General features: G+C 61.7%; 48 protein-coding genes, 3 tRNA genes and 2 pseudogenes (1 of these 53 running past the window's edge). 24 read left to right on the top strand and 29 right to left on the bottom strand.

Annotation, left to right across the window (positions count from 1 at the left end; translation table 11 throughout):
- On the top strand, positions 1 to 155 hold the 3' end of the coding sequence (locus GL286_RS16865; RefSeq protein ID WP_170295250.1) for a tyrosine-type recombinase/integrase. The gene continues 805 nt to the left of window position 1, outside the view; 155 of the gene's 960 nt are visible here — the last part of the coding sequence; its start codon lies off the left edge, out of view; the stop codon is at positions 153 to 155.
- 530 nt (positions 156 to 685) lie between these two features.
- Positions 686 to 1,705, top strand: a complete 1,020-nt coding sequence (locus GL286_RS16860; protein ID WP_155096744.1) for an autotransporter domain-containing protein — start codon at positions 686 to 688, stop codon at positions 1,703 to 1,705.
- A 326-nt stretch (positions 1,706 to 2,031) separates the two neighbouring features.
- Here the strand turns inward: GL286_RS16860 and GL286_RS16855 are convergent, their stop codons facing one another.
- Positions 2,032 to 2,772: a cyclic nucleotide-binding domain-containing protein gene (locus tag GL286_RS16855; RefSeq protein ID WP_155096743.1), complete on the bottom strand. Its 741-nt coding sequence runs from the start codon at positions 2,770 to 2,772 to the stop codon at positions 2,032 to 2,034.
- Positions 2,773 to 2,957: 185 nt separating this feature from the next.
- Here GL286_RS16855 and GL286_RS16850 point away from each other — a divergent pair, with 185 nt between their 5' ends.
- From GL286_RS16850 to GL286_RS16840, 3 genes are all read left to right on the top strand, one after another.
- A complete protein-coding gene (locus GL286_RS16850; protein WP_155096742.1) occupies positions 2,958 to 4,931 on the top strand; it encodes an alkyl/aryl-sulfatase in 1,974 nt (657 codons plus the stop codon).
- Between the two features lie 355 nt (positions 4,932 to 5,286).
- Positions 5,287 to 6,012: a Hint domain-containing protein gene (locus GL286_RS16845; RefSeq protein WP_155096741.1), complete on the top strand. Its 726-nt coding sequence runs from the start codon at positions 5,287 to 5,289 to the stop codon at positions 6,010 to 6,012.
- 363 nt (positions 6,013 to 6,375) lie between these two features.
- Positions 6,376 to 6,451: transfer RNA gene (locus GL286_RS16840), tRNA-Thr, on the top strand.
- A 371-nt stretch (positions 6,452 to 6,822) separates the two neighbouring features.
- On the opposite strand, the gene GL286_RS16835 is transcribed toward GL286_RS16840, so the two are convergent.
- Positions 6,823 to 8,121 carry an MFS transporter gene (locus GL286_RS16835; RefSeq protein ID WP_155096740.1) on the bottom strand — a complete coding sequence of 433 codons (1,299 nt, stop codon included), beginning with the start codon at positions 8,119 to 8,121 and terminating at the stop codon, positions 6,823 to 6,825.
- A 226-nt stretch (positions 8,122 to 8,347) separates the two neighbouring features.
- A complete protein-coding gene (locus GL286_RS16830; RefSeq protein WP_155096739.1) occupies positions 8,348 to 10,345 on the bottom strand; it encodes a bifunctional 2',3'-cyclic-nucleotide 2'-phosphodiesterase/3'-nucleotidase in 1,998 nt (665 codons plus the stop codon).
- A 147-nt stretch (positions 10,346 to 10,492) separates the two neighbouring features.
- Here GL286_RS16830 and GL286_RS16825 point away from each other — a divergent pair, with 147 nt between their 5' ends.
- From GL286_RS16825 to GL286_RS16805, 5 genes are all read left to right on the top strand, one after another.
- On the top strand, positions 10,493 to 11,737 hold the full coding sequence (locus GL286_RS16825; protein WP_155096738.1) for an Hsp70 family protein: 1,245 nt from the start codon (positions 10,493 to 10,495) through the stop codon (positions 11,735 to 11,737).
- 124 nt (positions 11,738 to 11,861) lie between these two features.
- The gene (locus tag GL286_RS16820) at positions 11,862 to 13,034 is read left to right on the top strand and encodes an AI-2E family transporter (RefSeq protein WP_155096737.1); all 1,173 of its coding nucleotides are present in this window, start codon (positions 11,862 to 11,864) and stop codon (positions 13,032 to 13,034) included.
- A 123-nt stretch (positions 13,035 to 13,157) separates the two neighbouring features.
- Positions 13,158 to 16,484 (top strand): transglutaminase family protein, encoded by a 3,327-nt coding sequence (locus tag GL286_RS16815; protein ID WP_155096736.1) that lies wholly within the window; start codon positions 13,158 to 13,160, stop codon positions 16,482 to 16,484.
- 8 nt (positions 16,485 to 16,492) lie between these two features.
- Positions 16,493 to 18,901, top strand: a complete 2,409-nt coding sequence (locus GL286_RS16810; protein ID WP_155096735.1) for a circularly permuted type 2 ATP-grasp protein — start codon at positions 16,493 to 16,495, stop codon at positions 18,899 to 18,901.
- Entirely contained in the window at positions 18,898 to 19,881 is a 984-nt protein-coding gene (locus GL286_RS16805; RefSeq protein ID WP_343038921.1) for a transglutaminase family protein, read from the top strand. Before GL286_RS16810 ends, GL286_RS16805 begins: the two co-directional genes overlap by 4 nt.
- Positions 19,882 to 19,932: 51 nt before the next feature.
- On the opposite strand, the gene hflC is transcribed toward GL286_RS16805, so the two are convergent.
- From hflC to rpiA, 4 genes are all read right to left on the bottom strand, one after another.
- Positions 19,933 to 21,003 carry a protease modulator HflC gene (gene hflC, locus GL286_RS16800; protein ID WP_155096734.1) on the bottom strand — a complete coding sequence of 357 codons (1,071 nt, stop codon included), beginning with the start codon at positions 21,001 to 21,003 and terminating at the stop codon, positions 19,933 to 19,935.
- The gene (hflK, locus tag GL286_RS16795) at positions 21,003 to 22,205 is read right to left on the bottom strand and encodes an FtsH protease activity modulator HflK (protein WP_155096733.1); all 1,203 of its coding nucleotides are present in this window, start codon (positions 22,203 to 22,205) and stop codon (positions 21,003 to 21,005) included. The genes hflC and hflK overlap by 1 nt, the downstream gene beginning before the upstream one ends.
- A gap of 66 nt (positions 22,206 to 22,271) precedes the next feature.
- Positions 22,272 to 23,672: a glutathione-disulfide reductase gene (gene gorA / locus GL286_RS16790; protein WP_155096732.1), complete on the bottom strand. Its 1,401-nt coding sequence runs from the start codon at positions 23,670 to 23,672 to the stop codon at positions 22,272 to 22,274.
- Complete coding sequence (gene rpiA, locus GL286_RS16785) at positions 23,669 to 24,394, bottom strand: ribose-5-phosphate isomerase RpiA (protein ID WP_155096731.1); 726 nt, start codon at positions 24,392 to 24,394, stop codon at positions 23,669 to 23,671. The genes gorA and rpiA overlap by 4 nt, the downstream gene beginning before the upstream one ends.
- Positions 24,395 to 24,582: 188 nt before the next feature.
- Between rpiA and GL286_RS16780 the strand changes: the two genes are divergently transcribed.
- From GL286_RS16780 to GL286_RS16770, 3 genes are read left to right on the top strand one after another with little or no spacing between them, the layout of a single operon-like run.
- Entirely contained in the window at positions 24,583 to 25,725 is a 1,143-nt protein-coding gene (locus GL286_RS16780) for a bifunctional 2-C-methyl-D-erythritol 4-phosphate cytidylyltransferase/2-C-methyl-D-erythritol 2,4-cyclodiphosphate synthase (RefSeq protein ID WP_155096730.1), read from the top strand.
- Position 25,726: 1 nt separating this feature from the next.
- A complete protein-coding gene (locus GL286_RS16775; protein WP_155096729.1) occupies positions 25,727 to 26,224 on the top strand; it encodes a phosphatidylglycerophosphatase A family protein in 498 nt (165 codons plus the stop codon).
- Positions 26,221 to 26,688, top strand: coding sequence for a nicotinamide-nucleotide amidohydrolase family protein (locus GL286_RS16770; RefSeq protein WP_170295249.1), 468 nt, complete (start codon positions 26,221 to 26,223; stop codon positions 26,686 to 26,688). The genes GL286_RS16775 and GL286_RS16770 overlap by 4 nt, the downstream gene beginning before the upstream one ends.
- Here the strand turns inward: GL286_RS16770 and GL286_RS16765 are convergent.
- The 9 genes from GL286_RS16765 to GL286_RS16725 all read right to left on the bottom strand — a co-directional run bounded on the left by GL286_RS16765 (position 26,685) and on the right by GL286_RS16725 (position 34,518).
- Positions 26,685 to 27,728: a threonine aldolase family protein gene (locus tag GL286_RS16765; protein WP_155096728.1), complete on the bottom strand. Its 1,044-nt coding sequence runs from the start codon at positions 27,726 to 27,728 to the stop codon at positions 26,685 to 26,687. The two genes, GL286_RS16770 and GL286_RS16765, sit on opposite strands and share 4 nt — an antisense overlap.
- Complete coding sequence (locus tag GL286_RS16760) at positions 27,725 to 28,165, bottom strand: YcgN family cysteine cluster protein (protein WP_155096727.1); 441 nt, start codon at positions 28,163 to 28,165, stop codon at positions 27,725 to 27,727. The genes GL286_RS16765 and GL286_RS16760 overlap by 4 nt, the downstream gene beginning before the upstream one ends.
- Positions 28,165 to 29,094: a bifunctional riboflavin kinase/FAD synthetase gene (locus GL286_RS16755; protein WP_155096726.1), complete on the bottom strand. Its 930-nt coding sequence runs from the start codon at positions 29,092 to 29,094 to the stop codon at positions 28,165 to 28,167. Before GL286_RS16755 ends, GL286_RS16760 begins: the two co-directional genes overlap by 1 nt.
- A 150-nt stretch (positions 29,095 to 29,244) precedes the next feature.
- Positions 29,245 to 30,114 carry a TIGR01459 family HAD-type hydrolase gene (locus GL286_RS16750; RefSeq protein ID WP_155096725.1) on the bottom strand — a complete coding sequence of 290 codons (870 nt, stop codon included), beginning with the start codon at positions 30,112 to 30,114 and terminating at the stop codon, positions 29,245 to 29,247.
- A 14-nt stretch (positions 30,115 to 30,128) separates the two neighbouring features.
- On the bottom strand, positions 30,129 to 31,049 hold the full coding sequence (locus GL286_RS16745; protein ID WP_155096724.1) for a manganese-dependent inorganic pyrophosphatase: 921 nt from the start codon (positions 31,047 to 31,049) through the stop codon (positions 30,129 to 30,131).
- Positions 31,050 to 31,117: 68 nt separating this feature from the next.
- Positions 31,118 to 31,783 (bottom strand): DUF1345 domain-containing protein, encoded by a 666-nt coding sequence (locus GL286_RS16740; protein WP_155096768.1) that lies wholly within the window; start codon positions 31,781 to 31,783, stop codon positions 31,118 to 31,120.
- Positions 31,783 to 32,118: a nuclear transport factor 2 family protein gene (locus GL286_RS16735; RefSeq protein ID WP_155096723.1), complete on the bottom strand. Its 336-nt coding sequence runs from the start codon at positions 32,116 to 32,118 to the stop codon at positions 31,783 to 31,785. Before GL286_RS16735 ends, GL286_RS16740 begins: the two co-directional genes overlap by 1 nt.
- Entirely contained in the window at positions 32,108 to 33,151 is a 1,044-nt protein-coding gene (locus GL286_RS16730) for a TraB/GumN family protein (RefSeq protein ID WP_155096722.1), read from the bottom strand. Before GL286_RS16730 ends, GL286_RS16735 begins: the two co-directional genes overlap by 11 nt.
- A gap of 59 nt (positions 33,152 to 33,210) precedes the next feature.
- Positions 33,211 to 34,518 (bottom strand): glycosyltransferase family 4 protein, encoded by a 1,308-nt coding sequence (locus GL286_RS16725; RefSeq protein WP_155096721.1) that lies wholly within the window; start codon positions 34,516 to 34,518, stop codon positions 33,211 to 33,213.
- A gap of 192 nt (positions 34,519 to 34,710) precedes the next feature.
- Here GL286_RS16725 and GL286_RS16720 point away from each other — a divergent pair, with 192 nt between their 5' ends.
- Positions 34,711 to 34,998 (top strand): co-chaperone GroES, encoded by a 288-nt coding sequence (locus GL286_RS16720; RefSeq protein WP_155096720.1) that lies wholly within the window; start codon positions 34,711 to 34,713, stop codon positions 34,996 to 34,998.
- 38 nt (positions 34,999 to 35,036) lie between these two features.
- On the top strand, positions 35,037 to 36,674 hold the full coding sequence (gene groL, locus GL286_RS16715; RefSeq protein ID WP_155096719.1) for a chaperonin GroEL: 1,638 nt from the start codon (positions 35,037 to 35,039) through the stop codon (positions 36,672 to 36,674).
- A 56-nt stretch (positions 36,675 to 36,730) separates the two neighbouring features.
- On the opposite strand, the gene GL286_RS16710 is transcribed toward groL, so the two are convergent.
- Together GL286_RS16710 and GL286_RS16705 are read right to left on the bottom strand one after the other, a co-directional pair.
- Entirely contained in the window at positions 36,731 to 37,183 is a 453-nt protein-coding gene (locus GL286_RS16710; protein ID WP_155096718.1) for an Lrp/AsnC family transcriptional regulator, read from the bottom strand.
- Entirely contained in the window at positions 37,180 to 37,635 is a 456-nt protein-coding gene (locus GL286_RS16705) for an Lrp/AsnC family transcriptional regulator (RefSeq protein ID WP_155096717.1), read from the bottom strand. The genes GL286_RS16710 and GL286_RS16705 overlap by 4 nt, the downstream gene beginning before the upstream one ends.
- Positions 37,636 to 37,761: 126 nt before the next feature.
- Here GL286_RS16705 and ilvC point away from each other — a divergent pair, with 126 nt between their 5' ends.
- Positions 37,762 to 38,784 (top strand): ketol-acid reductoisomerase, encoded by a 1,023-nt coding sequence (gene ilvC, locus GL286_RS16700; RefSeq protein ID WP_155096716.1) that lies wholly within the window; start codon positions 37,762 to 37,764, stop codon positions 38,782 to 38,784.
- A gap of 56 nt (positions 38,785 to 38,840) precedes the next feature.
- On the opposite strand, the gene GL286_RS16695 is transcribed toward ilvC, so the two are convergent.
- Both GL286_RS16695 and dnaE read right to left on the bottom strand, forming a co-directional pair.
- Positions 38,841 to 39,653, bottom strand: coding sequence for an ETX/MTX2 family pore-forming toxin (locus GL286_RS16695; RefSeq protein ID WP_155096715.1), 813 nt, complete (start codon positions 39,651 to 39,653; stop codon positions 38,841 to 38,843).
- A gap of 416 nt (positions 39,654 to 40,069) precedes the next feature.
- Positions 40,070 to 43,540, bottom strand: coding sequence for a DNA polymerase III subunit alpha (dnaE, locus tag GL286_RS16690; RefSeq protein WP_155096714.1), 3,471 nt, complete (start codon positions 43,538 to 43,540; stop codon positions 40,070 to 40,072).
- A gap of 95 nt (positions 43,541 to 43,635) precedes the next feature.
- Between dnaE and GL286_RS16685 the strand changes: the two genes are divergently transcribed.
- The 4 genes from GL286_RS16685 to GL286_RS16670 are packed head-to-tail and all read left to right on the top strand — an operon-like array spanning position 43,636 to position 48,208.
- Entirely contained in the window at positions 43,636 to 45,156 is a 1,521-nt protein-coding gene (locus tag GL286_RS16685; protein ID WP_170295248.1) for an ATP-binding cassette domain-containing protein, read from the top strand.
- Positions 45,143 to 46,213 (top strand): ABC transporter permease, encoded by a 1,071-nt coding sequence (locus GL286_RS16680; RefSeq protein WP_155096713.1) that lies wholly within the window; start codon positions 45,143 to 45,145, stop codon positions 46,211 to 46,213. Before GL286_RS16685 ends, GL286_RS16680 begins: the two co-directional genes overlap by 14 nt.
- On the top strand, positions 46,213 to 47,100 hold the full coding sequence (locus GL286_RS16675; protein ID WP_155096712.1) for an ABC transporter permease: 888 nt from the start codon (positions 46,213 to 46,215) through the stop codon (positions 47,098 to 47,100). The genes GL286_RS16680 and GL286_RS16675 overlap by 1 nt, the downstream gene beginning before the upstream one ends.
- 31 nt (positions 47,101 to 47,131) lie before the next feature.
- Positions 47,132 to 48,208: a BMP family ABC transporter substrate-binding protein gene (locus GL286_RS16670; protein WP_155096711.1), complete on the top strand. Its 1,077-nt coding sequence runs from the start codon at positions 47,132 to 47,134 to the stop codon at positions 48,206 to 48,208.
- A 188-nt stretch (positions 48,209 to 48,396) separates the two neighbouring features.
- Here the strand turns inward: GL286_RS16670 and GL286_RS22600 are convergent.
- The 6 genes and pseudogenes from GL286_RS22600 to GL286_RS16645 form a co-directional block, all read right to left on the bottom strand.
- Positions 48,397 to 48,639 (bottom strand): annotated as a pseudogene (locus GL286_RS22600) (transposase); the annotation flags it as partial.
- 300 nt (positions 48,640 to 48,939) lie between these two features.
- Positions 48,940 to 49,455, bottom strand: coding sequence for a DNA starvation/stationary phase protection protein Dps (gene dps, locus GL286_RS16665; protein WP_343038918.1), 516 nt, complete (start codon positions 49,453 to 49,455; stop codon positions 48,940 to 48,942).
- Between the two features lie 99 nt (positions 49,456 to 49,554).
- The gene (locus GL286_RS16660; protein WP_028720942.1) at positions 49,555 to 49,788 is read right to left on the bottom strand and encodes an acyl carrier protein; all 234 of its coding nucleotides are present in this window, start codon (positions 49,786 to 49,788) and stop codon (positions 49,555 to 49,557) included.
- Between the two features lie 136 nt (positions 49,789 to 49,924).
- On the bottom strand, positions 49,925 to 50,662 hold the full coding sequence (gene fabG, locus GL286_RS16655; protein WP_155096709.1) for a 3-oxoacyl-ACP reductase FabG: 738 nt from the start codon (positions 50,660 to 50,662) through the stop codon (positions 49,925 to 49,927).
- 63 nt (positions 50,663 to 50,725) lie between these two features.
- Positions 50,726 to 51,652 (bottom strand): ACP S-malonyltransferase, encoded by a 927-nt coding sequence (gene fabD / locus GL286_RS16650; RefSeq protein ID WP_155096708.1) that lies wholly within the window; start codon positions 51,650 to 51,652, stop codon positions 50,726 to 50,728.
- A 72-nt stretch (positions 51,653 to 51,724) separates the two neighbouring features.
- Positions 51,725 to 53,065 carry an ATP-binding protein gene (locus GL286_RS16645; RefSeq protein ID WP_155096707.1) on the bottom strand — a complete coding sequence of 447 codons (1,341 nt, stop codon included), beginning with the start codon at positions 53,063 to 53,065 and terminating at the stop codon, positions 51,725 to 51,727.
- A 54-nt stretch (positions 53,066 to 53,119) separates the two neighbouring features.
- Between GL286_RS16645 and GL286_RS16640 the strand changes: the two genes are divergently transcribed.
- From GL286_RS16640 to GL286_RS16625, 4 genes are all read left to right on the top strand, one after another.
- On the top strand, positions 53,120 to 53,986 hold the full coding sequence (locus GL286_RS16640; protein ID WP_155096706.1) for an MBL fold metallo-hydrolase: 867 nt from the start codon (positions 53,120 to 53,122) through the stop codon (positions 53,984 to 53,986).
- A 100-nt stretch (positions 53,987 to 54,086) separates the two neighbouring features.
- Positions 54,087 to 54,161, top strand: a tRNA-Asn gene (locus GL286_RS16635).
- Between the two features lie 34 nt (positions 54,162 to 54,195).
- Positions 54,196 to 54,270 (top strand) — tRNA-Asn (locus GL286_RS16630).
- A gap of 252 nt (positions 54,271 to 54,522) precedes the next feature.
- Complete coding sequence (locus GL286_RS16625; RefSeq protein ID WP_155096705.1) at positions 54,523 to 56,649, top strand: tyrosine-type recombinase/integrase; 2,127 nt, start codon at positions 54,523 to 54,525, stop codon at positions 56,647 to 56,649.
- Positions 56,650 to 56,836: 187 nt separating this feature from the next.
- On the opposite strand, the gene GL286_RS16620 is transcribed toward GL286_RS16625, so the two are convergent.
- The 3 genes and pseudogenes from GL286_RS16620 to GL286_RS16610 form a co-directional block, all read right to left on the bottom strand.
- A complete protein-coding gene (locus GL286_RS16620; protein ID WP_155096704.1) occupies positions 56,837 to 57,082 on the bottom strand; it encodes a hypothetical protein in 246 nt (81 codons plus the stop codon).
- Positions 57,072 to 57,260 (bottom strand): type II toxin-antitoxin system Phd/YefM family antitoxin, encoded by a 189-nt coding sequence (locus GL286_RS16615; RefSeq protein WP_343038924.1) that lies wholly within the window; start codon positions 57,258 to 57,260, stop codon positions 57,072 to 57,074. Before GL286_RS16615 ends, GL286_RS16620 begins: the two co-directional genes overlap by 11 nt.
- A 107-nt stretch (positions 57,261 to 57,367) precedes the next feature.
- A pseudogene (locus GL286_RS16610) lies at positions 57,368 to 57,671 on the bottom strand (transposase); the annotation flags it as partial.

The raw sequence follows: 57,671 nt of genomic DNA, 5'->3' as shown, positions 1-57,671 counted from the left end.
TTGCCATTGTCCGTCTGGCCGAAGCCGAGTGCACTGATGCGCAGATCCAGGCGATCACCAACCAAAGCGCGCAGACCGTGGCCTATTACCGCAAGCGCGCCAGTCGCAAAAAGCTATCCCGCTCGGCTATGGAGCGAAACGTGGGCACCAATTAAGCGCGAGGCGATCTAGACGACAGATAGCAGCCCTTCTGCGCCATTCAGTCAGGCTGGGGTATGGCCCGAGATTAGCAAGTGCAGCGGAAGGCTCGGCCCATTACCGCCGCTCGACCATGACGTATGCCGGACCGCCTCATGCGTGGGAGTGGCCGTTCAGCCGTACTGCAGCGATACCCCCGACGGGATCGCAGCAATGCGGGACAAAGCATGGGTTATCGGGCGATCTCCACACCTGTGGGGTCGAGCTCAATGTAGACCGCAAGTGTTTCTCCATGACAGGGAAGCGCGGATATCTATGCAGATCTGATCGGCCCACACAGGGATTTCCAGCCGACCCAAGGTCAGCGCCAACCGACAGAATAGCCAAGCCATCGGACCAAAAAGCAACAGTCGTTCCACAATGTGTCCGCTCTATCCTGGCGCCACCTAAAACACGCAGTTCTGGTCTTGACCACGCGCACCATCTCAAGAATGAGCCGAAACACTCGGGCAATTGATAGCCAGCCATTCTTTGGAAAGAGCACCCTGTGACGACTGACGCACGGCATCTTGTTGAAAAACCTGACCTTGATCATCTGGCTTCCGTTAAAGATTGCGCATTCGCTGTGGTCTCGGTGATCGGCCTGTCTTTCGCAGCCGCAAGCCCCTCATCGGCGCTCTCGATCAGCAATGTCCTCAGTTACTCGATCGAGAACCAGGCCGAGGGCGTTCTGGCCCTGCTTGGCATTTCGGCCATCCCGGATTCGGCATCGAGCGCTCTGCAGCTCAAAGGTAACCTCGCCCGTGGCTCCAGATCGAAATTCGAGGCATGGCAGGTCAGCGGCGGCTTCACCTGGAGCGAGGACCTACCGCTCTATCTGGAAGGATCGATTGGGTATAACCGGTACAACCCTGATCTGCTGATCACCGAAGATGCCGAAAGCGCACGTTTTCGTCCAAAATGGACCGGGATTGCCGCGACCGGCGGTATCGGTTGGGACTTTCATTTGACGGATACGCTGACGTTTCGTCCGATCCTGAACCTGACCTATGGGAAAGTATTCAGCGACACACAATACGTCGCCCAGTTCATTGCCGAGAGCCTTGGTAACTACAACACCGCTTTCATCAAGGATGGTGGCCTGACCGTCGGAGGTTACGGCGGTGCACTTGCCCTCGTCTATAATGAAACCTGGGATGACGGGTCTGAGGCGGATGCGGTCCTGCGCTATACCGATATTCACCTTCAGCCGATAGGCGGCGACAAGGATGTCGTGGGTTCGGCATCGGCGAGAACGCTTGCCCTTTGGTCACGTCTTCGGGTTCCGAACTCGTTGGAGGCCTTTGGTAGTCCGATGCGGACAGTCTACGAATTTTCAGCGTCGTACCTTGCGGGCGATCAGGGCGAAATCCTGCACACCGACTGGCTTGCTCAGATCGGGGTTGGCCTCGAGGTCAACACCGAGAAGACCAAGGTTCCTATGATCGACGAAGGCCGTCTGGTTTTCCGCTACACGATGGGCGAGAAGCTGAACGGCTGGGGCGTTGGATTGGCGGTCAGCTTTTGATCGGACCAGAGTGCTGTAGCATTGATGCTGTAACCGCCCCCCCAAACGGCATCGAATGTGCCAGGGTGGGATCGCAATAATCCACTTTGGGAGGCGTTCACGGATTGTCAGGTTAATTCCCCGTGGATGTGCTCGGTCGGGGTGTTCATGTCGCAAGGGCGAACACTTACGTGCAGCGAATGCGAACGGCCGGTTTGTCCGCATCACCCTGCCCTAGAATCGAGAGCCCATTCAGACGGTCGAGCGAGGCGCAGCACAGATCGTCGCGGTATTACAGCTGCTAACTCGACCGCGGGCAGCGATCTCACCTGTGGGAGACACGATGCTCAGCCAATTGCCGACGGATAGTGAAGAATCGCATTCTCGCCGCATAACGATAGCAATTTTTCGCGGTCCGTCACCCGAATTCGGCCATAGCCAAGGTCCAGACAGTTTAGATCGTGAAGGCGCTTCAAGACCCGCTGCAATGTAGGTTGTGACAGAGCTACCAACTCACCGAGCTTTGCTTGCGACAGTTGAATCCATCCTTCGGGATCCGGGGCTTGCTCCAACTGCATCAGCAGACGTAGCGCGACACGCGATTCCGATGACGCAATCGAGACATTTGCCAGAAGAAAAAAGGTCGTCGCAAAATTCTCGTATGTCAGGGCATAGAAATCGCGGACAACGCTCGGTTCTCGCTCCGCAAGATCCCGAAGTTCGTCTGCGCCGATTTCTACAACGGTAGTGCTGGCTGCAGCATGGACGGAAACAAGCCTTTTTGCCGAAGACATCAGCGCGAGATCGCCTACCCAAAATCCGGGATCGGCACGGTGAAATGTAAAGTCATTGCCATCAGCGCGAGGGATGGAGACATCCAGCGCCCCAGCGACCAAACCAAATACACCATTTGGCGTGTCGCCTAACAAATAGAGCGGTTTTCCTGCCTCAAATGTCCGCAAGCGTGCAATTTCGGCTATCTGATCGCGAAATCGTTCAGAACGCTGCGCAAACCATCCTTTCATTGAAAGGCGAGATAGAGCCTCCGTCAGACCAAATTGGTCGGAAAATATTTCCGGCGATTTCACCCCAATCCCCTCAAATGAATTTTTTGCACAGGTCTGTAACCACTAAGGTAACCTCAACCACAGATCGAATCGAAGTTGGTCGTCAAGGGAAGTGGTCGCGGCTCGAGCCTGACTTGCATCACTTTCGCAAATTGGCCTGCTCCGCCCCTGCGACGCGCGTTCAAAATATAATGCAGGTGAAACACATGCCTATTCCAAGACGCTTGATGACTTCTGCGGCGCTGGTTGCGATCCTTGCGGTTCCCGCGATCGCGCAGGACGATCCGCGCAAGGAAGCAAGCCAAGCTACCATCGCCGAAAATGCGAAGCTGCTCGATTACCTTCCATTCGACGACAAGACGGATTTCGAGAATGCCAACAAGGGCAAGCTGGCCGATCTGCCGTCCGAGTTGATCAACACGGCAGATGGTGCGCTGATCTGGGACCCGGGCAAATACGGCTTCATCAAGGAAGGCTCCGAGGCCCCGGCTTCGGTCAACCCAAGCCTGTGGCGTCAATCGCAGCTGATCAACATCAGCGGCCTGTTTGAGGTGGTCAAGGACGGAATCTATCAGGTGCGCAACCTCGATCTGTCGAACATGACGATCATCGAGGGCAAAGAGGGGATCACCATCGTTGACCCGCTGGTCTCGGCAGAAACGGCCAAGATCGCGCTGGACCTTTATTACAAGAACCGCGGCGAAAAACCGGTCAAGGCTGTCATCTACACGCATAGCCACGTCGACCATTATGGAGGCGTCCGCGGCGTCACCAGCGATGAAGATGTCGCAAGCGGCAAGACCAAGATCTACGCGCCCGACGGATTCCTTGAAGCAGCGGTGGCCGAGAACGTCTTTGCCGGCACGGCCATGAGCCGACGCGCCAGCTATATGTATGGCAACCTGTTGCCACCAGACGAAAAGGGTCAGGTCGGCGCTGGCCTTGGCACCACCACCTCGGCCGGCACCGTAACCCTGATCCCGCCGACCGATATCATCACCAAGACCGGCCAAAAAGAGACCATCGACGGTCTAACCTATGAGTTTCTGATGGCGCCGGGTTCGGAAGCGCCGTCGGAAATGCTCTGGTATGTCGAGGACTACAAGGCAATCGAAGCCTCCGAAGACGCGACCCACACCCTGCACAACACCTATTCGCTTCGCGGTGCCAAGATCCGCGAGCCGTTGCCGTGGTCAAAATATTTGAATGAAGCGTTGGTGATGTGGGGCGACGATGCCGAGGTGATCTTTGCACAACACCATTGGCCCACGTGGGGCAACGAAAACGTGGTCGAATTGCTTGAAAAGCAGCGTGACCTCTATCGTTATATCAACGACACAACGCTCAACATGGTCAACAAGGGCATGACCATGCGCGAGATCGCCGAGAACTTCAAACTGCCACCCGCTCTCGACAAGTTCTGGGCCAGCCGCGGCTATTACGGGTCGATCTATCACAATGTCGCCGCAACTTATGTCCTGTATCTGGGCTGGTTCGACGGCAACCCCTCGACCCTGCACGAATTGCCGCCCGCTGAAGGGGCCAAAAAATTCGTCGAATACATGGGCGGTGCGGATGCAGTGATGACCAAGGCCAAGGCCGATTTTGATGCGGGCAATTACCGCTGGGTCGCCGAGGTCATGAACAAGGTCGTCTTTGCTGATCCCGAGAACCAGCCGGCAAAAGACCTAACAGCCGACGCATTGGAGCAATTGGGCTATCAGGCTGAATCCGGCCCTTGGCGGAACTTCTATCTCTCGGGTGCACAAGAGCTTCGCAAGGGCGTCGCGCAGCTACCGACCCCGAACACCGCCAGCCCTGACACCATCGAAGCTATGTCGCTGGAGATGATCTTCGACTATGCCGGTGTGCGTCTCGACAGCGAAAAGGCGGGCGATGCCAATATCAAGCTGAACTTCGATTTCGGTGCGGATGGCAAGTATCTCGTCGAGCTTGAGAACGGCGTTCTGAACCACACCAAGGACATTCAGGCCGACGATGCTGGAGCCACGGTGACCCTGCCGCGCAGTGCGCTGAACAAGATCATGCTGGGCGAGGAAACCTTGGATCAGGCCACGTCCTCGGGCGAGGTAAAGGTCACGGGCGATTCGGCCAAGTTGACCCAACTTGTCTCGTATCTCGACAAATTCGAGTTCTGGTTCAATATCGTGACCCCCTAAATGCCTTTGGAAAGGCGGCGTGATGGAACGCCGCCTTTTCTGCCCGCACGCGCGAATAACGCGCCACCTCCGAGTGCCCTACCCATCACTGTAATGCGAGTTTGTAAGAATGACAGCTAGTTACGAAATCGGTACTGCAGCACTATACCGCGTCGACAACAGCACAAACCCTCCGACATATACACTTATCACGGGTGACACTTCCGGCGAGCAGGGGTCTGCCATTTCATCAAGCCCGGTTCCGTATGACACCACGCTGACCACGACTGACGGAGGCTCCCTTGATAATGAGAACTTCGAAGTAGGGGAGAACACCAGCAGCCCTGCCGGTCTTGCAGGGCAATACGAAGGTGTCATGAATATCAATGGCACGGACTATCTGATGTTTTCGAACACTTCGGGCAATGGAACGGTCTATCTGGTGTCCTCCTCGACCGATACCTCCAGCTATCCGACGAATTTCACGCCGGATGATGTCAACACCGACCCGTTCCCCGAATGCTTTGCTGCAGGCACGCTGATCGCAACCCCGAAGGGCGAGATCCCCGTCGAATTGCTGGAAATCGGAGATCACGTCCTGACCGAGGATGGGCGCAGCGTCGAGATCAAATGGGTCGCGCGCCAGACCCTGCACAAGGTCTATACGCCCGCCGAGCGGTTTGTTCCCGTTCGCGTCAAGGAGGGCGCGCTTGGCGCGGGCATGCCGCATCGCGATCTGGTGCTGACGGCCGCCCATGCCTTGGTCATCGAGGATCTGGCAATCAACGCCGGTGCGTTGGTGAACGGCACAAGCATCGTCTTTGATCCCGTCGAGACCTTGCCCGAGCGGGTCACCTACTACCATATCGAGACCGAGGCGCATGACGTGATCCTTGCGAATGGCGTGGCTGCCGAATCCTTCGTCGATTATGTGGGTCGTCGGGCATTCGACAATTACCACGAATATATCGGCATGTATGGTTCCGAGCGGGTCATCCGCGAGATGCAGCGCCCGCGCATTTCGGCCCGCCGACTAGTCCCTGCCGCGCTTCGCTCGAAGCTCGAAGGTCTAGCGGTCAAAGCGATGCAGTTGGTCGGATAGCCAGACGTAGCGCAGTCTCGTTACTGGAACGGGGAGGAGACGGTTATCGTTTCCTCCCTTTTTGCTATCATTTAGAAAAGGCTGCAAACGCAACCACGCAAAGCACGATGGTGCTAAGCCGGAAAACCTCTTGCTTAATGAGTGTTTGGCAGGCAGTCATGCACAGCCAGCCAGAACAGAACGGAAACAGAACGTGAATGTGGGAACCATTGTGGGAACCCTTCGCACGGCCCTTCAACCAAACCTCTGAAACAGGAAGTCAATCAACATCGCAAGGCCCTTATCATATCTGTGGTTTGCTATGAAAAATCAGGTTTTTATATCCTTGCAGACGCCGCCCCGTCGGTCTAATTCTATCGCAGCGCCGGTTTAGCTCAGCAGGTAGAGCAGCTGATTTGTAATCAGAAGGTCGTGGGTTCGATTCCTATAACCGGCACCATTTCTAACACAGAAATGCTTTTGTACCGCCCTGCCATCGGGACGCATTCGAGCGGCTCTTTCGGCGAAGATCATTCCGGGCAGTGCTGCACGAGCACCGAGAATCAACGGCATTACCAAAGCAAAATAGTACGCAGACGCCCCAACCGCAGTCTTCAATCCCAATATCTTTGCGACAGGTATCGACGGAAAAAATGGTAGTACCGATAACCCGCCGCCGCCACCAATCCATCGCAACTGCAACAAGCCAGAACGACGCAGAGCCCTTGCGGGTTCGTCCTCTAGTCCCCGTTCGGCCCAAGGGTAAAGGCAATCGGAATGCAAACGGGGGCAGCCAAAGCCGCCCCCCCTATACTTAGTTTTCCAGTCGGATCAGACTTCGTCGCGGCCCGAGGCCCACAAGCACAGCAAGGTCACAACTGACGCGGCCAGCATGTAGTAGCCGACATGGCCAAGACCGTAAGTCTTTTGCAGCCAGGTCGCGGCATAAGGTGCCAGCGACGCGCCAAAGATACCGGCGAAGTTGAAGGTGATCGACGAACCGGTATAGCGCACTTGCGTCGGGAAAGGTGCAGCCAGCGCCGCGCCGATCACGCCATAGGTCAGCCCCATCAGGAACATGCCCACGGTGACGAAGACGTATAGCGCGCCCTCGCTGCCGCTCATCAGGGGCGCCAGCAGGAACGAGAAAGCACCGATCAGCACGGTCACGACCATCAGGAACGGACGGCGGCCCACACGGTCGGCAATCTTGCCCGCAATCGGGATGGCAATGCCGAAGATCACCGAGCCGAAGATCTGCAGTTTCAGCGCGTCAAGGAACGGAACGGCGCGGACCTTGACGTTATAGGACAGCAGCCAAGCCGAGCAGATGTAGAACAGAACGAAGGTCACCAGCGCGACGAATGTGCCCAGGAACAGACTGCGCTTGTGGTTGCGGAAGACCTCGACCACGGGAACGGCGGCGCGTTTGTCCTTTTTGACAGCCTCGGCGAACTCGGGAGTCTCGGTGATCGACAGGCGCACCCACAGGCCCAGCACGATCAGGATGATCGAAGCAAGGAAGGGCAGACGCCAACCCCATGCCAGCAGGTCCTCTTGCGACATGAAGTGCAGCAAAACCCAGAAGAAGCCCGACGACAGGAACAGCCCGACCGGCGCGCCCAGTTGCGGGAACATGCCGTACCAGCTGCGTTTGCCTTCAGGGGCGTTCTCGGTCGCAAGCAGCACGGCCCCGCCCCATTCGCCACCAAGGCCGAAACCCTGACCAAAGCGGCACAGCGCCAGAAGCGCCGGAGCCGCAACGCCGATCTGCGCATAGGTCGGAAGCAGGCCGATAATGACCGTCGAGACACCCATCGTCAGCAAGGCGGCAACCAGCGTGGCCTTGCGGCCAATGCGATCGCCGAAATGGCCGAACACGATGGCACCGAACGGGCGGGCAAAGAACGCGATCGAGAAGGTCGCGAACGAAGCCAGCAGCGCCGTCGTCGGATCGCTTGCGGGGAAAAACAGCGCCGGGAACACAAGAACGGCGGCGGTAGCGTAAACGTAGAAGTCGAAAAATTCGATGGTTGTGCCAATAAGGCTGGCAAGCAACACCTGCGCCGGAGAGTTGACACGGGTCTGGCCGCGCGCCGTCTGGGGCGCGCCGATGGTCTGGTCAGTCATTTCGTTCTGGTCCGCAATTTCAAGGAGGGGAGCATCGCGGAAGATGCGCTTGGCGCGCATAGCCGATGACCGCGCCGATGGAAACACCGTGCGAGTCCTGATATTGCGTTTGCATAGCTGGTTTGCGCAACGGAATTAGCTCAAACCAATATAGGTCAGCAATTATTCCATAATTTTACCTATTGCAAGGGTCGCGGGCAAGAATTTTCCCTGCCCGCGAAATTCCTCACAGTGTGATGCGGAAACGGGTGAAACCGCCCTCGCCTTCGCCGATTTCCTCGATGGCGAGGTCGCGTGCGCGCATGGTTTCCAGATAGTCGCGGGCTTTGGGGCCGGTCTCGAAAACTGCGGTGGCCCCTTCAATCGGGGCGAACCGCCAATTCGCATCCGCCTTGGGCGAGATCGTGCCCTGTTCGACGATATAGCGCACCAGAACGTCGCGATTGGTGTCCGGCGCCGCCAGAATGACGGTCGAACCATCCGCGCCCGGAAACTCTCCGCCACCCGAGGCGCGATAGTTATTCGTTGCAATGACGAATTCCTGCGCCGGATCGACGGGCTTGCCGTCATACGCCAGATCCTTGATCCGGTTCGCATCGGCATCGAGCAGCTTGCCGTCATCGGCATTGTATCTGGACGGTTGGCTCAGGTCGATCCGATAGGTCACGCCGTCGATCACATCGAAATTATAGGATCGGAAGTCCGGATTCAGCAGCGGAGCGTCCTTGGTTCCGGCGGTGATCTGGTTGAATTGCCCTGCCGAGCGTTCGAGCCAATCCTTGAGTTGGGCTCCGGTCACTTTCACGACCTGCAGGGTGTTCGGGTACAGATACAAATCGGCCACGTTCTTGATCGCCACCGGACCTTTCGGAACATCGGTGTAGTAATCCGGCCCGCCGCGCCCGCCTGCCTTGAAAGGCGCCGCAGCCGAAAGCAACGGCAGGGCCTCGTATTCGCCGCCTTTCAGCAATTGCCGGACATACCAGAGCTGCGCCAGCGAAACGATCTGCACCGACGGATCATCGGCCACCTGAGCAAAATAGCTGAACAGCGGCGCGTCGGTCTGCCCGACCTCGGCGCGAACATAGTCCAGCGTTGCTTCGTGGCCCGCTTTGGCGGCGGCAAGCGCAGGGGCGTAATCGCCGACCAAGGCCTCGATCTTGCGGTCCTCGGTCCGGCGCGAGATCGGCCGCGCCTCGGACACGGCATCGGCGACCTTCCAGCCTTTGCCGTCATGTTCAAGCAGCAGATCGATCAGCCCCATATGCGAGCCCCAGAATCCGGCCATGACGGCAGGCACGCCCTTGATCTTGCCGGTCGGAAGGTCCAGCCCCTCGCCACTATAGTCGTCCGAGGGCCAAACCCCGTGGGCGTGACCCATCACGATGCCGTCGATCCCCTCGATATCGGCAAGGTAGTAGGATGCGTTCTCCATTCCCGGCGTCGCCGGATCGGTCGAAAGGCCGGAATGCGACAGCGCGATGACGACATCGGCACCCTGCCGACGCATTTCGGGAACCCAGACGCGGGCGGCCTCGATAATGTCGCGCGTTTCGTATTTGCCCTGCAGGTGGCCCGCATCCCATTGCATGATCTGAGGCGGCACAAAGCCGATCAGGCCGATGCGGATCGGACGTTCCTTGCCCGCACCATCGCGCAACTGTCGCTCGAGGATGGTGAAAGGCTGAAAAACCAGTGCGTCGTCTTCGGGCTTCGCCCCCAGCTTGCGGGCGAAGTTGGCGCAGACAATCGGGCGGGTCGTCGTCTTGGTCACATGGTCAAGGAAATCCATGCCATAGTTGAACTCGTGATTGCCGACCGTGCCTGCGTCGAATTCCAGCGTGTTCATTGCGGCGATCACCGGATGGGTATCGCCATCCTTCATGCCCTTTTTATAGGCCATGTAATCGCCCAGCGGGTTGCCTTGGATATAGTCCCCGTTATCGACCAGAATCGAGTTTCCCGCCTCGGACCGGATCGCCTCGATCAGGCTGGCGGTGCGGGACAGACCGACGGTGTCGTTCGGTTTGTCGGCGTAATAGTCGTAGGGATAGATGTGGCAATGCAGATCGGTGGTCGACAGGATGCGCAAATGCGCCTGCCCCGCCTGCGCCTTGGCGGCAAAGGGATGCAGCACCACGCCTCCGACCATTGCGGCAGAGCTGACAAGGAAATTTCGACGGGACAGCGACAAGGGGTTTCTCCTGCAAGGTCCGGAAAGCATTGATCCGGCATGAGGCTTGCCGATCCGTATGGCAACGTCAAATGACAAACGAGCGGCAGGCGGACATCTGCTTTGTCGCGCCTGACCGCTTGTCATGTGCCGGATTCGCGGCTATCAGCCTCGGCTTTTCGCGGTAAGGGACAGGACATGGGCGACATTCTTGCCATCGACTTCGGCACGTCGAACAGCGCGGCTGCGATCCTGCAGGACGGGGCCATCCGTCGCATCCCGATCGAGGATGGCGCGGACACCTTGCCCACCGCGGTTTTCTTCCCGACGCGGGGCGGGTCCATGCGGATCGGCGCGGCCGCTGCCGAGGCCCTGATCGAAGGCGATGACGGTCGCTACATGCGCGCGCTGAAAAGCGTACTGGGCACATCGCTCGTCCATGACAAGCGGCTGATCGGCGGCAAACGCCGCACCATCGCCGACATCGTCACCGACTTCCTGCGCGAGGTCAAATCCCGCGCCGAGGCTTCCAGCGGCAAGCGTTTCAGCCGCGTGCTCTCGGGCCGTCCGGTGCATTTCCACACGAACAACCCCGAACGTGACACGCAGGCCGAAGCCGATCTGCGCGCATGCTATCTTGCCGCCGGTTTCGATGAGGTCAGCTTTCTTGTCGAGCCCGAGGCAGCCGCCCTTGCCTCGCATGGCCTTGGTCGCGCCGGAGGTCTGGGGCTGATCGTCGATATCGGCGGCGGCACGTCGGATTTCTCGGTTTTCCGCAGCAACGGTGATAGCGCCGAAATCCTCGCCAATCACGGCATCCGCCTTGGCGGCACCGATTTCGACCATGCCGTTTCCATGAGCCATGCCATGCCCGCTTTGGGTCACGGCGGCGAGTTGAAACGCGAAATGGGCGCGGGACTGCTGCCGGTCCCGAATGCGGTCTATTCCGAACTGGCGACATGGGCGCGCATCCCGTTCCTGTATACGCCCGAGACCCGCCGCATGGCGCAGGATATGGCAAAGCTTGCGGTCGATCGTAAAGCCATGGGACGGCTTGTAACCGTACTGGACGAGGAATTGGGCCATGAGCTGGCCTTCGCGGTCGAACGCGGCAAGATCGCTGCCAATGGCGGCGGCAACGACGCCAGCATCCGGATGGGCTTTATCGAGCCGGGTTTGTCCTGCGCTGTCACACCCGCCTCGCTGCACGCATCACTTGTCAGTCATCGCGATGAATTGACCGCCGCCGCGCGCGAGACGCTTGCCTTGGCCGAGGTCACGCCAGATCAGATCGAGAGCGTCATTCTTGTCGGCGGCTCAAGCCTGATGGAGCTGGTCACGGGGGTCTCGCGCGACCTGTGTCCCGCCGCCGATCTTCAGCGCTCTGAGGCATTCACCGCCGTCGTAGACGGCTTGGCACTGGCCACGGAACGGGCGGTCTGACTTCATCACCGCGTCACTTTTTGCGGTCAGACATGAGGAAACGATCCCCCCTGCCCGCCCATTCGCCGCTTGCAGCCCGGTGCGATCTGTTATGATGTGAACCCGCGCATACCGGACGAGAATGATGACGACAGCCGAGGCAACCGACCGCAAGACCAGCAAGACCACTGCCGCGCAGGTACGCGCGACAGGGCTTCGTCCGCACCGCCAGCCGCTTCTGACCAATATTTCGGCGGCGAGATGGCTGCTTCTGGGGATCGTGCTGGCCTCGGTCTATTTCTTCCACGGCTTTCTGGTTCCGGTTCTGGCCGCTGCGGTGATCGCGCTGGCAAGCTGGCCGCTGCGCCAGCGCGGAGTCTACCAGTTCGGCGTTGGCCGCACGTTGACCGCGACGGCGATGGTGCTGATCCTTGTCTGCTTCCTTGTCATTCCGATCGCGATGGCGCTGGTCTATGCCTTTCGGGAGCTGCGCGAATGGATCAACTGGGCGATCCTTGTGAATGCCTCGGGGGCACCTACTCCGGCATGGATGATCGACCTGCCGCAGGTCGGACCTTGGCTGGACGAGCAATGGCGCACCTATATCGGCCATCCTGGCGGCATCAGCGAAATCGTGCAGGCAGTCTCGGGTTCGAATATCGGGACGATCTATCGCGGCGCCCTGACGGCAGGGTCGCTCGCCTTCCATCTGGCTTTAACGCTGCTGTTCATGCTGATCACGCTGTTCGTGCTGTATCGCGATGGCGACCGGATGGTGGCGCAGCTTGACCGCGTCGGCGCGCGCATCCTGCCCGACCGCTGGGACCGCCTGTCCCGCGTCGTCCCCGCCACGATCAGTTCGACCGTGACCGGCATGACCCTGATCGCCATTGGCGAGGGCGTCATTCTAGGCACCGCCTATTGGATCGCGGGCGTTCCTTCGCCGGTGACATTCGGCGTCATCACCGGCTTCATGGCGCTGATCCCGGGCGGCGCACCGCTGTCATTCACTCTGGTCTCGGCCTATCTGGCGGCCAGCGGATCGCCCGTCGCGGGTCTGGCCCTGTTCCTTTGGGGTACGTGCGAGTTGTTCATCGTCGACAAGACCATCCGCCCGCTTCTGGTCGGCGGTCCGGTCAAGCTGCCGTTCCTGCCGACATTTTTCGGCCTGATCGGCGGGGTCAAGACCCTTGGGATCGTCGGGCTATTCGTGGGTCCGGTGCTGATGGCGCTGCTGGTCTCGATCTGGCGCGAATGGCAGCGCGAGATTTCCGAGGACGAGATCCGACTTGCCAAGGCGCCCTCCACGCCCGAGTGACCGCGCGACTGCCTGCTTTTTAGCCATATCTCTGTCTGCCGGACATCGCGGAGCCTTCGCGCGGTTTCCAAACCCCGCATGGCGCTGCTAGCAATTTGTCAAGCAACAGGAAGCGGACGGACCATGTCGATCAAGGCCAGCATCTATCACCTGACCCATTACAAATACGACGCTCCCGTTATCCTTGGCCCACAGATCATCCGGCTGCGCCCAGCGCCCTACAGCCGGACCCGCGTGATTTCCCATGCGCTGAAGGTCAGCCCCGGCGGCCATTTCGTGAACCACCAGCTTGATCCGTTCGGCAATTGGCTTGCCCGCTTCGTCTTCCCCGAACCCGTCCGCGAGTTGAAGATCGAGGTCGATCTGGTCGCCGACATGACCGTCTACAACCCGTTCGACTTCTTCACCGAGGACAGCGCCGAGTTCTGGCCCTTCGACTATCCCGGAGATCTGGTCGAGGATCTGTCGATCTACCGCCGCCCCGACCCCGCCGGCCCGGCGCTGCAGAAGCTTCTGGACAGCATCCCGCGCGAGAAACAGCGCACGACCGATTTCATCGTCTGGCTGAATGCCCGCATCTCGCAATTGGTAAACTACACGATCCGCCTTGAGCCGGGTGTGCAAGACCCCGAGGAAACGCTGACCCTTGCCAGCGGCTCGTGCCGCGATTCAAGCTGGCTGCTGGTGCAGACCCTGCGGCATCTGGGCTTTGCCGCGCGTTTCGTCTCGGGCTACCTGATCCAATTGAAGCCCGACCTGAAGGCGCTGGATGGGCCATCCGGCACAGACCACGACTTCACCGACCTTCATGCTTGGGCCGAGGTCTATCTGCCCGGCGCGGGCTGGATCGGGCTGGACCCAACCTCGGGGCTGCTGACGGGGGAAAGCCATATCCCCTTGGCCGCAACCCCGCATTACCGCAATGCCGCGCCGATCAGCGGCGGCTATACTGGTGTTGCAAATACCGAATTCGACTTCGACATGCAGATCCGTCGCGTGGCGGAACATCCGCGCATCACCAAGCCGTTCAGCGACGCGGCTTGGGACAATCTGGACGCGCTTGGGCAAAAAGTCGATGCCGCGCTGAATGCGGGCGATGTGCGCCTGACCATGGGCGGCGAGCCGACCTTTGTCTCGATCGACGATTTCGAAAGCGCCGAATGGAACACCGCTGCCGTCGGTCCGGTCAAACGCACCCTTGCCGATCAGTTGATCCGACGCTTGCGCAACCGCTTCGCACCGGGCGGCTTCCTGCATTACGGACAGGGCAAATGGTATCCGGGTGAAAGCCTGCCGCGCTGGACCTTCTCGCTGTATTGGCGGCGCGACGGTCAGCCCGTGTGGCAGCATCCCGAACTGATCGCGACCGAGGGCGTCGATCACAAGGCCACGCCGCTGCAATCGCAGGAACTGCTTCGCGAGATCGCCGCCGAGTTGGACGTGCCGACCGACAATATCGTTCCCGCCTTCGAGGACCCTGCCGAATGGCTGGTCAAAGAGGCGAACCTGCCCGAGAACGTCACCCCCGAGAACTCGAAGCTGAAAGACCCCGAAGAGCGCCACCGCATCGCCACTGTCTTCAATCGTGGCCTGACCGAGCCGGTGGGCTTCGTCCTGCCGGTGCAGCCTTGGCAGGGCCACGCTGGCAAGCGAAAATGGCATTCCGAGGCATGGCGGTTGCGGCGCGGCAAGATGTTCCTCGTCCCCGGCGATAGCGCGGTCGGCTATCGCCTGCCCTTGGGCAGCCTGCCGCATCTGACGGCGGGCCAATATCCCTATGTGAACCCGATGGACCCGACCATCGCGCGTCCCGACCTGCCCGAGCCGATTCCAATCGCGGCCGCCCGCAGGGCGCAACCCACCGCCAGTTTCGTGGCGGATGCCCCACAGCAATCCTTCAACGAGCAATCGGTTACCGAGGTCGAGGGCTTCGTACGCACTGCACTGACGGTCGAACCCCGCGACGGGCGGCTTTGCGTCTTCATGCCGCCGGTGACCATGCTCGAGGATTATCTCGATCTCCTGCATGCCGCCGAGGCCGCCGCTTTGCGCCTTGGCCTGAAGGTCCATATCGAGGGCTATGCGCCGCCGCATGACCCGCGCCTGAACGTGATCCGCGTCGCCCCCGATCCCGGCGTGATCGAGGTCAACATCCACCCAGCCCAGAACTGGCAGGATTGCGTCGACGTCACCACGGCGGTCTATGAGGAAGCCCGCCAATGCCGCCTTGGTGCGGATAAGTTCATGATCGACGGCAAGCATACCGGCACCGGCGGCGGCAACCATGTCGTCGTCGGCGGGCAAACCACGATGGACAGCCCCTTCCTGCGCCGTCCCGATCTGCTGGCCAGTCTGATCCTGCATTGGAACCGGCATCCCTCGCTCAGCTACCTCTTCTCGGGTCTGTTCATCGGCCCGACGAGCCAAGCCCCCCGCATCGACGAAGCGCGCCACGACGCGCTTTACGAATTGGAAATCGCGCTGGCCCAGATCCCCGCCCCCGGAGAAGGGATGCCGCCCCAGCCTTGGCTGGTGGATCGCTTGCTGCGAAACATGCTGACCGATGTGACCGGCAACACCCACCGCGCCGAGATCTGCATCGACAAGCTTTACTCCCCCGACGGCCCCACGGGGCGTCTGGGCCTGATCGAGTTCCGCGGCTTCGAGATGCCGCCCGATGCCCGCATGAGCCTTGCCCAGCAGCTTCTGATCCGCGCTCTGATCGCACGTTTCTGGGCCAATCCGGCCAAAGGCGAACTGACCCGCTGGGGCACGGCTTTGCATGACCGCTTCATGCTGCCGCATTACCTCTGGCAGGATTTCCGCGATGTGCTGGCCGATCTGCGCCAGCACGGCTTCGACCTCAGCGAGGAATGGTTCGAGGCCAGCCGCGAGTTCCGCTTCCCCTTCTGCGGCGAGGTCGAATACGAGGGCGCGCATCTGGAACTGCGCCAAGCCCTTGAGCCTTGGCATGTCCTTGGCGAAACCGGCGCGATCGGCGGCACGGTGCGCTATACCGACAGTTCGACCGAGCGGCTACAGGTCAAGCTGACCACCACGGACCCGAGCCGCTACCATGTCCTGTGCAACGGCCGCCGCGTGCCGCTGCAATCCGTGGGCGGGGGCGAGGCCGTGGCGGGCGTCCGCTTCAAGGCATGGCAACCGGCCTCGGCGATCCATCCCGTCCTGCGTGTTGATGCCCCGCTGACCTTCGACATCTGGGATATTTGGTCGGGCCGCAGTCTGGGCGGTTGCACCTATCACGTCGCCCATCCCGGTGGACGCAACTACGACACCTTCCCCGTCAACGGGAACGAGGCCGAGGCCCGTCGCCTTGCCCGCTTCCAACCCAATGGCCATACGACCGGCCACGCCTTCCGGCCACAGTCCGAACGAATCTCGCCCGAATTCCCCATGACTCTTGACCTGCGCAGACCCGTGGGCCTCTAGTCTGGTCCATGGAATCTGCCGGATCACAAACGAAAACCGCCGCCCAACCCCGTCGCGCGACGCTGGGGATCGATAGCTATGCCGCGCTGCAAAGCGTGCCGGACGAAATGCTGGGGCCGGATGGGAAAATCCGTCCGGTCTGGCTGCCGCTGCTCGATCATCTGGAAAAGCTGCCGCCCGAAAATCTGGTGCGCTCGCTGGCGCGCGCGAACCAGTATCTGCGCGACTCCGGCGTGTTCTACCGGCAATATGGCAGCGGTGCCTCGACCGAGCGGCCATGGCCGCTCAGCCATATCCCCGTCCTGATGGCGGAAGCCGATTGGGAGGAAATCTCGGCCGGACTGATTCAGCGCGCCGAGTTACTGGAAATGGTGATGGCCGATCTGTACGGGCCGAACCAACTGGTGGCATCGGGGCATCTGCCGCCCTCGCTTGTGGCATCGAACCCGCAATGGCTGCGTCCGATGGTCGGTGTGCAGCCAAGGATGGGCAATTACCTGCATTTCATCGCATTCGAGATCGGACGCGGCCCGAAAGGCAAGTGGTGGGTGCTGTCGGACCGCACCCAAGCCCCCTCGGGCGCAGGCTATGCGCTGGAAAACCGCGTCGCGACCTCGCGGGCCTTTGCCGATCTTTATTCGGAACAGAACGTCCACCGCCTTGCGGGCTTCTTCCGCGATTTCCGCGACCGCCTGCTACAGGAACCCCTGAACAGCGACGCCCGCATCGCGATCCTGACCCCCGGCCCGTGGAACGAAACCTATTTCGAACAGGCATGGATCGCGCGCTATCTGGGCTTCATGCTGGTCCAAGGTGACGATCTGGTGGTCGAGGAAGGCCGCCTGATGGTCCGCACCGTTTCGGGATTGCGCCCCATCGACCTGTTGTGGCGGCGGATGGATGGCGATTATGTCGATCCGCTGGAGTTGAACCCCGCCTCGCGTATCGGCACACCCGGCATGGTCTCGGCCCTGCGAAGTGGTGGTCTGAGTATGTTGAACGCGCTGGGATCGGGCGTGCTCGAGGCGCGGGCGATGATGGCGTTCCTGCCCAAGCTGTCGCCGCTATTGACCGGTCAGCCGCTGGCCATGCCGAATATCGCGACCTGGTGGCTGGGCAGTCCCGCCGAACGCGAAGCGGTTCTGGCCGACCCCAGCCATATGGCGCTTAGCCGCGCGCTGGATACCGGCCTGCCCTTTGAAAACGATCCGCCGGCGATTCTGGCCTCGTCGCTCGAATGGATCGAACTGGAACGCCGTCTTGCCGCCGAAGGTCCGGATCTGGTCGCGCAGGAAACCGTCAGCCTGTCTACGACACCCGCATTGATCGACGGCCGCATCCAGCCCCGTCCTCTCAGCCTGCGGGTGTTTCTGGCCCGCACCGCGGATGGATGGCAGGTCATGCCAGGTGGTTTCGCCCGCATCGGGTCAACGGCGGACCCGACGGCGCTTGCCATGCAGCGCGGCGGCGCCGCCGCCGATGTCTGGATCGTCAGCGAAAACGAGGTCCCCGCGATCACCATGGCCCCGCCGCGGCGCGGACCATATCGCCGAAACGCTCCGGCAACGCTGCCGTCGCGGGCGGCGGATAACCTGTTCTGGATGGGCCGTTATGTCGAGCGGACCGAACAGGTCGTCCGCATCCTGCGCGCCCGCCATATCCGCGAGGCCGAAAGCGGTCGCGGCGCCGAGCCGCTGCAGAACGCCTTGGACATCCTGCTTGAGGATTACGGCATCGTACCGGGAGATCCGATCCCCGAGGGCGTGATCGCTACCCTATCTGCCGCCGTTGGCAGCGCCGGACAGGTGCGCGACCGCTTTTCGACCGATGGTTGGTCAGCACTTGTCGATCTGGAAAAGACAGCCAAGTTGCTGGCGGGCAAGGTTGCGGCCGGTGACGATGCCGCGCGTGCGCTGTCAGCGATCCTGCGCAAGATCGCCGGATTCTCGGGCCTCGTGCATGAGAACATGTACCGCTTTTACGGCTGGCGTTTCCTGACGCTGGGACGGTTGCATGAACGCGCTTTGGGCATGACAGGCGTGGTATCCGCGCTGGCTCGCCCCGATGCCCCCCACGGCGCGCTGGATCTGTGCGTCGAACTGGGCGACAGCGTTCTGACCCACCGCCAACGCTACGCGATTTCCACCTCGCGCGAGACGGTCATCGACCTTCTGGTGCTTGATCCGCTGAACCCCCGCTCGGTCCGTCATCAGATCGACCAGATGATGGCGCAGGTCAGCGAATTGCCGGGCTCGGTCGGCAATGGCGAATATTCCGCCTTGGCCCGCGCTGTCCTGCGCTGCCAGACCGAGGTCGCGACACAGACCCCCGAAACGCTGGACACCGAAGCGCTTGACGCCATCGCCGAGCAGGTCTCTGATCTGTCCGTCCTTCTGACCGAGGCATATTTGCGGTGACCACCTATCGTATGCAGGTCATGTTCCAATACGAATTCGAACGCCCCGCCGGTTCGGGACGGCAACTGTTCCGCGTCCTGCCGACGACCATTCCCGGCACGCAATCAGTCGAAAGCGCCAATATCCGCATCGACCCCGATCCGGTCGAGACCCGCGACTTCATCGACTTTTTCGGGACAAGAGTGATCGAACTGGTCATGCCTGCCGGCATCACCGAACTGGAATTCGTCCTTGAAGCCGAAGTCCACCGCGCCGCGCACCAGATCGGACTGGATATTTCCGCACCGCTTGGCCGGATGGCAGTCGAAATTGCGAACCAACGCAGTCTGAATGCCGCGTCGCCGCATCACTTTCTGGCGGCGACGCCCCGTATCCCCCATGTCCCCGAGATTGCCGCCTATGCCCGCAAGGCCACGTCTGATGCCGCCACCGCCCGCGAGGCGGTCGAGAAATTGGGGCTGGCACTGAACCGCGACATTGCCTTTGATGCCGAGGCCACGGATGTGAACACCCCTCCCGCCGAGGCGTTCCGCCTGAAACGCGGTGTTTGTCAGGATTTTGCCCAGATCATGGTGGCGGGCCTGCGCAGCCTGAACATTCCTGCCGCCTATGTCGGAGGTTATCTGCGCACTTTGCCTCCACCCGGTCAGCCGCGTCTGGTCGGCGCGGATGCAAGCCATGCTTGGGTCAGAGCGTGGTGTGGCGCGGATGCGGGCTGGATCGACTACGATCCGACCAATGCCTGTTTCGCGCTAGGCGATCATATAGATATCGGCTTTGGCCGCGATTACGACGATGTCGCTCCGGTGACCGGCATGATGCGGCTGGACGGTGCGCAGACCGGAAAGCACAGCGTCGATATCGAGGAAGCGCCGGTCCAAAACCAGTCCGCGACACCCAGTTGGACACCGCTGGCGCTGGATCTAGGCCCTAAATCCCGCAGCCGCCGCACCGAAGATATCGTGCGCGAGCCAAGCTGAACGAAAAAGGGGCGGAACCTGCGCTCCGCCCCTTCCCCGAATATTCAGCCCTCAGTTCGCGGGCGTGGTCGGCACGACGCTTTCCTGCTGCGGCGGCGTCGCCAGCGATTCCGGCAGCGGCGTCAGCTTGACACCCGCATTCTCGCCCAAAGGCTGGCCCTCGCGGTTCGTGGCCTCGGGGGCGACCGGCTCGTCGCTCGTTTCCGGCGCAGGGGCCGAGACGGGCGCGACCGGAACCGGATTCGCCCGATCCGCGCCATCATTGCGCAGATAATCGAAGAACTGCCCCTCGGGCTTGATCACCAGCGAACTGTTCTCGCCTTTCAGCGAACGCTCATAGGACGTCATCGAGCGGGTGAAGGCGAAGAACTCGGGATCGCGGCCGAAGGCATCGGCATAGATCGAGTTCCGGCGCGCATCGGCCTCACCACGGACGATCTCGGCCTTCTTGCGGGCTTCCGAAGTCAATTCGACCACGGTCCGGTCGGCAGCGGCGCGGACGCGCTGCGCGGCCTCGCCACCACGGGCGATCTCGTCGGCGGCCTCGCGTTCACGCTCGGCGCGCATACGGGCATAGGTCGCGGTCAGGTTCTGCTCGGGCAGGTCGGTACGGGTCAGGCGCACGTCGATGACGCGAACGCCCAGATCCTTGGCGTTTTCGCGCGCAAGGTCGCGGATCTGGTTCATCAGCGGCGTGCGGTCATCCGACAGCACGGTGGTCGAAGGAACCGAGCCAAGCACCTGACGGATGGCGTTGGTCACGATATCGGCCAGACGCTGCTGGGCGAACTGGATGCCGCCTGCGGCGGTGGCGCGGCGGAACTGCACCACATCGGTGATCTGCCAGCGCGCGAAGGCATCGACGACCAGACGGCGGTCATCAAGCGGCGTGACCTCCATCGGCGGGGTCGGGATGCCAAGAATACGCGCGTCATAGCGTACGACTTGGTCGATGAACGGAACCTTGATGCCCATGCCCGGATTTTCGCGCACATCGACAACTTCACCGAAGCGCAGGACCAAAGCCTTTTCACGCACATCGACGATATAGACCGAAGCCATGACCAGCAGGGCCGCCACGACAAGGAAGGGAAGGACCAGAATCGAAAGCGTACGGTTCATCACTGGTTCCCCCCGCTGGTGGTGTTGGCATTGCCTGCGGGCTGCGCTCCGCTGCGCAGTTGGTCAAGCGGCAGATAGGGCACGACGCCCTGCCCCGCATCGCCATCCAAGATGATCTTGTTGGCCTGCCCAAGGACTTTCTCCATCGTCTCCATATACATACGACGACGGGTCACATCCGGAGCCTTGATATATTCGTCATAGACCGAGTTGAAACGCGCGGCCTCACCTTCTGCGGTGTTCACGGCCTCGGCGCGGTAGCCTTCGGCACGTTCGATCACAGCGGCGGCTTCACCGCGGGCATTGGCCAGAACGCGGTTCGCGTAGGCGTCAGCCTCTTTTTCAAGGCGGTCGCGCTCCTGCTGGGCGGCCTGCACTTCGCGAAAGCTGTCGATCACCTCGCGCGGCGGATCGGCGCGGTCAAGGTTGACGCGGACCACGTTGATCCCCGCCTCATAGGCGTCCAGCGTGCTTTGGACCGAAAGCTTCAGATCCTCGCCGATGGTACCGCGGTCGCGGTTCAGGATCGGGGCCAGTTCCGAACGCGCCACGATGTCGCGCATGGCAGACTCGGCCACGGCGCGGATGGTGTCTTCAGGGTCCGCAAGGTTGAACAGATACTTTTCAGGGTCCGAGATGTTCCACACGACCTGATAGGCCATGTCCACGATGTTCTGATCGCGGGTCAGCATCAGACCGCTATCCAACGGACCAGCGCGGCCCGTGCCGATTTCGGTGGTGCGTTCACCCGAAACCGAGACGACCTCGGCGCGCACGACCGGCCAAGGCGCAAAATTCAGACCCTCTTCGCCGGTGGCAAAGGGGCGACCGAACAGCAGTTCGACCGAGCGTTCCTCGGGATTGACGGTATAAAAGGACATGAAGCCCCAGAAAGCCAAGGCGCCCAGTGCGACCAGCCCCCAGCTTCCTTTGCTCATCGCCAGATTAGGACCGTTCGGCGGACGGCGCGGACCGCCACCTCGGGGGCCGCCGGTCTTGCCGCCCATCAGGACGCGCAGCCGGTCCTGACCCTTGCGGACCAGATCCTCGATTTCGGGCACTTGATCGCCACGGCGTGGACCGCGCGGTTCCTCTCCTTTATCGCCACCCGGGCTTCCCCAGGGACGCTGCCCCCCTTGGGGCGGCTCCTTGCCGCCCTTACCGTCATCTCCACCACTGCCCCAAGGGCCTTGTCCCGCCATGCGTCTCTTGCCTCGTCTGCTACTCGTGCACTGTTTCAGGGTTAACTGGGGCCGGAGCGGCAAAAATCAAGCCGAACCAACGGTTTTGTCAGGATGTGCCCCACCTATATAGCGCGTTGGCCTGCGCATCGTCACCAATTCTTCGGCCAAGGTCGGATGCACTGCGATTGCCGCGTCGAAATCGGCCTTGGTCGCGCCCATCCCGATCGAGATGGCGACAAGCTGGATCATCTCGCCCGCCTCGGGGCCGAAGATATGGCAGCCGGTCACCTTGCGGGTCTGGGCATCGACCAGAAGCTTCATCATCGAACGCGCGTCCGAGCCGGCGAAAAGCGAGCGCATTGCGCGGAAACTTGCGACAAAAACCTCGTGCGGGCCCTTCTGGGCGGCTTCTTCCTCGGTCAGTCCGATGGTCGCGACCTCATGCGGGCGTAAATAGACCGCCGAGCCGACCAGCCCGTGATCGACCTTACGCGGCTTGGCCCCGAACACGGTGTCGGCGAAACTGTGCCCTTCGCGGATCGCGACGGGGGTCAGATTCACACGGTCGGTGACATCGCCCACGGCAAAAACCGACGGGACCGAAGTCTGCGACCACTCGTCCACGACGATCTGGCCGTTATCGCCCAGTTTGACGCCGATTTCCGCAAGGCCAAGCCCCTTGGTGTTCGGCACACGACCGGTCGCGAACATCACGGCGTCATAAACCTCGTCGGTGCCGTCGGGCCAGATCACACGGGTCCGGTCGCCGTCACGCTCAAGACGTTCCGGCGTCGAACCAAGCCGCAGGTCCACGCCGACCAGGCGCAGTTGTTCGGTAGCGTGACGGCGCAGTTCCTCATCAAAACCGCGCAGGACGGCATCTCCGCGATAGCTGAGAACCGTTTCCGCCCCCAGCCCCTGCAGGATCGTCGCAAATTCGCAGGCGATGAAGCCCCCGCCGACAACCAGAACCCGACCGGGCAACTTTTCCATCAGGAACAGGTCGTCCGAGATCAGGCCAAGTTCCTCGCCCTCGATGCCCGGACGCTGCGGATGGCCGCCGACGGCGATCAGGATATGTTTGGCGGTCAGGCGCTGGCCATCGGCCAGTTCGACGGTATGGGCATCATGCACACGGGCGCGCTGCTTGTGGATCGCGACGCCAGCAGCCACCAGACCACCAGTATAGGCGCCTTCTAGACGGGTAAGTTCGGCATCCAGCTTGTGACGGAACATCACCCAGTCGAACGGGCCGGCACTGGCGGTCTGCCAGCCATAGCCGCGGGCCTCGGCTGCCATGGCCTTGGCCTGCGAGGCAAAGACCATCAGCTTTTTCGGCACACAGCCGCGAATGACGCAGGTGCCGCCCATGCGGCTTTCCTCGGCCAGACCGACGCGAGCATGGTATTCGCTGGCAGCGATCCGCGCTGCCCGTACCCCGCCCGAACCGCCACCGATCACGAACAGATCGTAATCGAAGTTCATTCCAGATCCTCTCGCCGCAACTCGACGACCGAACCATCCGGTCGACCGATGATCGCAAGATTGCAGATATTCAAGAAGAAGCCGTGTTCAACCACCCCTGCGATCGCCGATAGCGCATTGGCCAATGATTTGGCGTCGTGGATTTCCTCGAGCGCAAGGTCGAGGATGAAGTTGTTCTCGTCGGTCCGCACCGGCTGGCCGTCGCGTTCGCGCAGGATGACGGGGCGGCCTTCCAGCCCCAGTTCGGCCAAGGCACGTTCGATATGGACGCGGGTCGATTGCCAACCGAAGGGAATGACCTCGACCGGCAGCTTGAACTTGCCAAGGCAATCGACAACCTTGCCCTGATCCGCGATCACGACCATGCGGTCCGATGCCGTCGCCACGATCTTTTCGCGCAGATGCGCCGCTCCGCCGCCCTTGATCAGGTTCAGGTCGGGATCGACCTCGTCCGCGCCGTCGATGGTCAGGTCCAGCCAGCCCAGATCGTCCAGTTCCTCGACGACCAGCCCCAGCGAACGGGCCTGATCGGCGGTCGCCTTCGAGGTCGAAGCGCAGCGCAGATCCATGCCTTCGGCGTGAACGCGCTCGGCCAGGCGGTCGACAAACACCTTTGCGGTCGAGCCGGTGCCAAGCCCCAGCTTCATGCCGTTTTCGACCAGCGCCACGGCGGCACGCGCAGCGGCGTCCTTGGAAAGATCAACGGAAGAGGAATCGGTCATCTGGGCTGCTCCGGAACGGGTAGGAGGTTGCAACGATTGGCCCCGACAGGGCCGTCGCGAACCTTATAGCCAGAACACCCGCCATGGGCCACCTTCACGCGCCGGAAATCTGCCGCAGGTTCTGGCGGCGGGCCGTGGCGTCAGGCGATGATTGCCTCGGGGCCGCGCCTCGCCTAATCATGCGGCCCATGAAGATACCTGACACATATGCCGTGATCGTCACCGCCGCAGGCCGGGGCACGCGCGCGGGCGGCGACGTCCCGAAACAGTGGCGCGTTCTGGACGGGCGGAGCGTCATCGAACGTAGCATCGAAGCCTTTGCCGCCTTTCCCCGCATTGTCGTGACGCTCTCGCCCGAGGATATGCAGCGCGGCATTGACGAGCTATCCGGCCCCGTTGTCCTGGTCGCTGGCGGTCAGACCCGCAGCGAAAGCATCCGCGCCGCGCTGGAGACGCTAGAGGGCAGCGGCATCACCCATGTTCTGATCCATGACGGCGCGCGTCCGCTGGTCCCGTCGCCGGTCATCAGCGGAGTCGTCTCGGCTTTGCAGGCCGGAGCCGTAGCTGCCGCCCCCGCATTGCCGGTGACGGATGCGTTGTGGCGCGCCGAGGATGGCCGCGTCACCGGAACCGCCAGCCGCGAAGGACTGTTCCGCGCGCAGACGCCGCAGGGCTTCCGGCTGGACGCGATCCTTGCCGCTCATCGCTCCTTCCCCGAGGGCGGAGCCGATGACGTGGAACTGGCGCTACGCGCCGGACTGCCCGTGACAGTGACCGAAGGCTCCGAGGACAATCTTAAACTGACCTGGCCGCAGGATTTCCCGCGCGCCGAACGCATTCTGGGGAACACGATGGATATTCGCCTTGGGAACGGATTTGACGTGCATGCCTTTACGGCGGGCGATCACGTCTGGCTTTGCGGGGTGAAAATTCCGCATGACAAGGCGCTGCTCGGCCATTCCGACGCCGATGTCGGCATGCACGCGCTGACGGATGCGATCTATGGCGCGCTGGCGCAGGGCGATATCGGGCGGCATTTCCCGCCGTCCGATCCGCAATGGAAAGGCGCGGAAAGCCATATTTTCCTGCGCCATGCGGTCGAACTTGCGCGCTCGATGGGGTTCAGCCTATCCAATGCCGACGTAACCTTGATCTGCGAGCGCCCCAAGGTCAGCCCCCATGCAGGAGCGATGCAACTGCGCCTGTCCGAGATCACAGGCGTCGATCCGGACCGGATCAGCGTCAAGGCCACCACATCCGAGCAACTCGGTTTCACCGGCCGCGAGGAAGGCATCGCCTCGATCGCCACCGCAACTTTAATCAGGGCGTAAGATGGATAAGCAGATCGCGACATTCTTCGGTGTGGGCCTGATGCGTCCCGCCCCCGGCACGTGGGGCTCGGCGGCGGCGGTGGCGCTGGCCGTGCTGGCCTGCGAGCTTGGCAGCGCACTGCTGGTTCCGCTGGGCTTTGTGATCGCGACGGTCCTTGGCTTCTGGGCGGTGCCGCGCGTGGTCGCCGACCGCGAGAACAAGGACCCTTCGGAAATCGTCATCGACGAGGTCGCAGGCCAGTGGCTGGCCATGTGCTTCACCGTCATTCCGCTGTGGCGGCACGGAGTCTCGATCCTTGATGCATGGCCCGCCTATGTCGTCCCGTTCCTGCTGTTCCGTCTGTTCGATATCCGGAAGCCGTGGCTGGTCGGCCGCGCTGACCGTCGCGGCGACGCCAAGGGCGTCATGCTGGACGACCTGTGGGCAGGCTTGTTCGCGGGCATCGTCTCGGTCATCCTTGCGGGGCTGTATCACGCAGTTCTGGAGCCGATGCTGTGACCCCAAGCGAAGTCCTTGATCTGGCCCGTGCGCACGGCGTGATGATCGCCACCGCCGAAAGCTGCACCGGAGGACTGATCATCGGTCGCTTGACCGACGTCCCCGGATCGTCGCGCGCGGTGGACCGGGGCTATATCACCTATTCGAACGCCGCCAAGACCGAGATGCTGGGCGTGCTTCCCGAAACGCTGGAAGCGCATGGAGCCGTCAGCGAAGCGGTTGCCGCAGAAATGGCGCAAGGCGCACTTGCTCGCTCGCAAGCCGGAATCGCGGTCGCGGTCACCGGCATTGCCGGTCCCGGCGGATCGGACCACAAACCCGAGGGTCGGGTCTGTTTCGCCATAGCCGATGCGTGGGGCATCAGAACCGAAACGGTGGATTTCGGCGCTTTGGGCCGTGACAATGTCCGCGCAGCGACTGTCGAGCACGCATTGGAACTTCTCGCGGCAGCCCTGAGGGATTAGGCCCCGCGCAGAAGATCCAGCAAACGGCTTACATCCTCGTCGCGCGTAGCCCAACTCGTGACCAGACGGACCGTGACCGGCTCGCCCTTGGCGGGCGGCTGATCCTGCCAGACATGATAAGCCGCGCCATGCGATATTGCCCGCTCATGAGCCTCGGCCGGCAAGCGCGCAAAGATTTCGTTCGCTTGGACCGGTGCGACCAGCGTACCCCCTGCCTGCTCGATCCCCTGTCCCAGCCGCGTGGCGGCAGCGTTGGCGTGGCGCGCCAGATCCAGCCACAAACCGCCCTCGGCCAAGGCCAGCATCTGCGCGGCAAGATAGCGTTGCTTCGACCAGACCTGTCCGGCCTGCTTGCGACGGTAATCAAAGTCCGCAGCATGGGCGGGGTCGAAAAAGATGACCGCCTCGGCCCCCATTGCGCCGTTTTTCGTGCCGCCAAAGCATAGCGCATCGACACCGACACGTTGGGTCAGGTCCGCCGCGTCGCAGCCTAACCCCGCCACCGCATTGGCAAAGCGCGCGCCGTCCATATGCAGCGGCAGGCCCGCCTCATGCGCGACGGCGGCCAGTGCAGCGACCTCGGCAGGAGCGTAGGTCGTACCCCATTCCGTCGCATTGGTGATCGAGACCATGGCATTGCGCCCGTCATTCAGGCTGCCCGCCTTGCCGAAACGGATCGCCTCGGCCAGCGTGTCGGGCGAGAATTTGCCATGCTCGCCCTGCAAGGGAACAAGCTTGGCGCCGTGACTGTAAAATTCCGGCGCCGAGCATTCATCGCGATGGATATGGGCGCTGTCGTGGCAATAGATCCGGCCAAAACTGGGTGAAAGCTGCGCGCATACCAAGGCATTGGCTCCGGTGCCGGTCGCGACGAAACGCACTACGGCCTCGGGCGCATCCAGCAATTCGCGATAGACCGCTTCGGCCCGCGCGGTGATCGGGTCCGAGCCGTAAGCCCCCATCGCGCCTTCATTGCAATCGGATAATGCCTGCAAGACTTTCGGGTGGACGCCATGCACATTGTCCGATGCAAAGTTCATGCCAGATCCTCGATGATATATTCGTCCCAGTCGTCTTCGGTCACGGTCAACTCATTGACCGTACGCCCGCGAATGCTGATTCCGGCCTGATGGATCGACTCGCGATCCCCCGAGATCAGATAGTGCCACGGGAACAAAGGCTTGCCCTCGATCCGCAGGCGATAGGCGCAGGTTGCGGGCAACCACCACGCGATTTCCTTCAGCTTTTTCGGCGTCAGAACCACGCAATCGGGCACGAATTCGTGCCGGTTGTGGTAGCTGGAGCATTGACAACTATGCCCGTCCAGCAGCCGGCAGGACACGCAGGTAAAGGCCAGCTCGCCCGTATCCTCGTATTCGATCTTGTTCAGGCAGCATTTGCCGCAACCGTCGCAAAGCGCCTCCCATTCGTCGGGCTTGAGGTTCTGCAGCGGCATTTCCCAGAAGTTTTCACGCATCACCGGGCCGCCAGAATCTCTCGCGCTTTGGCGCTGTCCTGATCCATCTGCGCGACCAGTGCCTCGAGGCTGTCGAATTTCATTTCGGGACGCAGGAACTCGACCAGCGCGACCGAGACGTGCTCGCCGTAAAGATCGCCTTTGAAATCGAAGATATGCGTCTCGAAGTTCGGAACGTCACCCGCGAACATCGGCCGCACGCCCAGATTGGCAACGCCGGTATAGCTGCCGCGTTCGGGACCGGTCAGAACATCGATCAGCACGGCGTAAATGCCAAAACGCGGCAAATGCAGGCCGTTGACCGCCATATTCGCGGTCGGATACCCCAGATCGCGCCCGCGCTTGTCACCATGCAGCACCTCGCCGTCGATCCGGTGCCAATGGCCCAGCATACGCTCGGCATCGCGCGAGCGACCTTCGGTCAGCGCGGTGCGGATTGCGGTCGAACTGTATTCGTTCTGCCCGTCGCCAATCAGCGGCGCAATCGTGACACCGAAACCGAACTCGCGGCCCAGACTGGTCAGCGTCTGCGCCGTCCCCGAGCGTTTGCGACCAAAGCAGAAATCCGCGCCGACGGTGACGTGACGGACGCCCAAGCCCTCGACCAGAACCTCGCGGACGAAATCTTCCGGAGCAAGCCCGGCCAGAACGGTGTCGAATGGCAGCTGGTACAGATGTTCGACGCCCAGTCGCGCCAAGCGGTTCGCGCGGGATTCGGCATTCATCAGGCGGAAGGGCGGCGCACCCGATTGAAAGACCTCGCGCGGGTGCGGCTCGAAGGTGATGACCCCAAGAGGCGCATCGGCGGCGGCGCGCGCCGCGTCGATCACCGAGCGGTGCCCCAGATGCACGCCGTCGAAATTGCCCATGGCGACGGTCGCCCCCCGGGCGTCAAGCGGCAGCCCTTTCCAATCGTGATGGATGCGCAATCAGGCCCCCGATGGGCCGGCCCGGCCCTGTCAGTCTAAATTAGGATATGGCGGCGGCAATGCCGCCTTACCATTGAGTAGGTCCGTATCGCCGACGAGGCAACGGGTTGCAAGACACCGCCGCGCAACCCAGCCTTGCGGCCCCGTGTCTCAGCGCAGACGACCGATGCTGTAACGCGGGTTCTCGCTGCGCAGCGCCAGCCATTCGGCCAGTTTCGCGGCTTCGGGATTTTCGACATCCGTGCCGAACTGGTCAAAGGCCAAACCGCCGGTGATGAACAGCGCGTCGATCCCCTCGCCCGCAGCACCACGGATGTCAGTCGCGATCCCGTCGCCCACGGCAAGAATGCGGGTATCTTCATCCAGACCCAGCTTCCGGCGCGCCAGATCATAGATCGGAGCATGGGGCTTGCCGAAGTAAAGCGACGTACCGCCCATGTCTTCGTAATATTCAGCCAGCGCACCGGCGCAATACAGCCGCGTTTCCCCCAGATCCACGATGATATCGGGATTGGCGCAAAGCAGCTTCAGCCCCTTTTCCTTCGCCAGCATCAATGGCGCGCGGTAGTCGTCCGGCGTCTCGTTCACCTCGTCGAAAAGACCGGTGCAGACGATTCCCTCGGCTTCTTCCAACTCGACGCGTTCGATTGCGGGAGCGTCTTTCCATTCCTCGGGGATATCGGCAAAGAAACCCTCGTCCTTGGCGACCGAGATCGCCCAGACCTTGCGACCCACCGCGCCGGCGAACATCGCATCCTGCGCGGCGTCACCCGAACTGACAACCGCGTCCCATGCGTCGCGCGGCACGCCCATGCGGTCAAGCTGCGCCACGACATAGTGCTGGGGACGCGGGGCATTGGTCAGCAGAACGACACGCCCGCCCTTGGCGCGAAAGGCGCGCAACGCCTGAACCGCGGCGGGATAGGGCTCGACCCCGTTATGAAGGCAGCCCCACAGATCGCAGAACAGCACGTCGTAATCGGCCGAGATATCGGCCAGCGAATTGATGATCTGCGTCATGTGAGGCCTTTTTCTTAGATCGCCAGAGCGGGGATGATCTGTTTCTTGCGCGACATGATGCCGGGCAGAACAACGGTGTCACCGGACACGGCCGCGTTGAAGCTTTTCTCGGCGACCTGTTTCACGAAGTCGTTCGGGACCAGCAGCGTCGCTTCCTCGTTCAGGATATCGACCACGAACAGCAGAACCTGATCGGCTCCGTCCTCGGCGGCGACGGCGGGCATCGCAGCCATCAGCGCGGTCTTGCGGTCCAGCACGACCTGAGGCGCGGTGGTCTCCAGCACCGAGACGCGCAACTGCTTGCCGCCCAGTTCGTATTCCTTGCTGTCCATGCGCAGCAGCGCCGCTTCCGAGAAGGCCGAGACATCGGATTTCGCGGCGAACATTTCGGCGGCGAAGGCCGGAATCGAGACGCCCAGATCCTTCGCGACCTTTTCGGCGACGAAGCGGTCATGCGGCGTGGTGGTCGGGCTGCGGAACTCCAGCGTGTCCGACAGGATGCAGGTCAACATCGCGCCCTTGATCGCGCGGGGGGCGCGGGCATAGGCTTCCTCGCCCATCAGGTCGAACATGATCGTCGCGGTGCAGGCCAGCGGACGAATGGTGATGTTGATCGGCAGGCGCGTCTTGATGCCACCGGCCAGCATGTGGTGGTCGATGATCTCGATCACCTCGGCATCGTTGATCGAGGCCGGAAGTTCCGCCGGATTGTTGGTGTCGACGATGACGCATTGCTCGCCCGCGGCCACGTCCGAGATGATCTCGGGCTTGGCCAGATCCCATTTCGCCAGCATCCATGCGGCTTCGGTGTTCGGCTCGCCCTGCAACACGGCGACGGCCGGCTGCTTGCGGACCTCCGAGAGATACCATGCCCAGATGATGGGCGAGCCGGTCGAGTCGGTGTCGGGGGCCTTGTGGCCGAAAACCTTGATCATGAGCTACCTGCATGAGATCGGAAAAGTCGAGCGCGTTATATGGCTTGGCGCGCGGGATGTCTATCAAGCTACCGGGCAATCGCGCTGACAACGAGCGCCAGCAGCACCGTGTTGTGAACAAATGAAAACACCGAATGCAGCAGGGTGATCCTGCGCACCTGCGTGCCCAGCGTCGAGATATCCGCAGTCTGGGCGGTCATGCCAAGAACAAAGCTGTAATACAGGAAATCCCAGATTCCGGCCTCGCCCCGATCTGGCAGTCCCGGAAAGGCCAGACAGCGCGTCTCGTGGCCGTCCGGTTGACGCGCGTACCACAGATGCGCGTAATGGAACGCCATGACCGTATGGATCATCGTCCAGGCCAACGGCACCGAGGCCAGTGCCAGCGCGAACTGGAAAGTCCATGCAAAGCCGCCAGAAACAGCCGCAGGGTCAGCGGATGCCAGCGAACTGGTGGTCTGAAGGATCGCCCACAGATTGATCGCGACCGATCCCATCGCCAGCGGCACGATCAGGCGCATCCCCTCGTCGTCCAGATCGGCATGGGCGCGCAGCATGTCGGTGGTCAGGCGACGCATCAGCAGCCCCGTCAGCACGAGATAGCACAGGCTGAACGTCACCGAGAACAGCAGCAGGCGTGTGACCATATCCAGCCACCACGGCAGCAGGCCCGCGACCAGCCCGACCGTAAAGCTTAGCAGAAAACGGATGTGGCGGCGCAGGTCCGCCAGCATCACGCCAGAGTTTGCTGATGTTGCAGGATGCGCCAGTCTCCGTCGCGACGGACCCATGTGGTGGTGCATAATGCACGGTAGGTCTCGGCCCCTGCCCTGCGCGCGGTGGCGTGATAGGCCAATACGCAGACCTCATCGGTTTCGATGCTGGCGCGATCGATCAAGGTGACCTCTTGCCAGCGGGGCGTGGTGGACAGACTTTCGACCACCTTGCGGCGCGTCAGGATTCCCGCCGCAGGAAGGACCATCAGACAACCATCATCCAGCTTGCGTGCCGCCTCGGCCGAGCCTGCCAGCCAGAAATCGCGTTCCTCTCGCCAGAGTTCATCCGCCATTCGCTCCCTCCTCAATCTCAAGCTGCTGGATGGTCCAGCCCGACTTTTGCAACAACGACAGAACTCCATTCTTGCCCGGAAGATGCAACGCGCCAAATCCCACCACGATGCCCTTGCCCCGATCGGCGGCCTGTGCGGCGGCGGTTTCGATCGGAGCGATCCAGTTGCGGTTGCGCTGGTCCATCAGCTTGTCTTGCGCCAGCCGCATCTGCTTATCGACCTCGGCCCGCGACAGGCCGGATTTGTCATAGGCGTCGAAGCGACCGAACTCCCAGATCAGCCAGCTGTCGCCGGTGAAATAGGCCTCGGTCAGGGTCACCGCATAATCATCGGCATATTCCGCGGCAGGCATGGCGGAACGGATCATGTCGATTTCTTCGGCCGGAGTCATACCCTCGAACAGGCTGAAGACCGTGTTCCATGGCTCGAGTGCTCGGACAGGAACATCCGCAGCCTCGGCGCGGTCGATCAACTGGTGATCCAGCCCGCCGGTATCGCCGGTCCTGCGCACCGTTTTCAGCATGCACGGAGAGATGCCAAGCATCACCGAGACGTACCACGGCCTCATCCGGCTGGTGACCACGGCGGGCATGCCGCGTGCCTCCATCGCGGTCCATAGCGATTTCCAGTCCTCGGCCGACATGCGTTCCGGCAGGGTCGCTCCCTTGGTATCCATTATCAGCGAGGGGTCTTTCGCCATCGCTTCGGCAAGGCGCTTCTCCTCGGTCGGTCCGGCCTCGACCAACAGGACATCTGCCGCGTCGATGGTCGGCCCAAAGCGGGCCATGGTGGCGTCGTGGCGCGGATCGTTGAAATGGTAGGTGCCGATCAAGGTGATCTTTTTTTGGTCTTTGGTCGCTTGCCAGAACAATCCGCGGTGGAACGGCACATTGCGGGTCGACGCCCGAAGCTCGGCCATCCGCGCCGGAGACAGATCATTGAACAGATTGCGCCCGACACATTCCTGCCCTTGCGCTGGCAGGCCGAAGCCCAAAGCAATCGCAAGACCGGTGATGAATTGGCGCAAACGCATGGCAGACGTCCTTCCTGTTGGCCAAAGGATGGCACGCCAGAGGCTGCCGTGCCAATGCGTCACGTTCGATGCGGCGGCGGCAACTCCTGCGGCAAAGCTTCCCCGTCAAGGATGGCGCGCCAGATCCTTTCGACCTGCCGCGCCTTGGCGGACCAAGTGAAGTCGCGCATGACCTTTTCGCGGGCAGCTTTTGCCATGACCGGCAATCCCGAGGGATCGGCGACTATGGACTGTAGCAACTCGCGCAAGCCCGCGACGATCTGGGGACGGCTTCCCATCGGAATGCGAAAACCCGTCATGTCATCGACCAATTCGCCAGGTCCGGCGTAATCGGCAATGACCGGCACAACCCCCAGCGCCATCGCCTCGAGAACCACACCACCACCGAATTCGCGCACCGAGGGGAAGACCAGCAGTTGCGAGCGCGCAGCGACGGATTGCACCTGCGAATGCTCTAGCCAGCCGTGGAAATGGACCGCCCCCGAAACACCCTCTTGCGCGACCAGATCGCGCAGCGCCTGTCCTTGCGGGCCGTCCCCGATGATATCCAGCGCCAGCGCCCCCGATTTGAGCATCGGCAGCGCAGCCTCGATCGCCATATCCGCGCCTTTATAGGGGACCAGTCGCCCGATGAAACATCCGCGCAAGGGCAAGGTGCCAGTCTGATCCGCGACCATGCTGAAGCGTTCGGGGTTGATCGCGTTTTCGGGCAGCCACACCGTCTTGTCCTGATAGCGCGCCGGAATCTCGCTGCGGGTATGGGCCGATCCGCAAATGATCGCGCTTGAAGCCGCCAGCGTCGAGGCCCGCCCCGGCAAAGCCTTGTAGGCGCCACGGACATAGGACAGCCATTCCTTTTCGCGCCGACGCTCGGAATCGAAGCCCTTGGGCCACGGGACACCGCCGTTCAAAGGGCCCATGACAAAAGGAACGCCAGCCGCCTTGCAGCGCGGAGCGATCCGGCTTCCGGCGGTCGGGGTCAACGGGGTGATCCGATGCACGATGTCGTATTGCTTGTTCCGGATCGCCTCGCCGAACCTGTCCCAGATCAGGCGTTCGAAATAGCCGTAGCCCAGCGTGGAAATCGCCGTGGTCATGGTCCAGCCGACGCCTTTGCCCATGCGCAGCTTTTCGGCCAGCCTCCACAACGGCGCGGCCAGTTTTTCGCTGTCGATCACGGTGAAATCGCGGCCCTCGACCAGCCCCGCACGCAAGATGGCGTCACGGTTGCGGATCTGCGTCACGATATGGACGTCTGCCACCTCGCGCAGCGCATTGGCCAGCGACCAGCCGACCAAGGGAACCGAGACCCATTCGGGATTTGCAGCTTCGGCAATGACAAGGGCCTTGATCCGTCTATTCACCATCCGCCCCAGTCGAACTGCGCTGTCCTTGGGTATTCGGCGGCAGGAAACTCCGTCAAGAAAATAGATCGAAAAAAACGCGGCATCCTGACGTTGACACGTAATCAGCCGCTGCCTAGATGTTCCCGCACTGGCACTCACCAAGACCGAGTGCCAACAACGAAACACTGCAACCTGTAACACCGGAGTGTTCACATGGCTTTCAAACCGCTGCACGACCGCGTTCTGGTCCGTCGCGTCCAGTCGGACGAGAAAACCAAGGGCGGCCTGATCATCCCCGATAGCGCCAAAGAAAAACCCGCTGAAGGCGAAATCGTCTCGGTCGGCGAAGGCGCGCGCAAGGACTCGGGCGAGCTGATCGCACCCTCGGTCGCGGCCGGTGATCGCGTGCTGTTCGGCAAATGGTCGGGCACCGAAGTCACGATCGACGGCGAAGAGCTGCTGATCATGAAGGAAAGCGACATCCTGGGCGTCATCGCCTGATTTCCGCTTTCGCGTAACCCATTCCAGGAGAAGAACAAATGGCTGCCAAAGAAGTCAAGTTCAGCACCGACGCCCGCGACCGCATGCTGAAAGGCGTGAACATCCTCGCGGATGCCGTCAAAGTGACCCTCGGCCCGAAAGGCCGTAACGTCGTGATCGACAAGTCCTTCGGCGCTCCGCGCATCACCAAGGACGGCGTCTCGGTCGCCAAAGAAATCGAACTCTCGGACAAGTTCGAGAACATGGGCGCCCAGATGGTCCGCGAAGTCGCTTCGCGCACCAATGACGAAGCCGGCGACGGCACCACCACCGCCACCGTTCTGGCCCAAGCGATCATCCGCGAAGGCATGAAGTCGGTTGCGGCTGGCCTGAACCCGATGGACCTGAAGCGCGGCATCGATCTGGCGACCTCGAAAGTCGTCGAAGCGATCAAAGCAGCTTCGCGCCCGGTCAACGACTCGGCTGAAGTCGCCCAAGTCGGCACCATCTCGGCCAACGGCGAAGCCTTCATCGGCCAGCAAATCGCCGAAGCCATGCAAAAAGTTGGCAACGAGGGTGTGATCACCGTCGAAGAAAACAAAGGCATGGAAACCGAAGTCGAAGTCGTCGAAGGCATGCAGTTCGACCGCGGCTACCTGTCGCCCTACTTCGTCACCAACGCCGACAAGATGATTGCCGACCTGGAAGACGCCTACATCCTGCTGCACGAGAAAAAACTCTCGTCGCTGCAGCCGATGGTCCCGCTGCTGGAAGCAGTCATCCAGTCGCAAAAGCCGCTGATCATCATCGCTGAAGACGTCGAAGGCGAGGCTCTGGCCACGCTGGTCGTCAACAAGCTGCGTGGCGGCCTGAAAATCGCTGCCGTCAAGGCTCCGGGCTTCGGCGATCGCCGCAAGGCCATGCTGCAGGACATCGCGATCCTGACCGGCGGTCAGGTCATCTCGGAAGACCTGGGCATGAAGCTGGAAAACGTCACCGTCGACATGCTCGGCCGTGCGAAGAAAGTGACGATCAACAAGGACAACACCACCATCGTCGACGGTGCTGGTGAGAAAGCCGAGATCGAAGCCCGCGTTTCGCAGATCCGTCAGCAGATCGAGGAAACCACCTCGGACTACGACCGCGAGAAACTGCAAGAGCGCGTCGCCAAACTGGCCGGTGGCGTTGCCGTCATCCGCGTCGGCGGCATGACCGAAATCGAAGTCAAAGAGCGCAAAGACCGCGTTGACGACGCCCTGAACGCGACCCGTGCGGCCGTTCAAGAAGGTGTTGTCGTCGGTGGTGGCGTTGCTCTGGTTCAAGGTGGCAAGGTCCTCGAAGGCCTGACCGGTGCGAACTCGGATCAAGACGCCGGTATCGCCATCGTTCGCCGCGCTCTGGAAGCTCCGATGCGTCAGATCGCTGAAAACGCTGGCGTCGACGGCGCTGTCGTTGCTGGCAAAGTCCGCGAATCGACCGACAAGTCGTTCGGCTTCAACGCCCAGACCGAAGAATATGGCGACATGTTCAAATTCGGCGTCATCGACCCGGCGAAAGTCGTCCGCACCGCTCTGGAAGACGCGGCCTCGGTTGCTGGTCTGCTGATCACCACCGAAGCCATGATTGCCGAAAAGCCCGAGCCCAAGGCTCCGGCTGGCGGCATGCCCGACATGGGCGGCATGGGCGGCATGATGTAATCATCCCCCTGCCCACCAGGCAGAGAAGGCCGTCCCGAAAGGGCGGCCTTTTTCGTTCAAAGCGGTCCGGGCATACGTTCTTCGGACAGCAGCACGTTGGCCTCGACCTGCCCGATCCCCGGCAGGGTCATGATGCGGCGGCGCAGGATGCGTTCGAAATCCGCGATGTCGCGAGCGCGGACGCGCAGGCGATAATCGAACTGGCCCAGCACATGCTGCACGGTCTGAATCTCGGGGATCGCCGTTACCGCGCGCTCGAAATCCTCAAGGCCGACGCGCCCCTTGGCCCCTAGTTTGATCCCCAGAAAGACCGTGACGCCGAAACCCAGCGCCGCGGTGTCGACGACAATCCGCCGCCCCGCGATAACACCTTCGTCGGTCAGGCGCTTGATCCGCCGCCATGTCGCGGGTTGGGTCATGCCCAGCAACCGCCCGATTTCTGCGGCACTGCGGGTCGCGTCCTCAGAGAGCAGCCGCAGGATCGCCAGATCTGTCGCGTCGGGCGTCATAGCGGCAGCTCCTGCACGTCCTTGATTGTCGAGACCAGCATCAGCGCGTCGCTGTCTTGAACATGCGGCAGGGTCAGGATGCTCTCGCGGTAGATCTGCTGCCAATGCGCCATGTCGCGCGCGATCACCGACAGCCGCATGTCGACCGAGCCAAGGAAGGTCTGGATCTCGGTCACCTCGGGCACTTTGCGCGCGGCAGCGATGAAATTGTCGAAGGCGCGCGGCTCGGTCTTGTCGAGGGTGAAGCGCAGGCTGACCTGCACCTCATAGCCCAGCTTGCGCCAGTCGATGCGGGCCTCGAACCCGCCGATCACGCCACCCTCGCGCAGCCGGTCCAAGCGACGCCACAGGCTGGCGGGCGTGACGCCGGCGCGCTCAGCCAGTTCGGCATTGGGCAGTTCGGGATCGGCCAAAAGTTGGCGCAATATGCGCCGGTCTGTCGCATCGGGCATGATTTTTTCACCTCTGGCGTGGATATGGCATGATCATCGCCAAATTTCCAGAAACTTCGCGAAGATTGCACAGAACTGCGCCCCACTCGCTGCTAGAAAGACTGCATCGAATGAGGAGAGACGCTGATGCGTGTGTACTATGATCGCGATTGCGACGTTAACCTGATCAAAGACAAAAAGATCGCCATGATCGGCTATGGCTCGCAAGGCCATGCCCATGCGCTGAACCTGCGTGACTCGGGTGCAAAAAACGTCGTCGTCGCCCTGCGCGAAGGCTCGGCCTCGGCCAAGAAAGTCGAAGCCGAGGGCCTGAAGGTCATGGGCATCGCCGAGGCAGCCGCCTGGGCCGACGTCATCATGTTCACCATGCCCGACGAATTGCAGGCCGAGACCTACAAGAAATACGTTCACGACAACATCCGTGAAGGCGCGGCAATTGCCTTCGCACATGGTCTGAACGTGCATTTCGGTCTGATCGAGCCGAAGCCGGGCGTCGATGTCATCATGATGGCTCCGAAAGGTCCGGGCCACACCGTGCGCGGCGAATACACCAAGGGCGGCGGCGTCCCCTGCCTGTTCGCGGTCCACAATGACGCGACCGGCAAGGCTCAGGACATCGCTCTGTCCTATTGCTCGGCCATCGGCGGCGGCCGCTCGGGCATCATCGAAACCAACTTCCGTCAGGAATGCGAAACCGACCTGTTCGGCGAGCAAGCCGTTCTGTGCGGCGGTCTGGTCGAACTGATCCGGATGGGCTTCGAAACCCTGGTCGAAGCTGGCTACGAGCCGGAAATGGCCTATTTCGAGTGCCTGCACGAAGTGAAGCTGATCGTGGACCTGATCTACGAAGGCGGCATTGCGAACATGAACTACTCGATCTCGAACACCGCCGAATACGGCGAGTATGTCTCGGGCCCGCGCATCCTGCCCTACGAAGAAACCAAGGCCCGCATGAAAGCCGTGCTGACCGACATCCAGACCGGCAAGTTCGTGCGCGACTTCATGCAGGAAAATGCCGTCGGCCAGCCCTTCTTCAAGGCGACCCGTCGCATCAACGACGAGCATGAAATCGAGAAAGTCGGCGAAAAGCTGCGCGCCATGATGCCTTGGATCTCGAAAGGCAAAATGGTCGACAAAGAGCGCAACTAAGACCTTCGGAAAGCCCCGCCAAGTGCGGGGCTTTCTTCATATTGTCGATGCGGTCGTCACATCTCGACCAAGTCATGGACACCGGCAACGCCGGCACCATTGATCGGGTCAGGGATCGAGAAGCTGCGCAAAAGCTGGCGATCACCACCCAAGGCGCGCTCGGTAATATCCAGACGCGTGCGGATGCCCATCAGCCCCTCGAACATCCCGTCGCCCTCATAAAGAACGACATTCCCGCTGACCCGGAAGCCCGGCTGCGGAAAACGGGTGAAGATATCCCTGACGGAATGGAACCAGAAATAGTGGCCGTCGATACGATCCGGGCTATTGCTGCAAACGTAGCCCGATAGCGTGCATTTGCTATGGAATCGTTGCGAGAATTTGCGCTCATCGACAAAAAGGGTCGCCTCGACCTCGGTATTTGCGGGCACCTTGATCGGCTGGTTGACCTGCCAGCTACGCTGCTCGGTCGAGGTTTTCGTTTCGGTAGCGGAAAAGCTCAACTCGCCAGAAATGGTCGTCTCCGCACTTGCGATAGGCGGGACGCCGACAGCGAACTTCACGCTCATGCCGATCTTGAACCCTTCCTGAAGCGACCAAGTGAAGGTGCTGGTCGTCGTCTTTGACAGGCTCACGGTCTGCGATTGCTCGACCGAGGTCCGGTTGGTCAGAACCTGCTTTGCGCCGACCTGCGGGATCATCTCGGTCTTGGGTTCATCATAATATTCTGCGCGCATGTCCGAGATCACGAGGCGGCGATCCTCATATCCTGATTGAACAGGGTTCATGCGGTCGCATTTTCCACCATGCTCTTTGCACCACCAGTCGCCATACTGTTTGAAAACGCTGTCGAGATCGGGATTAGGCATTGGTCACTCCGTATTCGCAGTTTCAATGTTGCTATCGAATCAAGCTGTAACACGGTCATTTGAACCTAATGGTTGCAAATTCTAAAGCTAATTTATCGCATAGGTTGTTCTGCGTGCCGAAGTAGCGGACCGCACAATCCCACAGTGGATCAACCTTTAGCGGCGTGGCCGTGGATACTCCTGATTGATCTTTGACTAATCGGCCACGCTTCCGGCCCAATCTCTTCATCGATTTAGGCCTGCAAGGCCGAGTGCCTGCAGTCTGAATCCCAAAGCCAGAAGGCTGGTGGGAATGGCTTCGCCAGCGCCAGATGTCCGTCATCCCGCGCGCTGATCCCGTCAAGAACGGTCAACACCGTTAGGGACCGGTCCGTCATTGCGCTCTCTTATCGCCGATGACGGTCCGGGATATGGCCCTATTCCTCCAGCACCTCAAGCACACCGGGGATAACACGCAGGGCCTGTCGCGCGGGCGTGGTCAGGGGCGCGTCCTCGGTGATCTCGACATCCACCAGATCCTCGCCATCCTTCAGCCGTAGCGTGATCGGACCACGGGCGCGGGCGGGGGCCGCGACTTCGGCCTGAATGCGGGCCAAGGCCTCGGCAATACCGGGGACAGCGTCGATGCCAGCGATCTCGATCGCCAACCGGTTCGCACCGGCATCGGCGACCGCCTGCTCCAGCGGCACGACACTGCGCGCGAGCAGCTTCACCTGATCGCCTGAGGGTTCGACCTGCACTTGCAAGACGACATTCTCGCCCGGCTCCAGATGCTGACGATGCGCGTCGAGCGTGTCCGAGAAAACCGTGACCTCATAAAGCCCTGTCGGGTCCGACAGACCGACAAAGGCAAAGCGTGTGCCACGCGCGGATTTCTTTTCCTGCCGGAAAGCAACGGTTCCGGCAAGCGAGGCAACCAGCGCGCCGTCTGCCGCCGCCTGCGTCACCTCGGCCAAGGTCTGGACGTTCTTGCGGCGAAGCGCGGGCAGGTAGTCGTCCAACGGGTGGCCGGACAGATAGAAGCCGACGGCGGCATGTTCCTCACCCAGCTTCTCGGCGGGCATCCAATGTGGCGCGACGACCGGACGCGGTGGCGGCAGATCCTCTCCGCCCCCGAACAGCGAGCTTTGCGACGAGGCCGCAGCCGATTGCACTGCAGCCGACCATGCCACCAGACCGTCCAAGGATTTCATGACCTTGGAGCGGCTTTCCTCGAGAAGATCGAAGGCCCCTGCACGGGCCAGCATCTCCAAGGGCCGCTTGCCCACACGCTTCATGTCGACGCGGCGCGCGAAGTCATGCAGGTCGCGGAAGGGCTTGCCGCCCCGCGCCTCGACAATCATCCGCATCGCCTCGACGCCCACGCCTTTCAGCGCGCCCAGCGCATAGACAATCTTGCCATCCTTGACGCTGAAGGTCGCAAGCGAGCGGTTCACGCAAGGCGGGATCGTCTCGATCCCCATGCGGTCCGCCTCGCGTTTATAGACGGCCAGCTTGTCGGTCAGGTGGATATCGCAGTTCATCACCGCGGCCATGAACTCGACCGGGTGATTGGCCTTCAGCCATGCGGTCTGATAGCTGACCACGGCATAGGCGGCGGCATGCGATTTGTTGAAGCCGTAATTCGCGAACTTTTCAAGAAGATCAAAGACCTCGCCGGCCTTCTTCTGATCGACGCCATGCGCGACCGAGCCTTCGACGAATTTCGGCCGCTCCTTGGCCATTTCCTCGGCGATCTTCTTGCCCATGGCGCGGCGCAGAAGGTCGGCGCCGCCCAGCGAGTAGCCCGCCATGACCTGCGCGATCTGCATCACCTGTTCCTGATAGACGATGATGCCCTGCGTCTCGGCCAGAATCGGGTCGATGCTGGGATGGAGCGATTCCAGTTCGCGCAGCCCGTTCTTGACCTCGCAATAGGTCGGGATGTTCTCCATCGGGCCGGGGCGATACAGCGCCACCAGCGCCACGATATCCTCGATACAGGTGGGCTTCATGCGCCGCAGCGCATCCATCATCCCCGAGCTTTCGACCTGAAACACCGCGACCGTGCGGGCGCTGGCGAAAAGCTCATAGCTGGGCGTGTCGTCCAGCGGGATGGCGTTGATCTGGTTCTCGGCCCCGTCGGCGGGCTGGTAAAGCACGCGCCCGTTAGCAGCGACATGCAAAGGCCGCCCGCCCCCGTTGATCAGATCCACTGCGTTTTGAATGACCGTAAGCGTCTTCAGGCCAAGGAAGTCGAACTTCACGAGGCCCGCTGCTTCGACCCATTTCATATTGAACTGGGTCGCGGGCATCTCGGAGGCCGGATCGCGGTAAAGCGGCACCAGCTTGTCGAGCGGCCTATCCCCGATCACCACGCCCGCCGCATGGGTCGAGGCGTTCCTGAGCAAGCCTTCCAGCTTCGCCGCATAGTCCAGAAGGCGTCCGACGACCTCTTCCTTGGCGGCCTCGCGCAGGCGTGGCTCATCGGCCAGCGCCTTGGTGACGCTGACGGGCTTCACGCCTTCAACGGGGATCATCTTGGACAGGCGATCCACCTGACCGAAAGGCAGTTGCAGCACGCGTCCCACATCGCGCACCGCTGCTTTGGACAGAAGCGCGCCGAAGGTGATGATCTGGCCGACCTTGTCGCGGCCATATTTCTCTTGCACGTAGCGGATCACCTCTTCGCGGCGATCCATGCAGAAATCGATATCGAAGTCCGGCATCGAGACGCGTTCCGGATTCAGGAAGCGTTCGAAAAGCAGCGAGTAGCGCAGCGGATCAAGGTCGGTGATGGTCAGCGCATAGGCAACCAGCGAGCCTGCGCCCGAGCCCCGCCCCGGCCCGACCGGAATCCCGTGATCCTTGGCCCATTTGATGAAATCGGCCACGATCAGGAAGTAGCCGGGGAAACCCATCTGCTCGATAATGCCCAGTTCGAACCGCAGTCGGTCTTCGTATTCCTCGACTGTGACGGCATGGGGGATGACGCTCAGGCGGGCGCGCAGCCCGTCCCACGCCTGACGGCGCAACTCCTCGACCTCGTCATCGGCAAAACGTGGCAGGATCGGCTTGTGTTTCTTCACCGCAAAGGCGCAGCGTTTCGCGATCTCGACGGTGTTCTCGACCGCCTCCGGCAGGTCGGCGAACAACGCCACCATCTCGGCCGGAGATTTGAAGTAATGCTGTGGTGTCAGGCGGCGGCGGGGCGCAGTCTGATCGACATAGCTGCGTTCCGAAATGCAGATCAGCGCGTCATGGGCGTCGTAAAGCTCGGGCTTGGGGAAATAGACGTCATTCGTCGCGACCAGAGGCAGATCCAACGCATAGGCCAGATCGATCATGCCACCTTCCGAGGCGACCTCCTCGACCACGGGCGATCCGCCGCCGTCACGGTGACGCTGCAACTCGACATATAGCCGTGTCGGGAACATCGCGGCCATACGCTCGGCCAGCGCTCGTGCCTCGGGCAAACGGCTCTGCCCGACCAGTTGCCCCAAGGGCCCAAGCGCGCCGCCGGTCAGACAGATCAGACCCTCGGAGCGGGTCGCCAGTTCATCCAGCGTGACATGCGGCAACGAGCCATCATCGCGCAGATAAAGGCAGCTCGAAAGCTCCATCAGGTTCAGCCAGCCCGCCTCGTTCTGGGCCAGCAGAACGACGGGCGCGGTGACCTCGGCCTGTAACGTCACCTGACAGCCGATGATCGGCTGAACCCCCGCATCCTGTGCCTTGACCGAGAATTCCAGCGCCGCGAACAGCGCGTTGGAATCGGTCAGCGCAACGGCGGGCATGCCGTTTTGTGCTGCAAGATCAGCAAGTTTCTTGACCGGCACGGCCCCTTCCAACAGCGAGTGTTCGGAATGCGTGCGCAGGTGGATGAATCGGGGTGAAATTTCCGGCATGCCGCCAATCTAGGCCCGACCTATCCAACTGTGCAATTGCTCCTCGGCGGAAAACCGCTAAAGGTGCAAGAAAAGGGCAAAGAAGGCGCGCGACAGTGAATGACGTTTTCCGGGCGGAGGGCCTGGGCAAAACCTATCCCGGCGTGCGCGCCAATGACGACATCAGCTTCTCGGTCGGCGCTGGCGAGATCCATGCGCTTCTGGGCGAGAACGGAGCCGGTAAATCGACCCTCGTCAAGATGATCTATGGCCTCGTCCGACCGGACGAAGGGCATATGGCATTCCTTGGCGCGGCGCACGCCCCAGCCGATCCGCGTGCCGCGCGGGCTGCGGGTGTGGCGATGGTCTTCCAGCACTTCAGCCTGTTCGACGCGCTGACGGTCGCGGAAAACATCGCCTTGGGCATGGAAAATCCCCCGCCCCGCGCGGAACTGGCCCGTCGCATCGCGGAACTGTCGAACGCTTATGGTCTGCCACTGAACCCCGCCCGCCGCGTCGCGACCCTGTCCGCGGGCGAACGCCAACGCGTCGAGATCCTGCGTTGCCTTCTGCAGAACCCGCGCTTGCTGATCATGGACGAGCCGACCAGCGTCCTGACCCCGCAAGAGGCCGAGATCCTGTTCGCCACCCTGCGCCAGCTTTCCGCTGCCGGAACCGCGATACTGTATATCAGCCACAAGCTGGAAGAAATCCGCAGTCACTGTGACCGCGCCACCATCCTGCGCCACGGCAAGGTTGTCGGCACGGTCGATCCTCGCGCCCATTCTGCCCGTGAACTTGCCGCAATGATGGTCGGGGCCGAAATGCGCGTCGTCGACCGCTCGGGCCGCAGTCCCGGCGAGGTCGTGCTGGCGGTCACGGCGCTGACGACCAGCGCCGCCGCTGCCGAAAGCGTCGCGTTGAAGGATGTATCGCTGTCACTGCGCAGGGGCGAAATTCTTGGCATCGGAGGCGTTGCAGGCAACGGACAGGACGAATTGCTGTCGGCCCTGTCCGGCGAGATCACCTCGGCACATGGCACGATCACCCTTGATGGCACGGACCTTTCGCTTTCCGGCCCCGAAACACGCCGCAGCGCGGGCCTTCTGGCCGCACCCGAAGACCGCCTTGGCCACGCCGCCGTGCCTCAGTTCAGCCTGACCGAGAACACCCTTTTGACCGCAGGCACCCGCCAGAACATCGTCCGCAAGGGCATGATCGACAATGCCGCAGCCCGCCGCTTCGCCGAAGAGGTCATCCGCGTCTTTGACGTGCGCACTCCCGGCCCCGGAACGGCGGCTGGTGCCTTGTCCGGCGGCAACCTGCAAAAATTTGTCATCGGCCGCGAGGTTCTGGGACGTCCGAATGTTCTGGTGGTCAACCAGCCCACTTGGGGCGTCGATGCCGGAGCCGCCGCTTCGATTCGGCAATCGCTGCTGGATCTGGCCGCCAAGGGCGCGGGCGTCATCGTCATCTCGCAGGATCTGGACGAACTGCTTGAGCTGTCCGATCGCTTCTGCGCCCTCAACGAGGGCCGACTATCGGCCCCCCGCCCGACCGAAGGCCTGACCATCGAGGAAATCGGCCTGATGCTGGGCGGCGCACATGGAATGGAGGTCGGTCATGTTCCGGCTTGAGCCGCGGGCAAGCGCCCCGCTGATCTGGCAGGTCGTCACACCCGTCCTTGCTGTTATCGCAACGATGTTCGTTGGCGGGCTGCTGTTTGCTGCCTTGGGATTCGATCCCGTCGCCGCGATCCGCACGATTTTCTGGGACCCGCTTTTCGGTCCGGCCGCGGGCTATTCGCGCCCGCAACTGCTGGTCAAGGCGGGACCGCTGATCCTGATCGCCTCGGGGCTGGCCCTTGGTTTCCGCGCGGGCATCTGGAACATCGGGGCCGAGGGGCAATATATCATCGGCGCGATCTGCGGCGCGGCGGTCGCGCTGGCCGCCTATCCGCATGAGGCCTTCTGGATCTTTCCCGCGATGATCGTGGCAGGCGCTGCTGGCGGCTGGGCTTGGGGCATGATCCCCGCGCTGCTACGCAACTGGTTCGGGGCGTCCGAGATCCTCGTCTCGCTGATGCTGGTCTATGTCGCGCAGAAAATCGCGGCATGGATGGCATTCGGCCCGATGAAGAACCCCGAAGGTTTCAACTTCCCCGGCTCGCGGAACCTGCAGCAATATCCCTCGGCATCGAATCCGGAACTGATCGCCAATACCGGTCTGCATTGGGGCGTCATCGCCGCCGTCATTGCGCTGCTGGTGACATGGTTCATCATGTCGCGCCACATCCTTGGTTTCCGCATCCGTACCGCTGGCGCGGCCCCCCGCGCCGCCCGCTTTGCCGGTGTGCGCCCCCAGCGGCTGGTCGCGCTTTGCCTTGGACTGTCTGGCGCGTTGGCGGGGCTGGCCGGTCTGTTCGAGGTCGCCGGACCCGCAGGCCAGATCACCGAAAGTTTCGGCTCGGGCTATGGCTTCACCGCGATCATCGTGGCCTTCCTTGGCCGGTTGCATCCCTTGGGCATACTGCTTGCGGGCCTGTTGATGGCGCTGACCTATATCGGTGGCGAACTGGCGCAGATGATGCTGCAATTGCCCGCCTCGACCGTGCAGGTCTTTCAGGGGATGCTGCTGTTCTTCATTCTGGGGTTTGACATTCTGACCCGCTACCGCATCCGGAGGCGCGGCTGATGATCGATCCGATTGCCGTTTTCGTGCTGCTGCTCGGGGCCGCAACCCCGATCCTGTTCGCCGCTCTTGGCGAGTTGGTGGTCGAACGCGCGGGCGTTCTGAACCTTGGCGTCGAGGGGATGATGATCGGCGGAGCCTTGGCGGGCTTTGCCGCGGCCCATGCGACCGGCAGCCCCGCAATGGGGTTTGTCGCCGCCGCAATCGCAGGCGCGGCCCTGTCCACGATCTTTGCCGTGCTGACGCAATATCTGCTGTCCAATCAGGTCGCGACCGGCCTTGCGCTTACGCTGTTCGGACTGGGCCTGACCGCGATGTTCGGCAAGCCCTATGAAGGCATCAAAGCGCCCTCGATGATGGTCGGACCGTTGGGGTTGAACCTGATGATCTGGCTGGGTCTGATCATGGTACCGGTGGTCTGGTGGGTTCTGATGCGGACGCGGACGGGCCTGATCCTGCGCGCGGTCGGTGAAAACCACGACGCCGCGCATGGGCTGGGCTATCCCGTCCGCACCGTCCGCATCGGCGCTATCGCTTTTGGCGGCGCGATGGCCGGACTGGGCGGAGCCTACATCTCGATCGCGACCGTTCTGCAATGGACCGAGGGCATGACCGCCGGCGCGGGCTGGATCGCGCTGGCCATCGTCGTTTTCGCACAATGGAACCCATGGGGCGTTCTGGCGGGGGCATGGCTTTTCGGTGGCGTCACGGTGCTGCAATTGCGCCTGCAGGCCGCGGGCGTTGCTGTGCCGGTCCAGTTGCTCAGCATGGCCCCCTATCTTGCCACGATTATTGTTCTTGTGCTGATCTCGGCACGCCAGAAGTTCGGCCGCTCGGGCCTGACGGCCACCCCCGGCTCGCTCGGGCAGCCTTTCCACGCGCTGCGCTAAGCAGCTAAAATCCCTGACAGGAGAGACAGTGATGAACCGCAGAACCCTACTTGGCAGCGCCGCCGCGCTGGTCGCCGCCTCGGCCATTCCGGCCTTCGCGCAGGATGAAAAGCTGAAGATCGGCTTCATCTATGTCGGTCCGGTCGGCGATGGCGGCTGGACCTTCCAGCACGATCTGGCCCGTCAGGCGGTCGAGAAGGAATATGGCGACAAGGTCGAGACGACCTTCATCGAAAGCGTTCCGGAAGGCGCCGACGCCGAGCGCGCGATCACCCAACTGGCGCTTGCCGGCAACAAGATGATCTTCACGACCAGCTTCGGCTTCATGGACGCGACCATCAACGTCGCCAAGAAATTCCCCGATATCAAGTTCGAGCACGCCACCGGTTACAAGCGCGCCGACAACGTCGCGACCTATGACGCCCGCTTTTACGAAGGCCGCGCCGTCATCGGCACCATCGCGGGCCGCATGACCAAGTCGAACAAGATCGGCTATATCGGTTCCTTCCCAATCCCCGAGGTCATTCAGGGCATCAACTCGGCCTTCATCCACGCGCGCAAGGTGAACCCCGACGTCGAGATGAAAGTCGTCTGGGTCTATAGCTGGTTCGATCCCGCGAAAGAGGCCGATGCCGCCGCCGCACTGATCGCCGAAGGCGTCGATGTCTTCATGCAGCACACCGATTCGACCGCTCCGCTGGCGAAGGCTCAGGAAGCCGGCGTGCTTGGCTTCGGTCAGGCATCGGACATGTCCAGCTTCGCTCCGAAGCCGCGCATCTCGTCCATCGTCGACAACTGGGCGCCCTATTACATCAAGCGCGTCGGTCAGGCCTTGGACGGCTCGTGGAAATCCGAGGCCACCTGGGCGGGCATCGGCGATGGCGAGGTCGTGATCGGCGAGATCACCGAAGCCGTACCTGCGGAAGTCAAAGCGGAAGCCGAGGCGCTGAAAGCCAAGATCGCTTCGGGCGAACACCACCCCTTCACCGGTCCGCTGAAAAAACAGGACGGCAGCGACTGGCTGGCTGACGGCCAGAAGGCAACGGACGAGGAACTGTCCGGTCTGAACTTCTATGTCGAGGGCATCACCGCCCCGATGCCGAAATAATCCGGCCACAAAAACAGGATCGTTGGCCCCGACCTACGCCTCAACCGGCGTAAAGGGTGTCAACGATCCGACATCGGATGGGCGGTCATTTGCTCCGCCACGACGGCAACAAGGATGAGGCAGATTGCCCCAGCCTTTCCGAGCGCCCGACGCGCTCGACATCGGGTAGCCCCGACATATTTTCGAAGAACGCCTCGGTCGGGCCGTAGAAACGGAAGTAACGGGCGCCAACGCTTCCAGCGATTATAAAGGGTCTTGTGCGGGCCGTAGCCCTGGCCCATCGCACCAGCGTGACCAATTGCGATCTAACAAGATTATCCCACTCAATACGCTGCGTATCATCGGAGCGCGGGTGCCCTTGGCTTTTTGAGAAAAAAGGGGCGTAAGCGCTCCATCTGCGCCATGCTCAGCCAGTAAGATTGCTCATTCATCTGGTCTCCTTGCGGAGCCTGCATCATGATAGAAACCTAAAATCCATGTGTCCTGAGCCCTATCAGGCGGAGCCGTCCTGTCGACAAGGTGGTTGTTCGTGATTTTTCGTCTAACGGTCTTGGCGAATATCCAAGCGAACCTGCCCCTTGATCCACGCAGTTCAGGCGTCTGGCGTTCGCGATTCAAACCCCTGAGCGACAATGAAAACACCCCTCCGGTACAGCGGAAGGGTGCAACGATTTCAGCATTCAGGGCACGCGTCGGGGACTTGGCCCCCGATCACCCGCGCGTTTCACCCATCACTCTAGGTGACTTTCCAGAAACCACAGATCCTTGTCGGCCGTCCGCGACGCGCCGGTGAACAGATCGGCGGTGTTCGCGTCGCCTGCCTCGGCGGTCGTATCAATGGCCGCGCGGACTCTGGCGCCGTAATCCCGCAGCCGTTCACAAATGGCCTTGATGTGATCTTCGGCCTTGGTCAGATCGGTCGGATATTCCTTGAGCGTGCTGGCCTTCGCCACTTTCTCGACCGTCCCGATAGCGACCCCGTCCAGAATCTGGATCCGCTCGGCCATTTCATCGACATGGACCTGCAGATTGCCGAAGGTGGTGTCGAACAATTCATGCACCGCGATGAAATTGCGGCCCTTCACATTCCAATGCGCCTGCTTGATGGCGGCGGACAACGCAACGGCATCGGCGAGCCGTGCATTCAACTCGGCGATCGCGGTTTTGCGTGCGTTATCGGTTAGTCCCTGAATCTTGACGGCCATTTCGGTCTCCTTCGTTCGAACACACCTACCGAACGAGACCACCCCTTACCGGGTTCCCGGATCTGCAGCTTCTAGCAAAATTGAAAAGGCGGCGCTCTCCTGTCGGAAAGCACCGCCCCAATCGCCGGAAGCGAAGTCTTATCAGACCGCGCCCTGGATGAACTTGACCGCGTCGCCGAAGGTCTGGATGGTTTCGGCGGCGTCGTCCGGGATTTCGATCCCGAATTCTTCCTCGAACGCCATGACCAGTTCGACCGTGTCCAGAGAATCGGCGCCCAGATCGTCGATGAAGGACGCGCTTTCGGTCACTTTGTCTTCGTCAACACCCAGGTGCTCGACGACAATTTTCTTCACGCGATCAGCAATATCGCTCATGTCTCTTCCTCATTTTCGCGGGCATCCGCCCAAGATGTGACAGCTCACGCTGACGACAGCCCAGGGCGGTTCCCCTGCAGCCTTATTCGCGGGATATAGCACGGCAACGTGATCTTGCAACCGCATAAACCCGCAATCACAGCATCGCCATGCCACCATTCACATGAAGCGTGGCCCCAGTGACATATCCGGCCTCGGCACTGGCGAGATAAACGACAGCGGCGGCGATTTCCTCAGCATGTCCCATGCGACCTGCCGGGATCTGCGTCAGAATGCGCGACTTCTGATCGTCGTTCAACTTGTCCGTCATCGCGGTTTCGATAAAGCCCGGCGCGACGCAGTTCACGGTAATGCCGCGCGAAGCGACCTCATATGCCAGACTTTTCGACATTCCGACCAGTCCCGCCTTGGCGGCAGCATAGTTGCCCTGCCCCGGATTTCCGGTTGCGCCGACAACGGACGTGATATTCACGATACGGCCCCAGCGGGCCTTCATCATGCCGCGCAGAACGCCACGGCACAGTCGGAAACTTGAGGTCAGGTTGACTTCAAGAACCTGCGCCCATTCCTCGTCGGACATGCGCATGAACAGATTGTCGCGAGTGATTCCGGCATTGTTGACCAGAATATCGACGCTGCCCATCGCTGCCGCTGCCGCTTTGGGCAGGGCTTCGACCGCAGCCGCATCGCCCAGATTGGCGGTCACCACATGGGCGCGTTCGCCCAGTTTCGCGGCCAGTTCCTGTAGCGGAGCCTCGCGCGTTCCAGAAAGTGCCACCGTCGCGCCCGCTTTATACAGCGCCTCGGCGACCGCGCCGCCGATCCCGCCGGATGCGCCGGTCACCAGCGCGGTCTTGCCCGTCAGATCAAACATCACAGCCTCGTTTCCATATAGTTCAGTTTATCCGGCGATCGGGGCAGCGCCCCCACCACTATCCTAGCCATTCAGAGCCGCAATTTCCGCAGGAGTGCCGATATTGCGTGTCACGGCCTCTTTCGAGATCCGCTTGATCATACCCGACAACGCCTTGCCAGCGCCGATTTCCCAGAATTCGGTCACGCCCGCGTTCGACAGATACGCGATCGACTCGCGCCAACGCACCGAGCCGGTGACCTGCTCGACCAGCAGCTGCCGGATTGCGCCGGGTTCCGAGACGGCCTCGGCCCGCACATTCGCCACGACCGGTACCGCTGGCGATACTATCTCGACCCCTGCCAGTGCCTCGGCCATCACGGCGGCGGCAGGCTGCATCAGCGCCGAATGGAAAGGCGCGGATACGGGCAGCATCAGCGCACGTTTCGCGCCGCGTTCCTTGGCGATGACAGCAGCCCGCTCGACTGCGGCTTTGTGACCCGAGATCACGACCTGTGCCGGATCGTTGTCATTCGCGGCCTGACAGACATCGCCCTCGGCGGCGTCGCGTGCAATCTGTTCGACAGCGGCAAAATCCAGACCAAGGATCGCGGCCATCGCGCCCTGCCCGACCGGAACGGCCTGTTGCATGGCTTGGCCGCGCAAGCGCAGCAGACGCGCGGTGTCGGCCAGCGTCAACGCTCCCGCCGCGCACAGCGCCGAATATTCGCCCAGCGAATGGCCCGCGACAAACGCTGCATCCTTGATGCCGAAACCTTCGGCCTCCAGCGCGCGGAAGGCTGCGAGCGAAGTCGTCATCAGCGCCGGTTGCGCGTTCTGGGTCAGGGTCAGGGTCTCGATATCGCCGTTCCAGATCAGATCCGACAACTTCTCGCCAAGCGCCTCATCGACCTCGGCAAAGACCTCGCGTGCGGCCGGATAGGCTTCCGCCAACTCACGGCCCATGCCGATGACTTGGGCGCCCTGGCCGGGAAATACGAATGCCCGCATTCTGCAGTCCCTTCTGCTTATTGAATTATCACTGCCTTAGCCGTTGCCGCGCGCTACGGCAACTGCGGGCAATCAGCGTGGAATAACGATTTCGGCCCGCAACCCGCCCAATGTCGCGCCGTCGACCAGCCGAAGCTGTCCGCCATGCGCCCGGGCGATATCCGCTGCAATCGACAGACCCAAACCGACGCCCTGCCCCTGGTTCTGGTTTCTGGCCGGAACCAATCGTGTAAAGGGCTTCAACGCCTCGTCGCGGCGATCCGAGGGAATCCCCGGCCCGTCATCCTCGACCGAGATGCGGAACCAGCTTGGCCCCAATGCAGCCTCGACCACGGCATGCTCGCCGTAACGGACGGCGTTGCCGATCAGGTTCTCGATGGCGCGGCGCAAACTGTCCTGCCGGAAAATCGCGCGGCCATTCGGCTCTCCCTGCATCTTGCCCAGTTCGACCGCCTGACCGCCACGCTGCGCATCGGCCACGATCCCGCGCACGAAATCCAGCGCGAGTTCGGCTGCCGGAGGCGCATCCTGCGCCGCATCCCTCGCATGATCCAGAAAGGCATCGACCATTTTCCCCATTGCGGCCACGTCGCTTTCCAGTCCGGCGATCTCGTCGGGTTCGGGAGGCAAATCCGGCGACAGCATCGACAGGCCCAGCCGCAACCGCGTCAGCGGCGTCCGCAAGTCGTGACTGACACCCGACAACATCTGCTTGCGCTGTTCGTTCTGCCGCTCGATCCGCCCGCGCATTTCGAGAAACGCGGTACCGGCGCTGCGGATCTCGCTAGCGCCTGCGGGACGATAAGGAATGATCCGGCCCTTGCCATATTCCTCGGCCGCACGTGCCAGCCGTTTGATCGGACGAAGCTGGTTGCGCAGGAATATCGTCGCAATTGCAGTCATCAAAAGCGACGTGCCGATCATCAGCACCAGCAACTGATGCGGGTTGGAGGCGCTGACCCGCCCCCGTGGAAAGACCAGCTGATATGGCCCCAGCTTGCTGTTCAGCGTCACCCGCACCTCGCGGCGCCTGCTCAGATCGACCGCGATGACCTGCGCCACGCGGCTGTGCAGTTCCTCGATCACGACCCGACCGGACAGATCCCAGAAATCGTGCCAGTCGCCATAGGGTTCAACGGCGGGCAGAACCAGCTGCAATTCAAGTTGCGTGGTTTCGCGCTTGGCCAGGGATTGCGCGGCCGGAATGTCTGCTGCCTCGTCAATGCGTCGCGCCACAAGCGTGATTTCCCGCGTCATGCTTCCGGTCATCTGCCGCGTCACGTCCTCGAAATGACGCTGCAGGAACATCACGGTAACGACGATGGTGACGACCACCACCGGCAAGAACAGGATCAGCGCGGCGCGACCGTAAAGTCCGCGCGGCGCGATCCGCTTGAGCCATTCAAAAACCATGCCGACCTTTCCGGGGCCTTCCTTACGCATCCTTAACAGCGCTAGGCTAATGCCATGACACAAGCTCCGATAGCCCTGCAAACCATCGTCGCCGCTAACCCCTCTCCACTAACGGGACAGGGGACGAACAGCTTCCTTCTTGGCCGGGACCAGATCGCCGTGATCGACCCCGGCCCGGACCTGCCCGAGCATCGTCAGGCGATCATCGCCGCTGCAGGCGCGGGGCGGATCACCCATATCCTCGTCACCCATGCCCATCTGGATCATTCCCAAGGCGCGCGCGCCCTCGCCGACGCAACGGGTGCCACGGTCTACGGTTTTGGTCCCGCGCTTGCCGGTCGCTCGCCGCTGATGCAGCGCCTTGCTCGCGAGGGCGCGTTGGACGGTGGCGAAGGGCTGGACATGGCATTCGTCCCCGACATCCAGATGCGGGACGGAGACCGGATCGAGACACCCGAATGGACGCTGACCGCCATCCACACTCCGGGGCATTTCGCAGGGCATCTCAGCTTTCAATCGGGCGGTGACATTTTCTGCGGCGATGTCGTGATGGACTGGTCATCAACGCTGATTTCTCCGCCCGACGGCGATCTGGCCGATTATTTCCGCTCATTGTCGCGCCTGCGCGAATCCGGTGCAGCGCGCCTGCTACCCGCTCATGGAGATCCGATCGAGAACCCGACAGTACGTATTGCCGAACTGGCCGCACATCGGCGCAAACGTACCGCGCAGATTCTGGCTTCGCTTCGCGACAGTCCGGCCACTGCCGAACAACTTGCGCACAAGATCTATGCCATTCCCCCGCACCTCATCCCCGCCGCGACCCGCAACGTGCTGGCCCACCTCATCGCCCTGTCCGAGATCGGAGCCATCGCGCCGCTTTCCCCCATCGGAACGACCACGATTTTTGCCAGCCCATGATCGATTTTTCGTTAAATTTCATTTTCTTAAAAAAATCGTCAAAAAAACACAAAGAGCCACTGGACGGCATCACAGACCACCGCTATACACCGCCCCGTGTTCCGGCGTAGCTCAGCGGTAGAGCAGTTGACTGTTAATCAATTGGTCGTAGGTTCGATCCCTACCGCCGGAGCCAACACAAACCGCGCCATTAACTTGGCAATAAATGTTCCGGCGTAGCTCAGCGGTAGAGCAGTTGACTGTTAATCAATTGGTCGTAGGTTCGATCCCTACCGCCGGAGCCATTTAGCCCAGAAAGCGCTGAATTCCCAAGGAAAATCCGCCTCACTCGAAGCGGATCGGGGATTTTGCACAGCGCTCTGCACAAAACCCGGATTCCCGCCCGCGCGGCACCTCCAACCCTGGGGGCTGACTTTGACGCGCAACCACGCCTATCTCGAACGTCGCGAGACCGGTTTCTACTAGCGCCGGCGGGTGCCGATGCGCCAGACAAACCGCTTCAAACAGAATTTTTTTGTTTCTCGCTGAAGACCCATTTGATCCACGAGGCCGCGGATCTCGCCCGCAGATTGACTGCGATCAGCGAGTTCTGCTTCTACGTGGAGTGCGATGTGTCGCCCGAGGTGATGACACAGATTCTGGATGGCTATTGCCGTTTCGAAATCGAGACGGCCATCCGGATTCATGCCGCCACCCCGACGCGATCGCGGGCCCAGGCCGAGGCCAGCCTCGTCTTTGAATCTGCCGCGCGCGAAGCCCTCAGGGACGCAGTGCTGCGCTGCGACCGCAAGGCGGCCTATTGGCCGATCCGCGCCACCGCAGAGCAGCTCGGCCTCGAGATCCGCGAGGAGGATCCGGACTATGATCTTCTGGCCGATCGGATGCTGCGCTGCATGCTCGATGTCAGCACCGAGCGCGAGAACCGCGCGCGCGCCAGGTTTTCCGGTCCCGGACCCTGGATGAGTGCGGCGCTGGCGCAAATCGACCGGCCGGTTGAGGGCAGGGAGACGGCGCCACAATCAGCAATTAAAACGGCAGCATGTCCGGCACAAGACGCAGCTCCGCCCGCGCCCGACAATGCGGTTGCCGCGAAAGGCGCGCCGCCCCCTCCGATCACCGAAGCCGAGCAGGCGAAATCACCTGACCCGATCGGTTCTGCCGCAGCCAAGAGGCCAGAGGCATCTGCCATGGCGGTCAACACAATCATTGCCATGCCTGCCGTCCAGGACGTCCCGGTCAAGCAAGCTGCCGAGACGGAAAAGGCGAGCGAGGAAAGAAAGACAGAATATCCGAGGGTGGTCGAGATCCCTGCCGCATTGCTGCATTTCAAACCAGCTGAATCGCAGAATGCCGCACCGGCCGAGACGCCCTCCCCTGGCATTCTCGACCTCTGGGATGACTGGTTCCAGGACCGGATCAACGGAATCGTGACCCAGGGTGCCTATACCTATAGTGATGAAGGCAGCGCCAAGCGGTTCCGCAAGGAATCCGAGACCACGAAATCGACTCGCAAGCTCATCGACAGCTATTTCGGCAATGCCCCGGTGCTCGGGATCAAGCCTGAGCAATGGCATGATTTCACCGATTTGCTGCGGCGCCTGCCGCAGAATCATGGCCGCTCGCCAAAAAACCGCGCGATGGGTCTGCAGGACCTGGTGAAGGCTGCCGATGCAAAGGAAAAACGCCAGAAAAGCATAACCGAGCGCAAGATCGCGCAGGCTCGCACCGGTGCAGACGACACGGATGAGGCACGTCGCAAGGCCAAGATCGCGCGCATCGCGCCGCGGACCTTCCAGCGCCACCAATCGAATGTCTCGGCACCGCTCGACTACGCGGTCGGTAAGGGGCGCATCACCCATAACCCCTACGCGCCCTTCGTGATGCCGGAAAAGATCATCGAGAACAGGCGCAAGGGCCTGCCTGATAGCAGCCGGCAACTCTGGGGCGACGATTTCCAGGTACTGCTCAGGACGAGGAAATGGTCCTCGCCCAAGACTCTGATCGAAGACGCGATCTACTGGCTCCCGATTATGGCGCGGCTTCATGGCATGCGCAGCGAGGAGATGCTGCAACTCAAACCGTCCAATATCCGCTCCGAGCGTGGCATCTGGTTCATCGAGATCGAGCGCGGTTTTGGACAATCCGTGAAAAGCGACAATGGCCGGAGAACCATCCCCATACATAAACAGTTGATCGAGTTGGGATTTCTGGAATTGGTCGAAAGGCAGCGCCGGCTCGGACACCCAAGGATATTCTCGCGGGCCAGCCGATCAAAATCTCAGAAAGCGACTTATACCGCCAATTTCACAAAGAGTTTCGCTTTTTACATGCGCTCGGTCGGTTGCTACGATCCACGTCGCGACCTGCATGACTTGCGAACGAGTTTCCATTCAGATCTGGTCGCCGCAAAGGTGCCGGATACCGCCCGTCGCTTCCTGATGGGGCATGCAAATTCGGATGTCGGCATCACCAATTATCTGCCCGAGGGCTTCGGCCTCGAGACCTTGCGGGACTATATCGAAATGATCCGCATCGATCTTTCGGCGATCAAACAGCGATTTGCCAAGGAAGCGGTACCAGGAGGGCTTCGTCTCGCGACCGACAAAGGTGTACCGGTCGAGCGAAATGGAAAGCGACGCCTACCGCCCAGTCGCCAACCCTGACGAAATCTCGACGCGCGCATAGTGGAATCCGGATCCCCTCGATTTTTATGCCTGTTTTGACACACAGAACGTCGACGGCATGCTGAGTTTCATCTGCCGGTACCAATCCGAATCCGGACGCCCCATTGCGGCTTTGATGCTCTGGGTGTCGGCGAAGCATTTCGTGCTCCGCGGCCACTTTTCCTCGTCAGGAGTCACGCCGGAGGCGGGTTCCGGCGAGGAAACTGACCGAGGTAGCGACTCCGTCGGGAAGTCGATCCCGCGACTCCTGATCCGCCTCAATCTCGGCCGAGTTTTTCATTCCGATCTTCGCGTTGGCCCTAGAAATACCAATGATCAGGCCTGCGCGATCACCCTTCTTGCAACTGCGGTTTGCGGCGAGGATGTCGCCGCGCCACACGCGAAACGGGAGGGGGAGATTATCAACGGTCATAATCACGTACCGACCTTTCGAGTTCGGCGAGAAACTCCTCGCTGGCGTTTTGGAGCGTCTGGACCTGCCGGAATGCCCGGAGCTTACCCACCGGCTTGCCCCATCGCGTGATGATGATCTCCTCGCCCGCGATTGCGAGATCGATCAACTCGTCCAGCCGTTTTTTTGCATCGGTAATCGCGACCAGAGAGGTGTTCCGGGAATTTGGATCAGTTTGCCGCTCGGCTCAGCTTCAGCATGGGGTTCATGTCAGGCGGCGGCTTTCAGGTTCTGGTCGGAGGTATCATAAGCCTCGGCCGGGGTCAGCAACCCGTGTGATGAGTGCGGGCGTTTTCCGTTGTAATCGCTGATCCGGGCACCGATCCCCTTGCGGGCCTCCGAGCCGGCCTCGAAGGCGTTCAGGGAGACGCATTCGTATTTGAGCGACCGCCACAGCCGTTCGATCATCCGGTTGTCGATCCGGCGCCCACGACCGTCCATGGAGATCTGCACCTTGGCGTCCAGCAGCACTTCGGTGAACCCGGCCCCGGTGAATTGCGAACCCCGGTCGCTGTTGAAGATCCCGGGCGTGCCGTATCGGGCCAACGCT

The sequence above is a fragment of the Paracoccus aestuariivivens genome (assembly GCF_009711225.1).
Taxonomy (GTDB): Bacteria; Pseudomonadota; Alphaproteobacteria; order Rhodobacterales; family Rhodobacteraceae; genus Paracoccus; species Paracoccus aestuariivivens.
This window is presented reverse-complemented; position numbering and strand designations above follow the sequence as displayed.

Coding starts and splice junctions, on each gene's coding strand:
- GL286_RS16850 (WP_155096742.1), top strand. CDS start 2,958: ATGCCTATTCCAAGACGCTTGATGACTTCTGCGGCGCTGGTTGCGATC.
- GL286_RS16845 (WP_155096741.1), top strand. CDS start 5,287: ATGAATATCAATGGCACGGACTATCTGATGTTTTCGAACACTTCGGGC.
- GL286_RS16835 (WP_155096740.1), bottom strand. CDS start 8,121: ATGACTGACCAGACCATCGGCGCGCCCCAGACGGCGCGCGGCCAGACC.
- GL286_RS16830 (WP_155096739.1), bottom strand. CDS start 10,345: ATGCTTTCCGGACCTTGCAGGAGAAACCCCTTGTCGCTGTCCCGTCGA.
- GL286_RS16825 (WP_155096738.1), top strand. CDS start 10,493: ATGGGCGACATTCTTGCCATCGACTTCGGCACGTCGAACAGCGCGGCT.
- GL286_RS16820 (WP_155096737.1), top strand. CDS start 11,862: ATGACGACAGCCGAGGCAACCGACCGCAAGACCAGCAAGACCACTGCC.
- GL286_RS16815 (WP_155096736.1), top strand. CDS start 13,158: ATGTCGATCAAGGCCAGCATCTATCACCTGACCCATTACAAATACGAC.
- GL286_RS16810 (WP_155096735.1), top strand. CDS start 16,493: ATGGAATCTGCCGGATCACAAACGAAAACCGCCGCCCAACCCCGTCGC.
- hflC (WP_155096734.1), bottom strand. CDS start 21,003: ATGAACCGTACGCTTTCGATTCTGGTCCTTCCCTTCCTTGTCGTGGCG.
- hflK (WP_155096733.1), bottom strand. CDS start 22,205: ATGGCGGGACAAGGCCCTTGGGGCAGTGGTGGAGATGACGGTAAGGGC.
- gorA (WP_155096732.1), bottom strand. CDS start 23,672: ATGAACTTCGATTACGATCTGTTCGTGATCGGTGGCGGTTCGGGCGGG.
- rpiA (WP_155096731.1), bottom strand. CDS start 24,394: ATGACCGATTCCTCTTCCGTTGATCTTTCCAAGGACGCCGCTGCGCGT.
- GL286_RS16780 (WP_155096730.1), top strand. CDS start 24,583: ATGAAGATACCTGACACATATGCCGTGATCGTCACCGCCGCAGGCCGG.
- GL286_RS16775 (WP_155096729.1), top strand. CDS start 25,727: ATGGATAAGCAGATCGCGACATTCTTCGGTGTGGGCCTGATGCGTCCC.
- GL286_RS16765 (WP_155096728.1), bottom strand. CDS start 27,728: ATGAACTTTGCATCGGACAATGTGCATGGCGTCCACCCGAAAGTCTTG.
- GL286_RS16760 (WP_155096727.1), bottom strand. CDS start 28,165: ATGCGTGAAAACTTCTGGGAAATGCCGCTGCAGAACCTCAAGCCCGAC.
- GL286_RS16750 (WP_155096725.1), bottom strand. CDS start 30,114: ATGACGCAGATCATCAATTCGCTGGCCGATATCTCGGCCGATTACGAC.
- GL286_RS16745 (WP_155096724.1), bottom strand. CDS start 31,049: ATGATCAAGGTTTTCGGCCACAAGGCCCCCGACACCGACTCGACCGGC.
- GL286_RS16740 (WP_155096768.1), bottom strand. CDS start 31,783: ATGCTGGCGGACCTGCGCCGCCACATCCGTTTTCTGCTAAGCTTTACG.
- GL286_RS16735 (WP_155096723.1), bottom strand. CDS start 32,118: ATGGCGGATGAACTCTGGCGAGAGGAACGCGATTTCTGGCTGGCAGGC.
- GL286_RS16730 (WP_155096722.1), bottom strand. CDS start 33,151: ATGCGTTTGCGCCAATTCATCACCGGTCTTGCGATTGCTTTGGGCTTC.
- GL286_RS16725 (WP_155096721.1), bottom strand. CDS start 34,518: ATGGTGAATAGACGGATCAAGGCCCTTGTCATTGCCGAAGCTGCAAAT.
- GL286_RS16720 (WP_155096720.1), top strand. CDS start 34,711: ATGGCTTTCAAACCGCTGCACGACCGCGTTCTGGTCCGTCGCGTCCAG.
- groL (WP_155096719.1), top strand. CDS start 35,037: ATGGCTGCCAAAGAAGTCAAGTTCAGCACCGACGCCCGCGACCGCATG.
- GL286_RS16710 (WP_155096718.1), bottom strand. CDS start 37,183: ATGACGCCCGACGCGACAGATCTGGCGATCCTGCGGCTGCTCTCTGAG.
- GL286_RS16705 (WP_155096717.1), bottom strand. CDS start 37,635: ATGCCCGATGCGACAGACCGGCGCATATTGCGCCAACTTTTGGCCGAT.
- ilvC (WP_155096716.1), top strand. CDS start 37,762: ATGCGTGTGTACTATGATCGCGATTGCGACGTTAACCTGATCAAAGAC.
- GL286_RS16695 (WP_155096715.1), bottom strand. CDS start 39,653: ATGCCTAATCCCGATCTCGACAGCGTTTTCAAACAGTATGGCGACTGG.
- dnaE (WP_155096714.1), bottom strand. CDS start 43,540: ATGCCGGAAATTTCACCCCGATTCATCCACCTGCGCACGCATTCCGAA.
- GL286_RS16680 (WP_155096713.1), top strand. CDS start 45,143: ATGTTCCGGCTTGAGCCGCGGGCAAGCGCCCCGCTGATCTGGCAGGTC.
- GL286_RS16675 (WP_155096712.1), top strand. CDS start 46,213: ATGATCGATCCGATTGCCGTTTTCGTGCTGCTGCTCGGGGCCGCAACC.
- GL286_RS16670 (WP_155096711.1), top strand. CDS start 47,132: ATGAACCGCAGAACCCTACTTGGCAGCGCCGCCGCGCTGGTCGCCGCC.
- GL286_RS16660 (WP_028720942.1), bottom strand. CDS start 49,788: ATGAGCGATATTGCTGATCGCGTGAAGAAAATTGTCGTCGAGCACCTG.
- fabG (WP_155096709.1), bottom strand. CDS start 50,662: ATGTTTGATCTGACGGGCAAGACCGCGCTGGTGACCGGCGCATCCGGC.
- fabD (WP_155096708.1), bottom strand. CDS start 51,652: ATGCGGGCATTCGTATTTCCCGGCCAGGGCGCCCAAGTCATCGGCATG.
- GL286_RS16645 (WP_155096707.1), bottom strand. CDS start 53,065: ATGGTTTTTGAATGGCTCAAGCGGATCGCGCCGCGCGGACTTTACGGT.
- GL286_RS16640 (WP_155096706.1), top strand. CDS start 53,120: ATGACACAAGCTCCGATAGCCCTGCAAACCATCGTCGCCGCTAACCCC.
- GL286_RS16620 (WP_155096704.1), bottom strand. CDS start 57,082: ATGACCGTTGATAATCTCCCCCTCCCGTTTCGCGTGTGGCGCGGCGAC.